The following is a 55,544-nucleotide window of genomic DNA, read 5'->3' as shown; positions in this document are numbered from 1 at the left end:
TCGAGAGCCTGAGCCGCCGGCCGGAGAAACCGCTGTCGCCTTCCAGTGCAGGGCTCATGCGGCTTCCATAGCGCCGGACCGGCCCGAAGTCACCGCGGCCGGCCGTCTTTCCTCCCTCCGCTCTCATGCTATAGGTGCCCGAAAGGGAGCGCTCATGACGCAGTTGCGGGTCGTCATCGTGGGGGCGGCCGGCCGCATGGGCCGGACGTTGGCGGAGGCCGTCCGCGCCGAGCCGAAGCTGCGGCTGGTGGGGGCGCTCGACCGCTCCGACTGCCCGGATCGGGGGCGCGATCTCGGCGAGCTGACCGGCGGCGGGCAGACGGGAATCGTGCTGACGGACGACCCGCTTCCGCTCTTCGCGAACACGGACGTGGTCCTCGATTTCACCTCGCCCGCCGCGACCGTCGCCTTCGCGGAGCTCGCCGCCCAGGCGCGCGCCGTTCACGTGATCGGCACGACCGGCCTGTCGGCGGAGGACGAGGAGAAGATCCGCGCCGCGGCCCGCCATGCCAGGATCGTGAAGTCGGGCAATATGAGCCTCGGCGTGAACCTCCTCGCCGGCCTGGTCCGGCGGGCCGCCGCCGCGCTCGGGCCGGATTTCGACATCGAGATCCTCGAGATGCACCACCGCCACAAGGTCGATGCGCCTTCGGGCACGGCGCTCCTGCTCGGGCGCGCCGCCGCGGAGGGGCGCGGCGTGACGCTCGACGACGTCGCCGTGCGCAGCCGCGACGGCCACACCGGCGCCCGGCCCGACGGCGCGATCGGCTTCGCGAGCCTGCGCGGCGGCTCGGTGGTCGGCGACCACTCGGTCGTCTTCGCGGGAGCGGGCGAGCGCATCGAGCTCAACCACCGCGCCGAGGACCGCTCCATCTTCGCCCACGGCGCCGTGCGCGCGGCGATCTGGGCGTTCGACAAGAAGCCCGGGCTCTACGGCATGGCCGACGTGCTCGGGCTGCGCTGAACAGACAAGGACAGGACATGGATCGGCTTCTCGTGCTGGTGCGACACGGCCAGAGCGAATGGAACCTCAAGAACCTCTTCACCGGCTGGCGCGACGTCGGGCTGACGGATGTCGGCCGTGCCGAAGCGCGCGAGGCGGGCCGCCATCTGAAGGCGCAGGGGCTCCGCTTCGACGTCGCCTACACCAGCGCGCTGACCCGCGCGCAGCACACGCTCGACATCGTGCTCGACGAACTCGGCCAGACCGCGCTCACCGTCCATCGCGACCAGGCGCTGAACGAGCGCGACTACGGCGAACTGAGCGGGCTCAACAAGGATGACGCCCGCGCCAAATGGGGCGAGGAGCAGGTCCACATCTGGCGCCGGTCCTACGACATTCAGCCGCCCGGCGGCGAAAGCCTGAAGGACACCGGCGCGCGGGTCTGGCCCTATTACATCACCCGCATCCTGCCCGACGTCATGCGCGGCGAGCGCGTGCTCGTCGCCGCCCACGGCAATTCGCTGCGCGCACTGGTGATGGTGCTCGACCAGATGACGCCCGACGCGGTGACGCAACTCAATCTCGATACCGGCGTGCCGCTCGTCTATCGCCTGAACGCCGACACGACGGTGGCGGAGAAGCTGGTGCTCTCCGGCCCGGTCGAGGACAGGACGGGCGGGGATGCCGCGCTTGCGGGGCACGGCCCGGCTCGATGACCCGCGTGGCGCTGGTCGTCGCGGCGGCGGAGAACGGGGTCATCGGCGCGGCGGGCGGGCTGCCCTGGCGGCTCAGGTCGGACCTCAGGAAGTTCCGTGCGGTCACGATGGGCAAGCCGGTCATCATGGGCCGGCGGACCTTCGATGCGATCGGCCGGGTTCTCGACGGGCGTCTCAACATCGTGGTGAGCCGCCAGGCCGGCGGAGACGTGAACGGCGCCGTTTTCGTGCGAAGCTGGCCGGAGGCGCGTGCACGCGCCGAGGCCGAGGCCGGGGCGACCGGCGCCGATGAAATCTGCGTGATCGGCGGCGGGCAGATCTACGCCCAGTCCTTCGACGACGCGGACCGCATCTATCTCACCCGCATCCACGCCGCCCCGGAAGGCGACACCCATTTTCCGGAAATCCGGGCATCGGAATGGTCGGAAGTCGGGCGCGAGGCGCTTCCTCCCTCCGCGGGCGACACGGTCGCGGGCGAGTTCGTCATCCTCGACCGGATGCACCGCGACCGGCGCGGTGGCGATTGACCGCGGTGCCGCGCGGTTGCGTTGAGGCCGCGCAATGCTTCCTCTATAAGCGCGCGAAACCGCGGCGTCGGAGCCGCAGACCAAGGAGTAGGAATGCCCTGGAGCAATAATTCCGGCGGTGGCGGCTGGAAGGGCGGCGGCGGTGGCCCATGGGGCTCCGGCCCCACGCCGAGAGGACCGCAGCCGCCCGATCTCGAAGAGCTCCTGCGCCGGAGCCAGGACCGTCTGCGCGGCGCACTGCCGGCCGGCGGCCGCGGGAATTTCGCGATCGGCGCGATCATCCTCGCCGTATTGCTCGCGCTCTGGCTGGTCCAGGCCGTCTACACGGTCCAGGCCGACGAACTCGGGCAGGAACTCGTTTTCGGGCGTCCGAAGGCCGAGGTTTCCGAGCCGGGCCTGCATTTCCACTTCTGGCCGGTCGAGACGGTCGAGAAGGCCAGCATCCGCCAGCGCCGCGACACGATCGGCAGCAATGCGGGGGCCGGTCGCGGCGGGGAAAGCGGCCTGATGCTGTCGAGCGACCAGAACATCGTGGACGTGGTGTTCTCGGTGATCTGGCGCGTCAGCGACCCGCAGCAATACCTCTTCAACGTCCGCGACCCCGAGCTCTACGTGCGGCGGATCGCGGAGAGCGCCATGCGCGAATTTGTCGGCCGATCGCGGGCGGAGGACGTCCGCACCGAGCGGCGCGCCGAGGTCGAGGAGGCGGTCCGGAACCTCGTCCAAGGCACCGTCGACGCCTATCGGGCGGGCATCACGATCGTCGGCATCCAGCTGGAGCGCGCCGATCCTCCGACCGAGGTGGCGGACGCCTTCGAAGAGGTGCAGCGCGCACAGCAGGACCTCGACCGTTTCCAGCGGGAAGCGGAAGCCTATGCGAACCGGCGCCTCGGCGAGGCGCGCGGACAGGCCTCGCAGGTCCGTGAAGCGGCCGCCGGCTACCGCGACCAGGTCGTCGCGCAGGCCGACGGTGAATCGCAACGCTTCGTCTCGGTCTACGACGAATATGCCGGCGCCCCGGAGATCACCCGCAAGCGCCTCTTCCTGGAGACGATGGAGAACGTCCTGCGGAACTCGAACAAGGTCATCCTCGAAGGCGACGCCGGCCAGAGCGTGGTCCCGTACCTGCCGCTCGATCAGCTGCAGCGGCGCGGTGCGCCGGCGGCGGCACAGCCTCAACAGCAGGGCGGCGCAACCACGCAGCAGGGGGGCAGCCAGTGATCCGCATCTATGCCGCCATCGCCGCCCTCGTCGCGCTGTTCCTGGTGTGGTCGTCGATCTTCATCGTCAACGAGCGCGAGCAGGCGGTCGTGCTCCGGTTCGGCCAGATCACCCGCGTGATCGAGCAGCCGGGCCTCTACTTCAAGGCGCCGACCAACTTCGTCGACGCGGTCCAGATCATCGACGACCGCATTCTGAACCTGGAGCTGGAGAACATCCGGGTGCAGGTGCGCGACGGGCGACGCTATCTCGTCGATGCCTTCGTGGCGTTCCACATCGTCGACGCGCGCGAGTTCCGGCAGAACGTCTCGGGCAGCCTGACGCTGGCCGAGGAGAACCTGCGCACCCGGCTCGACGCCGCCCTGCGCCGGGTTTACGGCCAGCGCAGCTTCGAGGCGGCGCTGTCGGACCAGCGCCTGCAGATGATGATCGAGGTGCGCGACCAGCTCCGGCCGCTGGCGGCCGAGCTCGGCATCGACGTCGTCGACGTCCGCATCCTGCGGACCGACCTGCTGCCCGAGGTGTCGCAACAGACCTTCGAGCGGATGCGGGCGGAACGTCTGGCCGAAGCGGCCCAGCTGCGCGCCCGCGGCACGCAGGAGGCCGCCCGCATTCGCGCCGAGGCCGACCGCGAGGCGGTCGTCACCGTGGCCGAGGCGGAGCGCGACGGCGAAATCCTGCGAGGCCAGGGCGACGCCGACCGGATCCGGATCCTCGCCGAGGCGTTCGGCCTCGATCCGGGCTTCTATGATTTCTACCGGTCGATGCGGGCCTATTCGACATCGCTCGAAGGGGCCGGCACCACGATGGTGCTGACGCCGGATTCGGAGTTCTTCCGCTACTTCCGGGAATCGGGCGTGGAGCAGCTTCCACCGCCGAACCCGAACGCCGTCCGGGCGGTCCCGCGCGCCGTGACGCCGGGCGCAGGCACCAGCCCGGCAGCGGGCGAGGGGCCGGCGCCCGCCGAACCGGCGCCGGATGCAGCGCCGCCGGCGGACGCAGCGCCGCCGCCCGACGGCGTTGGTCCGAGCGATGGCGCGGCGGCAGGGGCGGAAGGAACCGGAGGTGCCGGAGCCGCGGCTCCGGACGGGGAACTCCCGCGGCCCGAAGAGCTGCAGCCGCCGATCCTTCCGGAGACTTCGCCGGGCGACGGTGCCGCAGCGCCGCAGGGCGACGGCGCCCCGGCGCCGCAGGGCGGCCCGGCGGAGCTCCAGCCCCCGCTCCTGCCCGGGACGCCCCCGCCGAGCGGGCAATGAGCGATGTGGCGGCCGCGATCGGCGTGCTGCTCGTCCTGGAGGGAGCGCTCTACGCGCTCTTTCCGGACGCCATGAAGAGGATCGCGGCCCAGGCGGCCGCGACGCCGGGGGAGCGACTGCGGCTGCTCGGACTGTCCTCGGCCCTCATCGGCGTCGGAATCGTCTGGCTCGTGCGCGGCTGAGATCGGCGGTACGATCGCCGCCCGTGGACGGATGTCTCCGTTCTGCCATGTTCGGGCCGAGAGTGACGGAACAGCACTGCGGAAAGGTTCCGAGATGCTTACAGATCGCACGCGGCGCAGCCGGCTCGCGCCCTTTCTCCTGTCGCTAGCCCTTGCCGCCGGCCTCGGCCTGCCCGCCCTCGCGCAGACCGCCTCCCCGCCCACCGGGCAGGCGCCCTCGGCGGCACCCCTGCCGGTCCCCGACGAACCCGGCACGAACGGCCAGGGATCGGCCGGCGGGCAGCCTGCCTCGAACGGGCAGCCGCAGGTCCAGCCCTACGTCCGGCAGTCGGCGCCCCCTTCCTTCGCCGACTTGGCCGAAGGCTTGATCGACACCGTCGTCAACATCTCGACGTCGCAGCGGGTGACGGGCTCGCGCGGCATACCGATCCCGCAGGTGCCCGACGGCTCGCCGTTCCAGGAGTTCTTCGAAGACTTCTTCAACCGGAACGGGCCGGGAGACCGGCAGCAGGAGCGCAGCCGCCGCGTCCAGTCGCTCGGCTCCGGCTTCGTCATCGACCCGTCCGGCATCATCATCACGAACAACCACGTGATCGCCGATTCCGACGAGATCATCGCGAACTTCTCCGACGGCTCCAAGCTCACCGCCAAGCTCATCGGCCACGACGCGAAGACCGATCTCGCCGTGCTCAAGGTCGAGCCCAGGGCACCGCTCAAGGCGGCGCGGATCGGCGATTCGCGGAAGCTGCGCGTCGGCGACTGGCTGATGGCGATCGGGAACCCGTTCGGCTTCGGCGGAACGGTGACGGTCGGCATCGTGTCCGCGCTCGAGCGCGACATCAATTCCGGGCCGTACGACCGCTTCATCCAGACCGACGCCGCCATCAACCGGGGCAATTCGGGGGGTCCGCTCTTCAATCTCGACGGCGAGGTCGTCGGGATCAACACGGCGATCATCTCGCCCACCGGCGGCTCGATCGGCATCGGCTTCGCGGTTCCCTCCGAAGTTGCCGGTCCCGTGATCGACCAATTGCGCGAGTTCGGCGAGACGCGCCGCGGCTGGCTCGGCGTGCGCATCCAGGAAGTGACCGACGAGATCGCCGAAAGCCTCGGCCTGGAGCGCTCGGCGGGTGCCTTGATCGCAGGCGTCACGGACGGCGGGCCGGCGGCGGAGGCCGGAATCCAGCCCGGCGACGTGGTGATCGAGTTCAACGGCACGCCCGTCGACGCCATGCGCGAGCTGCCGCGGATCGTCGCCGACACGCCGGTCGGCCAGACCGTGGACGTGCTTCTGCTCCGGAAGGGCGAACGCGTGACGCGGCAGGTCCGTGTCGGCCGGCTCGAAGAGAGCGAGGAGGTCGCGGCGCGGACGACGGAGGAGCAACCCTCGGACGAGCCGGCGCCCGTGTCGAGCACGGTGCTCGGGATGAGCCTCGCCCCGATCAGCGAAGCGGCGCGCGAGCAGTACAGCATCGGGCCGGACGTCGACGGCGTGCTGGTCGAGTCCGTCGAGCCGGGCACCGAGCCGGAGGAGAAGCGGATCCGGCCCGGCGACGTCATCGTCGAGGTCAGCCAGGAGCGTGTCAGCACGCCTGCCGAGGTGTCGGCCCGGATCGAGAAGCTGAAAGGCGAGGGACGGCGTTCGGCATTGCTGCTCGTCTCCGGCGCCAACAACGAGCTTCGCTTCGTGGCGGTGCGGATCGCAGACAATCCCTGATTTCAGGGCGCGGAGCCGGCGTGGATCCCGGCTCCGCCCTGCCCGCCGCCGGTCGCCCCGGCGCGTGACCTCCCTAGGGAACTTCCCCGTTCGCCGCGCCATTAGCGCGATGCCGAGACGTGGCACGAGGAGGCTCGCATGAGCGACACGGAACAATCCTTTCCGCCCCAGAAGCAGGAGCACCAGCCCGGACGGGAAAGCGCGATGGTTCCGGAGCCGGACTACCGGCCGCGCTTCCGCGGGAGCGGACGGCTCGAGGGCAAGGTCGCGATCGTGACCGGAGGCGATTCCGGCATCGGCAGGGCTGTTTCCATTCTCTTCGCGCGGGAGGGCGCGAAGGTCGCGATCGTCTATCTGGAAGAGGACAAGGACGCTGAGGAGACGAAGCGCCTTGTCGAGGCGGAGGGCGGCGGGGCGCTGCTTCTGCGCGGCGACGTCGGCGACAAGGCGTTCTGCAAGAGGGCCGTCGCCGAGACCGTCGGCCGCTTCGGCCGCCTGGACGTGCTCGTCAACAATGCCGCCGAGCAGCATCCGCGCGAGGACATCGCCGAGATCGAGCCCGACGAGCTCGAGCGCACGTTCCGCACCAACATATTCGGCTACATCTTCATGGCCCAGGCCGCGGCGAAGCACCTCGCGAAGGGCAGCGCGATCGTGAACTGCACGTCGGTCACCGCCTATCGCGGCAGTGCGCACCTGGTGGACTACGCCGCGACGAAGGGCGCGATCGTCGCCTTCACGCGCTCGCTCGCGAGCCAGCTCGCCGAGGACGGCGTCCGCGTGAACGGCGTGGCGCCCGGCCCGATCTGGACGCCGCTCATTCCTGCCACTTTCCAACCGGACAAGGTGGCGAAGTTCGGGAAGAACGTTCCGCTCGGCCGGGCCGGCCAGCCGAACGAGGTCGCCCCGGCCTTCCTGTTCCTGGCCTGCGAGGATTCGTCCTACATGACCGGCCAGGTCCTGCATCCCAACGGGGGCGAGATCGTCGGAGGATGATGCGCGTCGCTATCCTGGTTTCCTGTGTCCTGGCCGCCCTGAACTCCGCAGCCTTGGCGCAGGTGCGCTACGAGCCCTATCCCCCGCCGATCTACGTGCCGGCGCCGCCCCGCCCGTACGAGGAACCGATACCGGAATACGAGCCGCTGCCGCCGATCTACCTGGAGCCCGGCCAGGGCGGGCCGCCTCCGATCATCGAGGCGCCGCCGCCGCAGGCATTGCCGCGACCGCAGACGGTCCAACCGCCGGAGCGGCCGATCCTCAGCCGGCCCGTACCGCCGGCGCCCGCTCAGGGAGGCGTCGCCAACGAGCCGCAGGCGGCGCCGGATACGACGGGCGCGCCCGTGCAGACCGCCCCGGGCACCTCGGCCGAGCCGCTAGAGCCCGCTCCGCCGAGCCGGCCGTCCTTCGCCTTGAGCCGCGAGACGGTCGAGAATGCGGGGCCGGACAGCGGCCCGACGGAGAGGGGGGCGCCGAGCCCCGCCATCATGAAGCTGCAGATCCTGCTCGACCGGCGGCGGATCTCGCCGGGCGTGATCGACGGCTACGACGGCGACAATGTCCGCAAGGCCCTTCGCCTGTTCGAGGCGCTCCACACGCTGCCGATCGACGGCAAGCTCGACAACGAGGTCTGGGGGCTGCTCACCTCGGCCGATCCCGGGCCGGTCCTGACCACCTATACGATCACGGAGGCCGACGTGGCCGGCCCGTTCGTCGACCCGCTGCCGACGGATTACGCGGACATGGCCAAGCTCGAGCGCCTTGCCTATCGCGGGCCGCTCGAGCTTCTGGCGGAGCGCTTCCATGCCACCGAGAGGGCGCTCGAACAGCTCAACCCCGGCGTGGATTTCACGGTTGCCGGATCGGAGATCGTCGTCCCGGCGGTCGGGGAGCGGGCGAAGACGAAGGTCGCTCGCATCGTCGCCGACAAGCGGGTGGGGCAGGTCCGGGCCTATGATGCGGAAGAGAACCTCGTCGCCGCCTATCCGGCCACGATCGGGAGCAACGACACGCCCTCGCCCTCGGGCACGCACGAGGTCAAGGCCGTCGCCATCGATCCCGTCTACTATTACGACCCGAAGAACTTCGTTCAGGGACAGAACACGAGGAAACTCCAGCTCCCGCCCGGGCCGAACGGACCCGTCGGATCGGTCTGGATCGGCCTCAGCAAGCCGAGCTACGGCATCCACGGCACGCCCGAGCCGGCAAGGATCAGCAAGGCCGCCTCGCACGGCTGCGTCCGTCTGACGAATTGGGACGCCCAGGAACTCAGCCGTCTCGTCGCTCCGGGCGTACCGGTGACGTTCCTGGAGCAGGGATGATGCTGCGCACCAGGCGCATCCTTGCGTTCCTGGTCGCGGCCGCCCTCTTCGTCCCGGCCGCCACGGCCCAGCCTGTGCCCGCGATCCCGAAGCCGAAACCGTCCGCCGAAGGGACGGGGAGCGCCACGGACAATCCCGAAGGGAATGCTCCGCGGGCACGGCCCGGAGAGGCCGACGACCCCGCCGCCCCCGACGGCACGGCGGCGCCGGCGGCGGCCCCAGCGGGGCCCGAAGCTCCGCCCGGAAACGGTCCGGAACCGCGTCCCTCCGACCCGGCGAGGGAAGAGCCGACACCGGGCGGCGGCGAACCGAACGGGAGCTCGCAGGCGCCGGCCGAAGGCGCCGGGGAGCCGCCCGCGATCGACCAGGCAGAGTCGGATTGCCGCTGGCGGCTGAAGGCGCTCGGCGTCGCCTTCGAGCCGCTCCCGGCGATCGACGACGGGCCGGACTGTCGGATTCCGGCGCCGATCAGCGTGTCGGAGCTCGACGCAGGCCTGAAGCTCGAGCCGGCCGCGACACTCTCCTGCCCCGCCGCCGAGGCGCTCGCGACCTGGGCGAAGGAGGTCGTCGTCCCGGCGGCAAGGGAGGCCTTCGGCACCGAGCCCAGCGAAATCGTCCAGGCCTCCAGCTATGTCTGCCGCACGCAGAACGGCGAGCCCGGGGCGAAGATGTCGGAACACGCGGCCGGCAATGCGGTCGACATCCTGGCGATCGCGGTGGAGGGTCATGGCACGATCGGGCTGGCGGACCCGGGCGCCGTCGTGTCGGACTCCGCCGAGGGCGAAGCCATCGCAGGCTTCCGTGCGAGGATCAGATCGCAGGCCTGCGCGTTCTTCGCGACGGTGCTCGGTCCGGGATCGGACGAGGCGCACGCGACCCATCTGCACCTGGACATCCGGGAGCGGGAAGCCGGTGCCCGGATCTGCCAGTGAAGGGTCTCAGGGCGTGATGCGACCGTCGGTCCAGGTGCGGTTCGCCTCCGCCTTCGCCATCTCGATCAGGTAGGCGACGAACTGCAGGCCCGCCTCCTGGGCGCGCACTTCCAGCGAATCGAGCTCGCTGCAGATGTCGCGCGCGACAAAGCGCGGGTCTCGGGCCGAATGCGCATTGTCCGCCGCCGCCCTGTCGAGCAGCTTCTGGATGAAATCGTCTCCCGGCGCTCGCGGCATCTGGTGTCAGCCTGTGCGTAACGGTTTGAATCTTGTTAAGGTTTTTCGTAATGCCAGCAACTCGGAGATCGCGTCCCGGGTTCCCGGTCGACCCCAACGTTGGCGCGCGTGGTGCGCCGGGCGCCCCATCCGGCGACGGCCGTCTCGCCGCGCGGTTCGCCGGCGTTTTCGGCGTTCACGCCGCCGCGCGCGAATGTCAGCGGCAAGGTGCCGTTTGGCGGCCAGTCTGTTAGCATTGCGCCCGCGGCGACGCCGAGGCGAATCGCGGCGGTGCGCCGAGCGCCCGCCCGATCGCAAGTTCGCACGAGAAGGAGCTCTCCCATGCCGCCCGACCGTTCAAAGGAGGCCCGCGCCCGGGCCGAGGACAAGTTCCAGAAATCGCAGAAGCTGAAAGCCGAGAGCAACGCAGCCTGGTCGCAGCACGAGGCGGACGGCCGCGCCGTCCGGGAGAAGACCGCACGGTTGCGCGAGCTGCGCCTCGCCAAGGAGGCCGCGGACCGGGAATCGGCACCTGCGCCGGCCCCGAAGAAGACGGCCGCCAGGAAGAAGACGGTGAAGACGGACGCCGGCACGACCGTCGCGAAGACGACGAAGAAGACGGGGACGGGCAAGAAGGCTGGGGCGAAGCTCGCGGCAACGCCGGACGCGACCCCGCTCCACCCGGAGATCCGCAACCCCGGCGAAGACGTGTAGCCGCCATCGTCTGCCGGTGCCGACGCGCGCCCGGACAAAGACCGGGACCCAGAGGGGGTCCGGCTAGCCTTTCACGCCGCCGCGAGGTGCCGTCGCAGGCGCCGCGCTTCCGGATAGCTGCGCACCCGCGGCACCTTGCCGGCGGCGAGCGCACGTTGCATGCCTTCCCAATAATCGACCGTGAGCAGGTCCGGATGCGCCTGGCGGAAGATCCGGCGGAGCTCCGGGTCGTCGATCCTGAGGCCGGGTAGCATCTCCTCCGGCAGGAACACCGTGCCTTCCTCAAAATACCAGTCGGGGATGCCCTCCTCCCCCTCCTCGCGGTCGGTGTTCGTCCGCACCTTTATGCCCGTGAGCGGCTCGACCGCGTCGTAATCGAAGAGGTAGACCTTGCCGATCGGGCTGACGCCGTAGTTCCGGCCGTCGAGATCCTTGTTGAAGATGTTGGCCGCTGCATTGTTCTTGATGCAGTCGCCGAGATTGAGCACCGCCAGGCGAGCCTCCTCCGGGCTCGCGGCCTCCAGGTACACCGGCAAGGGGATCATCTTCATCTGCACGATGAGATGCCGGAAGATGACGTGCCGGCCGAGCAGGCTGACGGTGGAGCCTCCCGCGGAGAGCAGCTCGTCCAGGAGCTCGCGCGTGAACATGGAGCGCTCGAGCTTCACCCGGTAGTAGATGATGTTGTCGAGCATCGAGCCGGCGCGGTCGCTCTCGTGGACGAGGCGGTACTTGTCGAGCACCCGCTCGATGCCGGGAAAGTCGCCCCACTTGTAGCCGGCGGTCGGATGATCCCGAATGATCTTCAGGACATAGCTCGACGAGGGCATGGAGAAGCCGATGGCGACCGTGCCGCGGAAGCCGACGGCGGCGCCAAGGAGCTCGCCCGCCGATGAATGTTCGCCGAGGATCTCGTTCATCACCTCGATCTTCCCGAGGTGATTGAAGCCGATGGTCGAGTAGTGGATGCCGATCGGCCGCTTCGGCATGAGCCGGTGGAGGAAGGCGGCGAGCGCATGGTAATGCGGGCTCGTGACGTGGAAGTTCGCGAGCGTCGTTGAGAACGCGTACTGCAGTTCGTCGCTGTCGGTGAGGACTGCGTCGACGAAGAGCCCGGACGGGCCGTTCAGGACGGCGATGAGGAGCGGACAGGCCGCATCGCCCGCCGCGATCCGCCCGACCAGATAGGCGCCGCGATTGCGGAAGAAGCCCGACTTGACCATCTCGATCCGGACCGGCCCGGAGAGCGGCCCGAACCTTTCGGCCGCCTTGCCGATTTCCGCAGCGACGAGGGCGGCATCCTCCTGGAGGTCACGCCAGGGCACGGAAAAGCCGGGCAGACGAAGAATGTCGCGGGCGACCGACGCGTCGACCGGCAGCTCGGTCTCGATGCGCGCGAGCATGTCTGGCGGCGGCTCGATCGCCCCGGTCCGGGCAGCGTGATAGCCGTAGGTGACCGGGCGCCATTCGTCCTGGACGACCTTGCGCCGGACGGAGGCGAGAAAGGCGAAGGCGAGATCGGCTTCGTAGCGCGGCTCGATCAGCGAGACGTAGCGCGCCTCCACCAGGTCCCAGAAGCCCTCGTCCCGGCCGAGTTCCGGCGATCCCGCGTGGAGGATCGGCGCGAACGTCGCGACGGCTACCGAGTAGAGCGAAAGGCGCTCCGCCGAAAGCCGGATCGTGGCCGGCCAGTCCCGCGCCTCGAATGCCGCCTTGGCGAGCGGCGCGATACGCGTGAAGCGGCCGAAATAGTCGTCGAACACGGCCAGGATCGCGCGCGCGAGAATGTCGGCCCGCTCGACGCGTCCGCTCGCGGCGGACAGCTCGCCGAGCGCGGCAAAGCCGATCTCCTCCGTCTGCAGCGCCTCACCATCCGGGTGAGGCAGGACTGCGATTTCCGTCACGCGCGCGCGCCCCGTATCGAACGCCGCACTATCGGCGCACTCGACCCCGCTGTCGAGGATCGTGGGCGGGGTGCGGCGCTCAGGCCGGACGGCACGGACACGCCGCTGCCGCCCAGCCACAACGTCCGTCAGGCCGCGTCGGCGCCGCGATGGGCGCGTTCGAGCGCGGCGAGATCGAGCTTCACCATCGGCATCATCGCTTCGAAGACGCGGGCCGCCCTGGCCGCATCCGGGTCGGCGATCATCGCCCCGAGCGCCTTCGGGACGATCTGCCAGGTGACGCCGAAGCGGTCGGTGATCCAGCCGCACTGCATGGGCGTGCCGCCGTCGGAGAGCGCCGACCAGAGGCGATCGACCTCGGCCTGGTCCTCGCAGGCCACGAAGAACGAAACCGCCGGCGTGAAGCTGTAATGCGGGCCGCCGTTCAGCGCGACGAACGGGTCGCCGCCGATCGTGAAGTCGATCGCCACCACGCCGCCCGCCTGGCCGCCGGGATAGTCGGTCGGCGCGCGCATCACCCGGTCGACCCGGGAATCCGGCATCAACGACACGTAGAAGCCCACAGCCTCCTCGGCGTTGCCGTCGAACCACAGGCATGGCGCGATTCTGGACATGGTGATCCCCCTTCCTACGCCTCGACGAGGGTTTCGAACCCGCCGAAGATCATCCGCTTGCCGTCGAAGAGCATCGCGTCCGGCTCCTTCATGCGCGGATCCTCCATGATCTTCCTGTTGCCTTCGTCGCGCGCCGCCTTCGAGGGCCACTCGACCCAGGAGAAGACGACGGTCTCCCCTTCCTCGGCCTTCACCGCGCCCCTGAAGTCGGTCACCTTCCCCTCCGGCACGTCGTCGCCCCAGCATTCCACGACCCGGAGCGCACCATGCTCCCGGAAGACCTGGGCGATCTCGGTCGCCATCTTTCGGAACGCGTCCTTGTTCGCGGTCGGCACCGCGATCACGAAACCGTCGACATAGCTCATGGCAGTCTCCTCTCTCACGTGCCGCGGCCCGGCCGCGGCGGTTCTACCGGGTTGCAGAAGCGGGTCAGGCGGTCGCCATCGCGGCCTTCGCCGCTTCCAGGTCCATCCACATCACTTCCCAGATGTGGCCGTCCGGATCCTCGAAGCTGCGGCCGTACATGAAGCCGTAGTCCTGCCGCGGGCAGGGATCGCCGCCGCCGCCCGCGCGCTTCGCCTTCTCGACCATCAGGTCGACGTCCTCGCGGCTGTCGGCGGAGAGGCACAGCAGCACTTCGCTCACCTCCCTGGCGTCGGCGACCTTCTTCGGCGTGAACTGCCGGAACTTCTCATGCGTGAGCAGCATCGCGTGGATCGTGTCGGAGAACACGATGCAGGACGCGGTGCCGTCGCAGAACTGTTCGTTCCGCTTCGCGCCGACGGCCTCGTAGAAGGCGGTCGCCGCCGCGAGGTCGCGGACGGGCAGGTTCACGAAAATCATCCTGGACATGGGTTCCTCCCCGGTTCGATTTGACACCCATGCCTCATCTCGTTATAAAAAGCAACGATGAAGTCAGAAAAAATAACTAATGAAGGCGAAAGCCGCCGCCGGCGCTACGAGGATGCCTGCGCCGCGGCGCACGGGCTCGATCTCGTCGGCGATCGCTGGGCGCTGCTCGTGATGCGCGAGCTGATGCTGGGCCCGAAGCGGTTCGGCGACATTCGGGCGAGCCTTCCGGGCATCAGCGCGAACGTGCTGACGCAGCGCCTGGAGGATCTCGAGGCGGGCGGCGTGCTGACCAGGCGGAAGCTCGCGCCGCCGGCGGCCGTTCAGGTCTATGAACTCACGCCCTGGGGATACCAGGCCGAGCCGATCCTGCAGGCACTCGGGCGATGGGCGGCGCGCTCGCCCCACCACGACCCGACGCTGCCGATCAGCGCGAACTCGTTCCTGCTCTCGCTGCGCACCATGCTCGATCCTTCGCGCGCGAAGGACCTGGACGTCCGGGTCGGATTCCGGCTGGGCGAGGAGACCTTTCTGGGGCGCCTCAGGGGCGGCGCGCTGGATATCGCGCCCCACACAATCGAGGACGCCGATGTCACGTTTGCTGCCGCGCCCGCCATTCTCGCGGCGGCGATCTATGGCGGGCAGCCGATCGAGGCGCTCGAGGCGGCGGGCGTTCTTCGCGTGGAAGGAGATCGCAGCCTGGCGACCCGGTTCGTGACGCTCTTCCCGCTCCCCCCCAGGGTGGAGCCGCCGGTCTGAGCCGCGTCTATCCCACTCGCCGCGGCTCGCCGGCGAAGACGCTGAGCCCCAGCCATTTCTGCATCGACCGGGCGATCGCCGGGTCGCCGGTCACCTCGAGATTGCCGGCGGCGATCTCCTGCCGGAGGGCGGAGAGCCCCATCCAGATAGCCGTCATCGACCTGAGCGAGCCCCTGACGAGCAGGTCGATGTCGAAGCCGGGATCGAAGCCGCAGAGGTCGACGGCGCCGCTGTCCACGATCAGCCACCAATTCCGGCGCGATTCCGAAAGTTCCGGGTACAGGAACTGAATCGTGCAGCGCCGGGGCGGCAGCGGTTCGGGCCGCAGGTTCCGCCGCATGTCCCACATCAGCAGCGAGGGATCGAGATTCTTCAGCGAAAGCTGCGATTCGACCCAACGCTGGCCCCAGAACCCGATCCCGAGAACGATCGGCCGCAAGTCCTCGCCGGCATCGGAGAGACGGTATTCAACCACACCCTTTTCGTTCGGCGCGGCCAGCACGACGCCGGCCCTTTCCAGGTCCTTGAGCCGCTTGGAGAGGAGCGCCGGCGACATGCGCGGCACGCCGCGCCGGAGATCGTTGAAGCGGGTCGTGCCGCAGAGCAGTTCCCTGATCACGAGGATCGTCCAGCGCGAGCAGAGCACTTCGGACGCCATCGCGACCGGACAGAACTGCCCGAATCCTCCGCGATCGCCCATCCGAACCTCCCTCGGAACGCTCCGGCGAGCTTAACCCAATTCCCGTTCCGCACCTAAGCCTGCAGTACAGTTCGTGAACTGGATTCCGACGCCGACCGAAGCGAGCCTGCAGCCTCCAGACCCTCAGAAGGAGGTTTGCCATGACGAGCATTGCAAGTTTCGCCCCGGATCCGGCCGATCAGGACATCGGGCAGCCGGCACCCATCGTGGAGGTCGCGCGCGGCCTCAACGAGGTCTTTGCCGCCAAGGCCGAACACTACGACGAGAACGATCAATTCGTCGCCGAGAACTATGCGCTCCTCAAGGATGCGGGGCTCGTCGAGGCGGGCGTTCCCCGTGAGCTCGGCGGCGGCGGGGCAGAGATCGGCGAGCTGGCGGAGATGCTCCGCGTCCTCGCGCATGGCTGCGGCTCCACCGCCCTCGCCTTCTCCATGCACACGCACCAGGTCGCCGTTCCGGCCTGGCGATGGCGGCACCAGAAGGTCGCCGCCGTCGAGCCTCTCCTCAAGCGCGTGGCGTCGGAACGGCTCGTCCTGCTCTCGAGCGGCGGCTCGGACTGGATCGCCGGATCGGGATCGGCGACGCGGGTCGAGGGCGGCTACCGGATCAGCGCGAGGAAGATCTTCACATCGGGGGCAAGCGCCGGCGATCTCCTGATGACCGGGGCCCTCTTCCGCGAAGAGGATGGCGCCGAGAAGGTCCTGCACTTCGCGGCTCCGATGAAGGCGCCCGAGGTGCGCATCGAGGAGACGTGGCGGACGCTCGGCATGCGCGGCACCGGCTCGCACGATGTCGTGATCGAAGGCCTGTTCGTGCCCGATGGCGGCGTCGCCCTCGCCCGCCCGGCCGCAAGATGGCACCCGCTCTTCCAGACCATCGCCACCATCGCGTTTCCGCTGATCTATGCCGTCTATCTCGGCGTGGCCGAGAGCGCGCGCGACATTGCCCTCGAAAGCGCAAGAAGGAGACGGCAGTCGAGCGACGTCCTCGAACTGGCGGGCCGGATGGACACCTCGCTCCGCGCCGCCAGGCTCGCCCATCGGTCGATGGTCGCGTCCGCCGAGCGGAACACGCCATCCGCGGAGAGCGTCAACGACGTCATGATCGGCCGCGCGCTGGTCGCGGATCACGCGATCCGGGCGACCGAGCTGGCGATGGAGCTGGCGGGCGGCGCCTCCTTCTACCGGCGGAACGGCCTGGAGCGGCGCTTCAGGGACATCCAGGGGGCACGTTTCCACCCGCTGCAGGCCGGCCCGCAGGCACGCTACGCCGGGGCCTTCGCGCTCGGCCAGCCGGTCGACGAGATCTTCTGAACCCGCGAAAGATCATCATCCCCCTCGGCCCGGCCCCCTCGGCCCGACCGAGGGGGCAAAAGCCATAGCCGGCACGGGGACATTGTGGCATCGTTCCAGGCGCAGCTCCGGAAGAGGGCGGCGAATGGGGAAACGCGCTTTTGGTCGAGTTCGGCGGATTTGATCGCGTTGCCGGCGTTCTGATGACGGCCGTGCTCCTTGCCGGCGCAGGTCCGGCCGCAGGGCAGCAGGCCGCCGCCGGAGCGGAGGGCAGCCCCGCGGCCGAGGACCGCATTGCGGCCGTGCTCGGCATTTCCGGCGATCCGGCCTACGGCGAGTATCTCGGCGGCGAGTGCGTCACCTGCCACCAGCAGTCCGGCGCATCGTCCGGCATTCCGCCGGTGGTCGGCCACGAGGAGGACTACCTCGTCCGCGCCCTCGTCGAGTACCAGCTTGGCCTGCGCAGCAATCAGGTCATGAACATGATCACTTCGAGGCTCGGCGAGGAAGAGATCGCCGCGCTTGCCGCCTATTTCGCCGGCCTCGATCCGGATTGATCACGACCGGCGGCAGCCGGCGCACATGGGAGGGAGCGATGACGGGTTTCAGCAGGAGACGGTTCAACACATTCCTGGCCGCAGGTGCAGCCAGCCTTTCGCTGCCCACCTATCTCCGCGCGCAGGGCAAGCCGCGCGTAGTCGTGGTCGGCGGCGGCGCGGGCGGGGCGACGGCCGCCAAGTACGTTGCCAAGGATGCCGCGGGCGCGATCGACGTGATCCTCATCGAGGACAGCGACCGCTTCACGACCTGCTTCTTCTCGAACCTCTATCTCGGCGGGTTCCGCGACCTCGCTTCGATCACGCACGGCTACGACCAGCTGACCTCCGCCTACGGCATCGACAAGGTCACGGCGATGGCGACCGCGGTCGACCGGAGCGCCAAGACCGTGACGCTCTCCGACGGCTCCACCGTTGCCTATGACCGTCTCGTCCTGTCGCCGGGGATCGACGTGATTTACGATTCGGTCCCGGGCTACAGCGAGGAGGCGGCGGAGATCGCCCCGCATGCCTGGAAGGCGGGGCCGCAGACCGAGCTGCTGAAGGCGAAGCTCGATGCGCTGAAGGACGGCGAGAACATCGTGATGGTCGCGCCGCCGAACCCCTTCCGCTGTCCGCCCGGCCCCTACGAGCGCGTCTCGATGATGGCGCATGTGCTGAAGAGCAAGGGACACACGAAGTCGAAGGTCTTCGTGATCGATGCCAAGGACCAGTATTCCAAGCAGACGCTCTTCGAGGAGGGCTGGACCAAGCATTACCCCGGCATGGTGGAATGGTATGGCCCGAGCGTCCACGGCGGGGTGAAGCAGGTCGACGTCGAGGCGGGAACGGTGGAGACGGAGCTCGACACTTTCGAAGGCGCGCTGCTGAACATCATCCCGGCGCAGCGGGCGGGCGTCATCGCGATCGCGGCAGGGGTGGCGGACGAGAAGGGCTTCTGCCCGGTCGACCCGGCGTCGATGCGCTCGAAGGTGGACGAGGCGGTCTTCGTCATCGGCGATGCGGCGATCGCCGGCGACATGCCGAAATCAGGCTTCTCCGCCAACAGCCAGGCCAAGGTCGCGGCGATGGCGGTGCGCGGCGACCTCACCGGCTCCCGCGTCTTTCCGGCGCGCTACTCCAACACCTGCTGGTCGCTGATCGAGACCGACGACGGCGTGAAGGTGGGCGCACAGTACGAGCCGACACCGGAGAAGATCGCCTCGACCACGACGTTCATCAGCCAGACGGGCGAGACGAGCGACGTCCGGCTCCAGACCTACAAGGAGTCGCTCGGCTGGTACGACGGGATCATCGCCGACATGTTCTCGTGACCGCCGTCCGGCACGGCTGCCGGCAGGCCGGAACAGGAACGGGACGGCAGTGGCCGCCCCGTTCGCAAGCGATGGCCGTCGCCGCGCCTATTGCGGCGTGGTCGGGGCTCCGCCAGCGGGAGGCGTAGCGTCGCCGGCCGGTGGCGCGGTGTCGGCAGGCGGTGCAACGTCGGCGGGGGGTGTCGGGTCGCTCGCGGGCGGCGTCGCATCCGCCGCAGCCGGGGGTCCGCCGGCCGGCTCTCCAGCGCCGCTTCCAGGCGCCGGCTGCTGGATGGTCACGTTGGTGTCGCCGCTGCCGGCGGTTTCCGGGGCGTCACCGCCCCACGCGAACAACCAGACGAGGAGCACCGCCACGACGAGCGCGCCGACGATGAAGTAGAGCGTGTTGTGCGAACGTCCGGCGACGACGCGGTCGCGAGGTGGGCGGTCGACCATTCCGGATTCCTCCAGTTGAGAAGATCAGCCGGACAACGGCACTCCGCCGCACTCCGTTCCGAATCGGGCCGGGTGGTATTATTCCCGAGCCAGCGGGTATTCCGGGCGGTCGTAGAGCCGGCGTATGCGCTCGAAGTCGATCCGGTCCTCGCCGGTCTCAATCGCGACGCCGGGCAGCATCGGGGCAGGGATCTCCTCGATGGCGTAGCGAATCGCCTCGGCAGCGGTTCCGAACCGGCGGTAGCCCATCGCGCCTCCCCGCACGCCCCGCGCGCGACCGGCATACAGTTCGGCCGGCAGATCGTAATCGAAGCCACGATCGGCGTCGTCCGGCGATGCGGTCGTCATGGTCATCGTGCGCCTCCTCGACGGTCGTGCCGGATCAGACCGGCGGGGCTCCGAGCTGAGCCGCGGCCGTCCGCCCGGCCTCGGTCGGCACGAGCCCGGCCGCATCCACCCGGGCATAGCCCCGCTCCGTGAGCTGCTCGGCGAGCGCATCGTTATAGTTGCGCATGACACCCTTGGCGGCGAGCCGCTGGAGCATCCGGAAAGCCTCGCGCGAGCCGGGAAACGCGACCGGCTTGGCACCGGGCTTGGCCGCTGCACCGCCCCGCTTCATCTCTTCGGCCAGTTCACGGCCGGCGCCGGTCATGAAGAGCTTGCCCGTCACGATCTCGGCATAGCCCGAGCGGATCAGTTCGCGCGCCGTGGCATTCTCGTATTCGCGGAGGCTGACATTGACGTGGAGGTTACGCAGGAGCGCGCGGCCCTGCGTAGAAACCTGAATGGCGGACATGCCGCTTACTCCCTCGTGAAGCAAAATCCGCGCCCGCGATTCTGGATCGCTGCTTCGGGACACGCGGATAGAGGACTTCAAACGCCCCGCACTTCCGAAGGTTCCACCGGCCGGCCCGCAACGCGCGCGAAACAATAGGCCGGTGTTCACGACATTCGGCGGAAACGGCCTACGGCTAGAGCCTGCGTCGCCGCTCCGGCCCGACCTCCCGCACGGATCCCGCGAATGTTTCTTCTTCCAGTTCTATCGAAGGCGGTGGAAACTCGTCGCGCGAGCGAGGCCGGGCGCACCGTGATGGACGAGAGCTCAGAATTCCTGATCTTCGTGGAGGACGAGCCCGCGTTGCCCGCGCCTGAGGCCGGCGCGCCTTGGAAGATCGCCGTGATCGACGACGACCCCGGCGTTCATGACGGGACGCGCTTCGCGCTCGCCGACTACCGGCTCAACGGCCGCGGGCTCGAGCTTTATTCGGCGCGCTCGGCGAAGGAGGGCCGCGAACTCCTCGCTCGCCATCCGGACACGGCCGTCGTGCTCCTGGACGTCGTGATGGAAACGGACGGCGCCGGGCTCGACCTCGTCGAATTCATCCGCAAGGAGCTGAAGAACGAGACGGTTCGAATCATCCTGCGAACCGGCCAGCCGGGCCAGGCGCCCGAGCAGCGCGTCGTGGTCGATTACGACATCAACGACTACAAGGCGAAGACCGAGCTCACCGCCGAGAAGCTCTTCACCACGATCACGGCCGCGCTCCGCAGCTACGAGCAGCTCCAGCGCCTGACCGAAACGCGCCGCGGGCTCGAGATCATCATCGACGCCGCTGGCAACCTCTTCGACGTCGGCTCCATGCAGCGGCTCGCAGAGGGCGTGCTGACGCAGCTCGCGTCCCTCCTCGCTGTCGATTGCGCGGGCATCCTGGTGCTGCGCGAGCGGAAGGCCGGCCAGGGTCTCGCCGTGCTGGCGGGCTCCGGCTGCTACAGCCACCTCACCGGCGCCGGGGCCTGGGACAGGCTCGACGCGGAGATCCGGACCCATGTCGAGGACGCGTTCCAGCGCCGGCGGCACGAGTTCCTCGCCGGCCGCTATCTCCTCTACATCGGCACCGGCTCCGGCCGGGAACTCGTGGTGCTGCTCGATTCGCCGAAGAAGCTCAGCGACACCGACCGTGCGCTCATCGAGGTCTTCTGCAGCCGCCTGTCGGTCGCTTTCGACAATCTGGGCCTGTACGAGGCGCTCCAGCAGGCGAATGCGGAGCTCGAGCGGCGGGTCGAGGAGCGCACCGCCGAGCTCACCGCCGCCAACCAGCGGCTGGAGATCCAGCGGGCGCGCCTGCGCTCCGCCAACGCCTTCAAGAACGAAATCCTTGGCACGGTGGCGCACGACCTCAAGAACCCGCTTGCAGTGATCCTGGGGCGCAGCGAGATGCTCGGCGAGCTCCTCGCGATGAGCCCCGTCCCGCTCAAACAGGCGAACGCGCAGCTCGGCCATATCCGAGACAGCGCGGGCCGGCTCATCGGGATGGTCGAGACACTGATCGCCGAAGCCCTTGCCGATGCGAGCGACATCGCGATCCGCGACGACGTGCTCGACCTCTCTTCGATCGTCCTGCAGGTGGTGGAGGCGAATGCCGCCCTCGCCGCACGAAAGGCTCAGTCCATCAGCTACGATCGGGCTCCGCGCCTCGGCGTGCGAGGGGACCAGGATCGCCTCGCCGAGGCGGTCGACAACCTCGTCAGCAATGCCGTGAAGTACAGCCCGTCGGCGGCCACCATCTCCGTGGGCATCCGGCGCGAGGGAAGCGAGGCTGTCGTGACCGTGGCCGACGAAGGGCCGGGCCTGTCGCCGGAGGATTTCGGCCGCATCTTCGGGCGCTTCCAGCGCCTTTCCGCGAAGCCGACCGGTGGCGAGAGCTCGACCGGGCTCGGCCTGTCGATCGCCAAGCGCATCGTGGAGCTTCACGGCGGCCGGCTTTCGGCGGAGAATGGGGCCGGGCGCGGGACCGTGTTCACCATGGTGCTGCCGCTCGCCGGGGGGAGACGAAGCATTGAGCGAAACGGATCCGATCGCTGTCGTCGACGACGAGCCCGCCGCTCGGGAAATGATCGGCGACTATCTGAAGCTGCACGGATTTCCGGTGGCGCTCTGCGAGGACGGCCGGGCCTTGCGGCGGCTGCTCGGCGAAACCCGGCCGCGCCTCGTCATCCTCGACCTGAACATGCCGGAGGAAGACGGGCTTTCCCTGATCCGTCATATCCGGGCAAGCGGCGACCTGCCGGTCATCATGCTGACGGCGACGGCAAGCCCGATCGACCGGGTGGTCGGACTGGAGCTCGGCGCCGACGACTACCTCGCCAAGCCGTGCGAGATGCGCGAGCTCCTCGCCCGCGTCCGGTCGGTGTTGCGCCGGAGCGCGAGCCGGACGGCCATGCCCTCGCCGGAACCGCGCAGCGAGATCAAGGTCGGCACCAAGTGGCTGGACCTCGAGCAGCGCATCCTGCGCGAGGAGGACGGAACGGAGCACCCGCTCACGACGTCCGAGTTCAGCCTGCTGAAGGCATTCGCGGAGAACCCGCGCCGCGTGCTTTCGCGCGAGCGGCTCCTCGACCTCGCCCAGGCGCGCGATGCTGAAGCCTTCGACCGGGCCATAGACGTCCGAATCACCCGAATCAGGCGCAAGATCGAACCGGACCCCGCCCACCCGACCGTCATCCGGACCGTCCGGGGTGCAGGCTACGTGTTCTCGCCGGAACCGAAGTAGAAAAGGAAGGATTGCGGGAACAGCCTGCGGATTTTCCACCGCTCCGACAAGCTTGCCACCCGAGGGCTCTACCGTTAACCATGCGGGCTGGAGTATGCTCCTCATCCATCAGAGGGCGGTGGCGAGAAATGGTCCTGCAGCTAAGGCGACGCGCAGACGGAGGGGAAGGCGCCTACGGCCTGAAGGGCGTCGCGATCATCGTGGGCCGCTTCCGCCCCTATGCCGCGAACGACAACGGCCGCCGATTCTATCGGGACCCCGTGTTCGGGACCGCTTTGCTCATTCTCGGTTCGGCGCTGGCTGCAACCCTTCTCGTCGCCTCCCTGCGGACGCTCCTTTGACGCATGCTCCGCAGGCGGTTCGCGCCGGCGGCAAGCGGATCCTGCGCCTCAGAGGTCTGGCGGCCCATGTGAAGGATCTGTGGTTCGGCCGATTGCCGCTGCGCGTCACGTTTTGGGAATACGCGATCGTCTACGGCCTGCTCGTCAACGTCGTCGCGACCGGCGCGGCCTTGATCAGCTATTCCGAGCGGGCGCCCGGGCCGGTCGCAGTCGCGCTCTTCCTGATACCTGCGGCCTACTTCCTGGTGGTGACGGTCGGCGTGTTCCGCAGTGCGGCTGCCTATCGCGGCCGCAAGATCTGGGCCGAACTCGCCAGGGCCGCCACGGTAGCCTGGGCGCTCTGGGCCGTGATCATCTGAGCGGCCACGCAGAAGCGGCCCGGGCTGCTCCGCAGCGAAGACTCATGCCGGCTTCGGGCGGGCCCCAGGCGGTGCCTTGTCGGGACGGCTCGGCGCGCGCTTCCTCTTCTCGGTGTCTCCGGCCCCGAGCGGCGCCTCGCCGTCGAAAAGCTCCTCCAGAGCGGCGCTCGCCACCGGGCGGGACAACAGCAGGCCCTGCAGGGTGTCGCATCCGATCCCGGTCAGGAAGGTCTGCTGCTCGACAGTCTCGACGCCTTCCGCCGTCGTCTTCATGCCGGTCGCCTGGGCGAGGTCGACGATCGCCTGGATGAGAGCGGGTCCGCTCGCCGACTTTGCGATTCCGTCGACGAACTTCCGGTCGATCTTGACCCGGCTGATGTCGAACCGCCGCAGCAGGGCGAGGGACGAATAGCCGGTGCCGAAATGGTCGAGTGCGATCCGCACGCCGAGGTCGCGCAAGGCCTTGATCGTGGCTTCGTTCTGCTCGGGGTCGCGCAGGAGGGACGCTTCGGGGATCTCGAGTTCGAGGCGATGTGCGGGAAACCCTGCGCGCGCCAGGATGCGCGCGACGCGGCGCGGGAATTCCGGATTGCGCAATTGGGTGATGGAAATGTTGGCGGTGAGCGTCTCGATCGGCCATCGGCTGGCGGTGCGGCAGGCTTCCCACAGGACCCAATCGCCGAGAGGCTCGGAGAGCCCCGCCTCCTCGGCAATCGGCACGAACGATTCCGGCTGCAGCATGCCGAGCCTCGGATGGTGCCAGCGCACCAGCGCCTCCACTGCCCTGATGCTCCCGTCCCGGGCCGAATAGAGCGGCTGGTAGCAGACCTGAAGCTGATCGCCTTCCGCGAGTGCGACGCGCAGTTCCTCCTCGAGCTTGCGCCGGTGCTGGATGGTCGCATCCATCTCGTCGCCGAAGATCACATACCGACAGCGGCCGGTCGCCTTGGCCTGGTAGAGCGCGATATCCGCCTTCCGGGTCAGGTCGTCCCGATCGGTGCCGTTCATCGGCGCCCGAGCGACGCCGATGCTGATGCCGACATAGGCGCGGGCCCCGGACAGTTCGAACGGCTGCCGGACGGCTTCGATGATCCGGCTGCACAGCGCCTCCGCCTCTCCGGCATCGGCCGCCTCCGCCTGGATGATGGCGAACTCGTCCCCTCCGAGACGGGCGACGGTGTCGTTGTTGCGCACGATCACGGAAATGCGCCGCCCGAGTTCCCGGATCAGTTCGTCGCCGGCAGGATGGCCCAGCGTGTCGTTCACCTGCTTGAACCGGTCGAGGTCGAGATAGAGCAGCGCGACCGGCCGGCCGGTGCGCCGAAGATCCATCAGCGCCCGGTCGAGGCGCTCGTTGAAGAGCGCCCGGTTGGGCAAGCCCGTGAGCGCGTCATGGGACGCGAGGTGCATGGCGCGGGCTTCGCTCGTCTCCAGCTCGCGCGAGCGCTGGCGGAGCCGCTTCACGAGCAGCGCGACGATACCGGCCGCCACGAGGAGAGCAGCCGCGAAGGCCGGTGCCACCAGGCCGAAGACGTGGCTCCCCGGCCGATAGGGACGCCATATGAAATGGGCGACCGGTTCCCCTGCGCGCGACACGAGCGGGTGAACCAGCTCCTGCCGATCCGCCTGCGGCTCGCGCGTGACCCGCGCGGCCTCGAACATGTACTGCTCCCCGATGGTCCGGACGAAGCTGCCGTCGAGGAAACGGATCGCGACGTGGACGAACTCCGATCCGGGCTCCTGCTCGATCCGCCCGGTGTCGGACACGATCGGCTTGGCGCTGACGATTGCGGGGCGCCCCTCGACAAGCGCGAAATCGGAAATGCCGGGGCTCTGGAACTTGCCGTCATCCCCGGCGGCATCCGGCGCCGCCATGCGGCTTCTGAGGGCGGTGACGAACGGAAGCACCGCATCCGCCGTTCGCGCGAAGCCGGCCGGATCGCCGCGCGCGCCGTCGCGCATTTCGTAGATCGGCCGGTCGTCGGGGTCGAGAATGTAGACCCGGTCGATGCCGAAATAGTCGTGCATCCAGATCCCGAGGTTCCCGTCCAGCCATTCGAGATCGCGATCCGCCGCGCGTACGTTCTCGACCGATTCGTCCCAGACGGTCGCGCTTTCCTGGTCGTAGGCGACCTTGTCGGTGCTCTGGCTGAAGACCAGCTCGACCAGACGTTGCTGGCGTTCGGCGGACAGCCTGTCGGACTGCGCCGTCGACCAGACGAGCAGCGCAGCCACGATCGCGACGATCGCGAAGGCGGCGAGGCCCACGGGTACGGCCACGTGGGAGATGAAGCGGCTGTCCCGCTCGAAATCCCGGAGGGTCGACATCACGGCGCGCTGTCCTTTCTGTGCAGGCTTCTACCGCGACGCTGGTTAAGAACTCCCCGCCAGGTCCGCGGAACGGATGAGGCGCGCGGTCGCGTCGGTGGGCCGACCGGTCTGGCCGGACGCATGGAAGCCCTAGCGGCCTCAGTCGAGCGACGCCTGCCAGAGGCCGCGCCCGTCGGAGCGTGCCTGCTCGCCGGCCGGCCCGTATTGGTCGGCCTTGGCCGTCGCCCAGCCGTGCTCCACGAGCCAGGCCGCAATGTCCGCGCCACCCACCGTGCAGCGGCGCTCCGGGATATCGCCGGACTCGGAATCCGCCGGCGCACATTCGATGGCCCGCCCGCGGATGAACTGCCGCAGCGCGGTGCGCGCCATCCGCCCGCAAGGCCATGCGGCATTGCCCTCCCCGCATTCGAGGTCGAGCGATGGCGCTTCGATTCCGGCGAGACGGATCGCGCCGTCGGTGGTCGTCAGCAGCCCCACGGCCTCCACGACCGGGTTGAAGTAGCGCTTCGGTTTCGGCGCCGCGGCCGCCTTGGGCGCCGGTTTCGGCGCCTCCACGCGCGAGAGCGGACCCTTCGTCGCCGGCGGCGCCGTGACCCCTGCAGGTGTGACGTTCCGGACCTCCGCGCCGCTCGGTTCGCGGGGTGCGTCGAGACGGGCTGCCTGCCGCCATGCCGGTTCGGAGGGGGCCGTCCGATCCGGATCGCGCGTCGGGCCGGCAAGGAATACGCTCGCCAGGACGAGCGTGAGTGCGACGGCAGCAAGCCCGAGCGCGAGCCGCATCGTGCCGGCTCCTAGGGCTTCGTCACGAGCACGGGTGCAGCCACGGGGGCGACGCTCCGGAGCCGTGCCGAGGCTTCTGCCTTGCGGCAGGCGGAGACGCACAGGTCGAAACCGGATTCGGACGTCATGACACCGACCTGCCACCGCGCGCATTGCAATGCGCAGGCGGGCGATGCGCAGCCCTGGACGATCCGGTCCGTGAGAGCCCGGCCGTAGCAGGCATCCACGGGACGAACCGCCAGCGGCTGCGCCCCGGCCGGGCGCCCGGCCTCGAGGACCAGACCCGCCGCGACGGCGAGCACGAGCAGGACGGTATGGCGCACGGCCTTATGCCAGCTGCCGCGCTTTGCCGGAACTCCGGCGGGAGCCCTTCTCATGCGAGCCTCCGGTCCCGTAACACTGTGAAGAAGCACTTGGCGCATCAATCCTGCGCCACGATACCGGTTCCCGAGCGCCTGTGCAGCCGAGAACCCGCTTCGGCCGTCACCGTGACGGCCTGGCCGCCGGAAGGGTCGTGCCGTCCGGTGGCGAACCGGGAATCGGAGTGTCGATAACGGTCACCGGCGGAGCGCCGGGCTCCCCGTCGGCGGTGTTTGCCGCCTCGGCGTCGGATGCCTCGTCGCGGGCCTCGCCCGCATCCTCATCGAGGAAGAGCCCGCCGGCGGGCACCGGCGTGCCGGGCGCGACGTCCTCTCCCCCGCCTTCGATCCTCTGGACGGAAGAAGACGGGGTTGAATCCGGGGACGGCTCCGTCGCCGCTCCGGCGGTGCCGACCGCAGAGCTTGGCTCTACGGCAGGCGTCGTGCCGGCGGCGCTGCGGTCCGCGTCGCCCGCGGGCGCAGGCTCGACCACGGCCCGGAAGCTCGGGGAAGCCCCGCCGGAGGCGTTGCCGTCTCCCGAAGCGGGTTGCTGCAACTGGCCCTCCTGCACCTGCTGCTGCGGGGCGGGAGCCGTTTGCGACAGGGCGGGAGCGACCCCGAGGGCGGGGATTGCCAGAACAAGCACCGAGAGCGCGCGCTTCACGGGATCATCCTCTTCGTGACACCGACTTCAGCTCTCGACGCGCCGGGCGCCCATTCCGTTCCCTCAAGCGCCGCGCGGGGGCGGGTCTTCGCCTCGAAGGGTAAGCAGCCGGTTCCCGGATCCGATGCGGCGCACCGTCGAAGGGCAGCATTGAACCCGCAGCCGGCCAAGTGCATTTCAGGCCTCGGGGATCGCAACGGAACCAGGCCATCGCGGCCGTTCGTGCGGCGCCTCGGTCGGCCGTTTGGTCGGCGCTGCCGCGGCCGGCCAGGAGTCCGGCCGAAAGACGAAGGAGTGCGCCGGGTGGACTACCTGATGGAACTCGCCGCCCAGCCCGCAGCATGGGCGGCGCTCGCGACCCTGATCGCCATGGAGGTGGTGCTCGGCATCGACAACCTCATCTTCATCTCGATCCTGACGAACAAGCTCCCCGAGCACCAGCGCTCCCGGGGGCGCCGCATCGGCATCGGCATGGCGCTGATCCTGCGTCTCGCGCTCCTCGGCACCATCGCCTTCATCGTGCAGCTCACCACGCCGATCTTCACGCTGTTCGATCACGGCTTCTCCTGGCGCGACCTCATCCTGATCGCCGGCGGCCTGTTCCTGGTCTGGAAGGCCACCAAGGAGATCCATCACAACGTCGACCCCGACCCGGGCGACGACCTGTTCGAGAAGAAGGACGCGACGATCGGCTTCGCTGCGGCGATCGGGCAGATCCTCCTCCTCGACCTCGTCTTCTCCATCGACAGCATCATCACGGCTGTCGGCATGACCGAGCACATCCCGATCATGGTGATCGCGGTCGTCGTGGCGGTGACCGTGATGCTCCTCGCCGCCGACCCGCTCGCGAACTTCATCCAGAGCAATCCGACGATCGTCATGCTGGCGCTGGGCTTCCTGCTCCTCATCGGCACCACGCTCGTGGCGGAAGGCTTCGGGGCCCACATGCCGAAGGGCTACATCTACGCCGCCATGGCCTTCTCCGCCTTCGTGGAGCTGCTCAATATGCTCGCGAGACGGGCGAAGCGCCGGAAGAGCCCGGCCAGGGCGAGCGCGCGCTGACCGCCGCCGACCGGGCCGCCTCACGCGGCGTCCCTCGACGGCCCGCCGATCTTCGCTGCTGGACCGTGGGTATCCGTCAGCGGCCCCGGGATGGACGGCCAACAACCTTCGATGTGGCATGCCGGCGGCATCGCCGTTGTAACCCGCCTGCAGGCTTACGAAGCCTTTTTTGCGCCTGGATGAAACAATAACGCAATATGATCGTCATATCGTATCATGTACGCGAAGATCGTTGGACCACACCAAGCGGCAGGAGCGCTGAAGATGCTCGCCCGGATTGCCCGTTCCCTCCGTGCCGGGTTCAGAACCATCCGCAACCGGCTGGTTTCCGAGTACCGTCCCGAACAGCACTACATGCGAGGTCCGGGCCCGATGTGCCGAAAGGCGCAGCAAGGGCGCAAGTAGCTCCTGCGGGCGCAAAGACCGGCCGAGGCCGCAACCGGTTGAACCAGCACTGGATCGCTGGCACCAAGCCCGGATGCGACCGCAGACCATCTACGACGATCCGCATCTCTACGACGAGGTGGTGCGCCCCGGGCCGTGCGAGGCGTTCTACCGTGGCGTTGCCGCCGAGACGGGCGGACCCGTCCTGGAGCTTGCCTGCGGGACCGGGCGCCTAACCATCCCGCTCGCGCGCGACGGCCACGACGTCACCGGCCTCGACGCATCCCCGTCCATGCTGGGCGCCGCACGGGCGAAGGCGGGTGCGGAGGGCGTGAGCGTCCTCTTGCGCAAAGGCGACATGCGGTCTTTCTCGCTCGAACGGCGCTTCCGGCTCGTGCTCGTCACCTGCAATTCGCTCGCCCACCTGGAGCGCAACGACGCGCTCGTCTCCTGCCTGTCGGTGATCCGCGAGCACCTGGCGGAGGACGGTGTCCTCGCCTTCGACATCGTCCATCCCCGGCCGAGCGCGCTGGCGGCCTGCGACGGCAGGACCGTCCGCCTCGACCTCGGTATCAACCCCTCCTCCGGGATCCCGATCGAGGAGGAGGCCCATTACGACCCGGTTCGCCAGGTGCGGACCGCGCGCTGGCGCATCGGCGCCGGCGCAGGCCGCGGAAAGGCGCTGGCGCCGCTCGCACTCAGGCAGATCTTCCCGCAGGAGCTCGAACTGCTGCTGCAGGCGGCTGGGCTTCGGCTTGCGGCGCGCTACGGCGACTTCGCCAGGCGTCCCCTCGGCGCAGACAGCCTGAACCAGATCTGCCTCGCGCGCCGGGCTGCGCGAGGCTGAGGCCCCTCGTCAGGTCGCCGTCGCCTCCCGCATCGTCCTGATCAGCGCGGACTTCTTCTCGAAGCCGATGCCCGGCGCGTCGGGCAGGCGCACGCGCGAATCCTCCACCGGCGTGTCATCCGCGAAGCCGCCGAAGGGTGCGAAGACGTCCGGATAGGATTCGTTGCCGCCGAGATGCAGCCCGGCAGCGATGTTGAGCGAAAGCTGGTGCCCGCCATGCGGGATCACGTTGCGGCTGGAGAAACCGTAATCGGGGAGGAGCGCAAGCGTGCGGAGATACTCGACGAGGCCATAGGAGAGCGCGCAGTCGAACTGCAGCCAGTCGCGGTCCGGCCGCATGCCGCCGTAACGCACGAGGTTGCGGGCGTCCTGGTGCGAGAAGAGGTTCTCGCCCGTCGCCATCGGCCCCGGATAGTGCTTCGCGAGCTCGGCCTGCAGCGCATAGTCGAGCGGGTCGCCGGCCTCCTCGTACCAGAAGAGATCGTAGGGCTTCATCGCCTCCGCGTATCGGATCGCAGTCTCCAGGTCGAAGCGGCCATTGGCGTCGACGGCGAGGTTCCGGCCCTCTCCGACCACCTCGAGAACGGCTTCGATGCGGCGCAGGTCTTCGTCGAGCGGCGCGCCGCCGATCTTCATCTTCACGACACGGTAGCCGCGGTCGCGGTAACTCCGCATCTCGTCCTGGAGGGCGGAGAGGTCCTTGCCCGGATGGTAGTAGCCGCCGGCGGCGTAGACGAAGACGCTCTCGTCCGGCGCCCCGCCGCCATGACGCTCGGCGAGCAGCCTGTAGAGCGGCACGCCTGCGATCTTGGCGGTCGCGTCCCAGACCGCCATGTCGACCACGCCGACGGCGACGGAACGTTCGCCGTGGCCGCCCGGCTTCTCGTTCGTCATCATGGTCGCCCAGATGCGGTGCGGGTCGAGATTGTCGCCGGAATCGTCGAGGAGGCTCTCCGCCTTTGCCTCCCGCAGGCGCGGCAGGAAGCGCTCGTTAAGGAGACCCGAGGCGGCGTAGCGTCCGTTGGAATTGAAGCCGTAGCCGACGACGGGCTTGCCGTCACGGACGACGTCGGTGACGACGGCGACGACGCTCGCGGTCATCTTGGAGAAATCGATGTAGGCGTTGGCGATCGGCGAGGCGATCGGCACGACCGCCTCGCGGATCTCTACGATACGGACCATTTTTCTCTCCGGCTCGAGCGCTTCTTCACCGGGGTGAGTGCGACGGCGCCGCCGCGAGGTCAAGCCGCGTCGGTCACCGCCGGGTTGACGCGCGCCCGCTGCGGGTGGAGACCTCTGCCGAGATGGAGGATCCGATGCTTGAAGCGACGTCCGCCCCGCCCTCGCTCGAGGCCGCCCGCCTGATGGAGGGCTTCCGGTTCCGTCGCATGGAGGGCGCCGGCGCGGAGATCCAGGTCGCAATCGCGGGCAGCGGGCCGCCGCTCCTCCTTCTCCACGGCAATCCGCTCACTCTCGTCTCCTGGCACAAGGTGGCGCCGAAGCTCGCGGAGCGGTTCACGGTGGTGGCGACCGATCTCCGCGGCTATGGCGACAGCGGGAAGCCGCCGGCCGGCGACGACGGCTCGGCCTACACGTTCCGCGCCATGGCGGAGGACAACGTCGCGGTGATGCGGGCGCTCGGCTTCCACCGCTTCGCCGTCGCGGGCCACGACCGCGGCGCGCGCGTCGCCTTCCGCATGGCGCTCGACCATCCGGAGGTGGTGGAGCGGATGGCGGCGCTCGACATCGTGCCGACGCACCACGTGCTGACCCACATCTCGCTCGGCTGGGCGCTCGAATCCTATCACTGGCTCTTCATGGCCCAGAAGGCGCCGTTCCCCGAGCACCTGATCGCCTCAGACCTCGATTTCTACATGCGCTACAAGCTGAACAAGAAGGGCGTCGGGCTCTCGATCTTCTCCGAAGGCGCGATGGCCGAATACATCCGCTGCGCGACGCCGGACCAGATCCGCGCCGTCTGCGACGACTACCGGGCGACCATCCACCACGACTTCCCGATGGACAGCGCCGATTACGGCAAGCGGAAGATCGCCTGCCCGGTCCTGGCGATCTGGGGAGACAACAGCCATGTCGGCCGGCACTACCGGCCGCTGGAGGCCTGGGCGGAGTGGTGCGACGATCTTCGCGGCTTTTCGGTCCCGACCGGGCATTATCCGGCGGAGCAGCGGCCGGATCTGATCGAGCCGGCGCTCGCCGCGTTCTTTTCCGGCAAGGAACCGGAGGCGGCGGCGGCATGAGCGTCGACGCCGAGACGGTCGGCCAGATCCGCGCGGCCGTCCGGACGCTCTGCGAGCGCTTCCCGGGCGCCTACTGGCGCGAGCTCGACCGCGAGCGCGCCTATCCGACCGCGTTCGTGCAGGCGATGACCGAGGCCGGGTTCCTCGGGGTTCTCATCCCGGAGGCTTATGGCGGCAGCGGGTTGGGGCTGTCGGCTGCGGCCACGATCCTGGAGGAGGTGCACGCGAGCGGCGGCAATGCGGCCGCCCTCCATGCCCAGATGTACACGATGGGCACCGTGCTCCGGAACGGCAGCGAGGCGCAGAAGCAGCGCTGGCTGCCCGAGATCGCCGCCGGCCGCGTACGCCTGCAGGCCTTCGGCGTGACCGAACCCGGCGCCGGCACCGACACCACCTCGATCCGCACGTTCGCCGAGCGGCGCGGCGACCGCTACGTCGTCAACGGGCAGAAGATCTGGACCTCGCGCGCCGAGCATTCGGACCTGATGGTGCTGCTCGCCCGCACCACGCCGAAGGACGCGGTGCAGCGCAAGAGCGACGGGCTCTCGGTGTTCCTCGTCGACATGCGCACGGCGCGGGGGAACGGGCTCACCATCCGGCCGATCCGGGCGATGCTGAACCATGCCACCACGGAAGTCTTCTTCGAGGACCTCGAGATCCCCGCCGACAGCCTGATCGGCGAGGAGGGCCGCGGTTTCCGCTACATCCTCGACGGCATGAACGCCGAACGGATCCTGATCGCGGCCGAATGCATCGGCGACGCACGCTGGTTCATCGGCAAGGCCCGGGACTATGCGAAGGAGCGCGTCGTCTTCGGCCGTCCGATCGGCCAGAACCAGGGCGTGCAGTTCCCGATCGCGCGCGCCTATGCGCAGAGCGAGGCGGCGAAGCTGATGGTGGAGAAGGCAGCGGCCTTGTTCGAGGCGGGAACGCCCTGCGGGCCGGAAGCGAACATGGCGAAGCTCCTCGCCTCCGAAGCGTCCTGGTTTGCCGCCGACATGTGCCTGCAGACGCATGGCGGCTTCGGCTTCGCGGAGGAGTACGACGTGGAGCGGAAGTTCCGCGAGACGCGGCTCTACCAGGTCGCGCCCATCTCCACGAACTTGATCCTCGCCTTTCTCGGCGAGCACGTCCTCGGGCTGCCGCGCTCCTATTGAGGCCCGGTACACCCCAAATCGGGGCTGCCAAAATTGACGCCAAGCACGCCGTCTAAGGGGCGCGGCGTGGCGTTCGATCGCCCGCGGGCGTTTACACGCCTCGACCCGCCTGCCCGAAATCGGGCATGCGGAAGCGGCGGCGGTAGGCGCCCGGCGACAGGCCGGTCACGCGCCTGAATAGGCGGCGGAAGAAGGCGGGCTCCTCGTAGCCGACCTGCCAGCTGATTTCGTCGATCGAGGCCTCCGTCCGCTCCAGCCGGCGCTTGGCGTCCTCCACCCTGAGGCGCTGGACGTAGGCGATCGGGCTGAGGCCGGTCGCGCTCCCGAACCTGCGCTTGAACGTGCGCTCCGGCAGGTCGGCGCGTCGCGCCATCTCGACGAGCGGGTTCGCGACCGAGAAATGCTCGGCAATCCAGGCTTGCGCCGCCGCCACCGCGCTGTCGCCGTGATCCCTGCGGCCTTCGAAGACGATGTAGGGGGCGAGGCCGTCCTGGTGCCATTGGAGCGCGAAGTAGCGCGCTACCGTCTGCGCCGCCGTTGCCCCCGCATGGCGTGCGATCAGGTAGAGCACCAGATCGTGCCAGGTCATGGAGGCGCCCGAGGTAATCAGCTCCTCCCGCCTGCCGGCAATGACGAGGACCCGCTCCGGGAAGATCGGGACATCCGGGAAGGCGGCCTGGAACAGGCGAGCATAGCCGAAATGCACCGTCGCGGGCATGCCGTCGAAAAGCCCGGTCTCCGCCAGCAGGAAGATGCCCGAACAGGCCGAGCAGAGGAGCGCGCCGCGCCGGTGCATCGCCTCCAGCCACGTGACCAGCTCCGGATAGCGCGCCTTCTGCCATCCATCCGGCCCGATCATCACGGAAGGCACGATGACGATGTCGGTCTCCTCGATCGCGGCCACGCTTCGCTGCACCGTCACCGGCACCCCGCTCGCGAGCTCCAGCGGGCCGGCCGAGAGCCCCACGATCTCCACCGCAAAGGGCGGGGGCGTCCAGGGCGCGCCTTCCTCCGGCGGCACGATGGCGAAGGCGTTCATCACGTCGAACACGCCGGTGAGCGTCGATATGGCGGCTTCCGGAATGGCCAGGAGGCTGACCTGGAGCGGCGCCGATCCGGTTTCGGTTCGAGGATGCATGGCGGCTCTCTTGCGTCGGCTCAGCATAGAACCGGCAGGGCGGCGGCACCACGCCCGATCGCCGCCGCAAGCGCCGGTTCCGATGCGATTGGCACGATCGGACCGATACCGGCCGATACCGCTCTGCCGCCCGAGCCGAGCAGCGTCCATGGTCCGCACGCCCCGCACCGGGGCACGAGGAGACATTGCCATGCACAACGTTCAGGCCGCCCGGGAACCCCAACCCGCACCGCTCGACCCGGCGAAGATCGACGAATGCGTCACACGCGCCGTCATCGACCTTTCCGCCGGCTATGGCGGAGTCATGATCAGCCTCGGCAACCGCCTCGGCCTCTACAAGGCCATGGCCGGGGCCGGCCCGCTCAGTTCGCGCGAGATCGCGCGCCGCGCCGGATGTGCGGAACGCTACGTGCGCGAATGGCTCAACGCGCAGGTCGCCGGCGGCTACGTGCTCTTCCACGCCATCAGCGGAACCTACGAGCTGACACCGGAGCAGGCCTTCGTGCTGGCCGACGAGGACAGCCCGGCCTTCATCCCGAACGGCTGGTCGACGGTTGCCTCGATGTGGTCGGACGAGACGAAGGCGGTCGAGGCGTTCCGCACAGGCAAAGGCATCGCTTGGGGCGACCATGACGGGCGCCTCTTCTGCGGCGTCGCCGCCTTCTACCGGAACGCCTATCGCGGCAGCCTCGTCCAGGAATGGCTGCCGGCGCTCGAAGGGGTCGTCGAGAAGCTGAAGGCGGGGGCGGTGGTCGCCGATATCGGCTGCGGCCATGGCCATTCCACTACGCTGATGGCGGAATCCTTCCCCGCCTCGCGCTTCTACGGCTTCGACACGCATTCCGGCTCGATCGCGGAAGCGGAGCGAATCGCCGCCACGGCGGGCGTCGCGGAACGCGCCCGGTTCGCCACGGCCCGCGCCGACGACTATCCGGGCACGGGCTACGCTCTGATCTGCTTCTTCGACTGCCTGCACGACATGGGCGATCCGCTCTCGGCCGCCCGCCATGCGGCGCAGGCGCTCGCGCCTGACGGTACGGTGATGCTGGTCGAGCCGTTCGCGAACGACCGGGTCGAGGACAACATCTCGCCGGTTGCCCGGCTCTATTATTCCGCCTCCACCACGATCTGCTGCGCGCATGCCATCTCCGAAGGCGGCCATCTGGTGCTCGGCGCGCAGGCCGGGGAAGCGCGGCTCGCGGACGTCTTTCGGAAGGCAGGCTTCACGCGCTTCCGCCGGGCGGCCGAGACGCCCTTCAACCTGGTGCTCGAGGCGCGGCTCTGAGCCGGAAACGCAGACGGGGCCGCGCACGGCGGCGTTGACCTTTGCGCGCCGAGGCTCTTCTGAGGAGCGATGGCCGATACCGACACCCACCGTGCGATCGAGACGGTGTTCCGGATCGAACGGGCGAGGCTCATCGGGGGCCTCGCCCGCTTCGTGCGCGACGTGGACCGCGCCGAGGAACTCGCGCAGGACACCCTCGTCACCGCGCTCGCCGAATGGCCGCGAACCGGCGTTCCGGACAATCCCGGCGCATGGCTGATGGCGGCAGCCAAGCGCCGGGCGATCGACGGCTTCCGGCACGAGAGAATGCGCGCCGCCAAGCATGCCGAGATCGGCCGGGCGATCGAGACGGAGACGAGCGCAGACGTCGAAGCGATCGAGGCCGCGCTCGACGACGATCTCGGCGACGAGCTTCTCGGGCTCGTCTTCGCCGCCTGCCACCCGGTCCTCTCGCGCGAAGCGCGCGCGGCGCTGACGCTCCGCCTGGTCGCCGGGCTGACGACCGACGAGATCGCCCGCGCGTTCCTGGCGAGCGGGGCGACCATTGCCCAGCGCATCGTGCGGGCCAAGCGGACGCTCCGCGATGCCGGCCTTGCGTTCGAGGTGCCGCGCGGCGCCGACCGCGCCGCGCGCCTCGCCTCGGTGCTCGAGATCGTCTACCTGATCTTCAACGAGGGCTATGCGGCGACTGCGGGCGACGACCTGATCCGCCCGACCCTCTGCTTCGAGGCGATGCGCCTCGGCCGCATCCTCGCCGGCCTGATGCCTGACGATCCGGAGGTCTTCGGGCTGCTTGCCCTCATCGAGATCCAGGCGTCGCGGCTCGCCGCCCGGACGGCGCCCGACGGCTCGCTCGTTCCGATCACCGAGCAGGACCGCACCCGCTGGGACCGGCTCCTCATCCGGCGCGGCCTCGCCGCGCTCGCCCGGTCGGAGGCGCTCGGAGGGGCCGACGGACCCTATGCCCTCCAGGCCGCGCTCGCCGCATGCCATGCCAGGGCCCGCCATGCGGATGAGACGGACTGGCGCCGGATTGCGTCGCTCTACGACCGGCTCGTCACGGTGATGCCGTCGCCGGTCGTCGAGCTCAACCGGGCGGTGGCGCACAGCATGGCCTTCGGCCCGGATGCCGGCCTCGAGCTTCTGGCGGCGGTCGAGCGGGAGCCGGCGCTTGCGCGCTACGCTCCCCTCCCCGCGGCGAAGGGCGATTTCCTGTTCCGCACGGGCCGCCTCATGGAGGCGAAGGCGGAATTCGAGAAAGCCGCCGCGCTCAGCCGCAACGCACGCGAGAAGGCTTTCCTTCTCCAGCGCGCGGCGGCCTGCGACGGCTGAGCCCGATAGGAGAGACGAGGCCGCCCTACTCGGCGGCCTCCTTCGCGCGCTCGTAGACGTGCTCGAGCTTCGCCGCGCAGTACTTGAACTCCGGAATCTTGCCGAAGGGGTCGAGCTGCGGGTTGGTGAGCACGTTCGCCGCCGCCTCCGCATAGGCGAAGGGGATGAAGACCAGCCCCGGCGGGATCGCGCCGTCGACGCGGGCCTTCAGAACGATCGCGCCGCGCCGGGTGGCCACGCGGATCGGCTGGCCGGACTGGAAGCCGTACCGCTCCATGTCGCGGGCCGAGAGGTAGGCGACCGCCTCCGGCTCCAGATCGTCGAGCACGCTCGCCCGTCGGGTCATCGAGCCGGTGTGCCAGTGCTCCAGCTGCCGGCCGGTGGTGAGCACCATCGGGTACTCCGGATCCGGCTCCTCGGCGGGCGCAACGAGTTGGGCCGGGACGAACCGGGCGCGCCCGGTCGGCGTCGGGAAGCCTTCGGTGAACACGATGTCCGCGCCGGGCTCGTCGGGCGAAAAGGCCGGGTAGGTGACGGAATCTTCGCGCGCAACGCGCTCCCAGGTGATGTTGTCGAGCGACGGCATGGCCTTCGTCATCTCGGCGAAGACCTCGCGCGGATGCGAATAGGTCCACGGCAGGCCGAGGCGCTTCGCGATCTCGACGATGAGGTCGAGATCCTGCCGGGCCTGGCCCGGCAGCGGCAGCGCCTTGCGGCCCATCTGGACCTGGCGGTTGGTGTTGGTGACGGTGCCGTCCTTCTCGGGCCAGGCCGAGGCCGGCAGCACGACGTCGGCATATTTCGCCGTCTCGGTGAGGAAGATGTCCTGCACGACGAGGTGGTCGAGCTTGGCGAGCGCCTCGCGGGCGTGCGTCACGTCGGGATCGGACATCGCCGGGTTCTCGCCCATGATGTACATGCCGCTGATCTGCCCGGCATGGACCGCGTCCATGATCTCGACCACGGTCAGGCCGCGCGTCGGGCTGAGCTGCGCGCCCCAGAGGTCCTCGTAGAAGGCGCGCACCTTCGGGTCCTCCACGGACTGGTAGTCCGGATAGACCATCGGGATGAGGCCGGCATCGGAGGCGCCCTGCACGTTGTTCTGGCCGCGGAGCGGGTGGAGCCCCGTGCCGGGACGGCCGATCTGGCCGGTGACGAGCGAGAGCGCGATCAGGCAGCGGGCGTTGTCGGTGCCGTGGATGTGCTGCGAGACGCCCATGCCCCAGAAGATGATGGCGGCCTCGGCGCGTGCGTAGAGCCGGGCGACCTCGCGCAGCTTCTCGGCCGGGATGCCGCAGATCTCCGCCATCTTCTCCGGCGGGAAATCGCGGACGCTCTCCGCGAGCGCCTCGAAATCCAACGTGTTCGCCTGGACGTACTGGCGGTCGTAGAGCTCCTCCTCGATGATCGTGTGGAGCATCGCGTTCAGCATGGCCACGTCGCGGCCCGGCTTGAACTGCAGCATGTCGGTTGCGTGCCGCATCATCACCGTGCCGCGCGGATCCATCACCACAAGCCGGGCGCCGCGCTTCACCGCATTCTTGAAGAAGGTCGCGGCGACCGGGTGGTTCTCGGTCGGGTTGGCGCCGATCACGACGATCACGTCGGCATCCTCGGCAGCCATGAACGGCGCGGAGACTGCGCCCGACCCGACGCCTTCCATCAGCGCGGCGACGGAAGAGGCGTGGCAGAGCCGCGTGCAATGGTCGACATTGTTGGTGCCGAAGCCGGTGCGCACGAGCTTCTGGAAGAGATAGGCCTCCTCGTTGGAGCCCTTTGCGGAACCGAACCCGGCGAGCGCGTTGCCGCCGCGCGCGTCGCGGATCTTCCGCAGGCCGCCGGCGGCGAGGTCGAGCGCCTCTTCCCAGCTCGCCTCGCGGAAATGCGTGAACGGGTTGAGCGGGTCGATGTCGACGTCGTGCTTGGAGATGCCCTCGCGACGAACGAGCGGGACGGTGAGCCGGTCCGGATGGTGGACGTAGTCGAAGCCGAAGCGGCCCTTCACGCACAGCCGGTTGCGGTTCGACGGGCCGTCGCGGCCGTCGACCGCAACGATGCGGTCTTCCTTGATCTGGTAGGTGAGCTGGCAGCCGACGCCGCAATAGGGGCAGACGCTCGCGACCTCCCGGTCCGGCGCATTGGTGAAGACGCCGGCCGCGTCGACCTGGGTGGCCGGCATGAGCGCGCCGGTCGGGCAGGCCTGCACGCATTCGCCGCAGGCGACGCAGGTGGAGCCGCCCATCGGGTCGTCGAAGTCGAACACGATCTTCTCGAGATGGCCGCGCGAGGCCATCCCGATGACGTCGTTCACCTGAACTTCGCGGCAGGCGCGGACGCAGAGCGTGCAATGGATGCAGGCGTCGAGCTGCACGGCCATCGCCGGATGCGTGAAGTCGGCGGTCTTGTTGGCTCGCGCGACCGCCGGGAATCGGCTCTCGTCGACCTCGATCCGGTCGGCCCAGGTCCAGAAGCGGGAATCCGGATCGTGCGCGCGCTCGCGCTCCGGCTGGTCGGCGACGAGAAGCTCGAAGACGAGCTTGCGCGAGCTCTCCGCGCGCTCGGAGGCGCTGCTGACCTTCATGCCCGGCGCGGGCTTGCGGATGCAGGAGGCGGCGAGCACGCGCTCGCCCTCGACCTCGACCATGCAGGCGCGGCAATTGCCGTCCGGCCGATAGCCGGGCTTCGGCGAATAGCAGAGGTGCGGGATCTCCGTGCCGTTCCGGTTGGCGACCTGCCAGATGGTCTCGCCCGGCTGCGCCTCGACTTCGACGCCGTCCAGGAAGAACTTGATCGTGTTGGTCATTAGGACCCCTCGTTCGTCTTTGACGGCCGACCGGCGCCGCCGCGCGTCGCCCGAAGGCTCAGGCGCGCGGCGCGAGATCGTCGCGGAAATGCTTCAGCACCTGCTTGACCGGGTTCATCGCCGCCTGGCCGAGACCGCAGATCGACGCGTCGCCCATCACCTTCATCAGGTCGCCGAGAAGCGTCTCGTCCCAGTGCGGCCTTTCCATGATGGAAACCGCCTTCTCCGTGCCGACCCGGCACGGCGTGCACTGGCCGCAGCTCTCGTCCTCGAAGAACTTCAGGAGGTTGAGCGCCACGTCGCGCATGTTGTCCCGGTCGGAGAGCACGATGACCGCTGCCGAGCCGATGAAGCAGCCATGCGGCTCGAGCGTGCCGAAGTCGAGCGGGATGTCGGCCATGGAGGCCGGGAGGACGCCGCCGGACGCACCGCCGGGGAGATAGCCCTTGAGCGTGTGCCCGTCCTGCATGCCGCCGCAATACTCGTCGACCAGTTCGCGGAGCGTGATGCCGGCCGGTGCGAGCTTCACGCCCGGCTCCCTGACGCGGCCGGAGACGGAGAAGGTCCGGAGCCCCTTGCGGTCGTGGCGGCCGTGGCTCGCGAACCACGCCCCGCCGCGCTCCAGGATGTCGCGGACCCAGAACACGGTCTCGACATTGTTGATGAGGGTCGGGCGCCCGAACAGGCCGACCTGCGACGGGAACGGCGGCTTGTGCCGCGGCAGGCCGCGCTTGCCCTCGATCGATTCGAGCATCGCGGATTCCTCGCCGCAGATATAGGCGCCGGCGCCGCGACGGAGATGGATCTTCGTATGGCGCGAGAGCCCCGCAGCCTCCAGCTTCGGAATCTCGCGGAGGAGGATCTCCCGGCACTGCGGGTATTCGTCCCGGAGATAGATGTAGACCGCCTCGGCCTCGACCGCCCAGGCGCCGATCAGCATGCCTTCGAGGAACCTGTGCGGGTCCTGCTCGAGATAATAGCGGTCCTTGAAGGTGCCGGGCTCGCCCTCGTCGCCGTTGATCGCCATCAGGCGCGGGCCCGGCTCGGCCCGCACGAAGCGCCACTTGCGCCCGGTCGGGAAGCCGGCGCCGCCGAGGCCGCGGATGCCGGAATCCTCGAGCGCCGCGATCACGTCGTCGACGCTGCGCACGCCCGACAGGCATTCCTCGAGGATCTTGTAGCCACCGTCGGCACGATAGGCGTCGAAGTCCTTGTAGGCCGGCAAATGCGGGTGGGTGTCGCCGGCGCTCACCGCCTGCGCGACGGATTCGACGCTCGCATGCTCGTGGAGCGAATGGCCGATCGCGACGACCGGCGCATTGTGGCAGCCGCCCATGCAGGGCGCACGGACGACGCGGACGTCCTGGCCGAGGGCGTCGGGAAGAGCCGCAAGCAGCCCGTCGCCGCCCATCATGGCGCAGGTCAGGCTGTCGCAGACCCGGACCGTCAGCGGCGGCGGCGCCGGCTCGCCGTCCATGACGATGTCGAAATGCGCGTAGAAGGACGCGACCTCGTAGACCTCCGCGAGCGCGAGGCGCATCTCGGCGGCGAGCGCCACGAGATGGCGCGCATGCAGGCAGCCATAGGTGTCCTGCAGGAGATGGAGGTGTTCGATCAGGAGATCGCGCTGGCGCGAGCGGTCGCCCAGCAGGGCGCTCACCTCGTCGAGCGAAACGGTGTCGACCTGCCGCCCCTTCGGCGTCGGTCGCGTCTTCCGCCGTCCGGAGCCGGGATGGATGCTCCGGGCCGGCTGGTTCGACTGAGACGTGGGTGCGCCCGTGTTGTGGATGTTCATCCCCGATCCAATCGTTGGGTCCGGGGCGCCCGGGTGCCGGGCGCCCCGTGGTTCTCACACGCTCAGAGCAGGCCCGCGCCGCGCGCCCACTTGTACTTCGCGCCGAGCACCTCGACGGGCAGCTCGGTCGAATAGGCGTAGGCCGGAATGCCGTTCTGGTAGAGATATTCGGCGGCCTCCTCAACCTCGATGTCGCCGGCGAGCGAGGCGACCATCGGCTTCTCGATGCCCTTCGCCTTCATCTCCTCCTTCACCTCGACCATCAGCTTGGCGAAGACCATCGGGGGCGTGATGATCGTGTGCCAGTAGCCCAGGATGAGGGAGTGGATGCGCTCGTCCTCGAGCCCGAGGCGGACCGTGTTCTGGTACGTCGTCGGGGGCTCGCCGCCGGTGATGTCGACCGGGTTGCCGGCCGCGCCGAAGGGCGGGATGAACTTCCGGAACGCCGCGTCGAGGTCGTCGGGCATCGCCATCAGGCTCATGCCGTTGTCGACCACGGCATCGGACAGCAGCACGCCCGAGCCGCCGGCGCCGGTGATGATGACGACGTTCTCGCCCTTCGGCGTCGGCAGGATCGGGACGCCGCGGGCGAACTCGAGGAGCTGGCGGAGCGAGCGGGCGCGGATGACGCCGACCTGCTTGAAGACGTCCTCGTAGATCTTGTCGTTGCCGGCGAGCGCGCCGGTGTGGGAGCTCGCTGCCTTCGCGCCGGCCGAGGTGCGGCCGGCCTTCAGGACGACGACGGGCTTCTTCTTGGACACGCGACGGGCGACTTCCGCGAAGGCGCGGCCGTCCTTCAGGTCCTCGCAATGCTGCGCGATGACCTTGGTGTTCTCGTCCTGCTCGAAGAAGGTGAGCAGGTCGTCCTCGTCGAGATCCGACTTGTTGCCGAGGCCGACGATCGCGGAGACGCCCATCTTGGCGGAGCGGCTGAAGCCGATGATCGCCATGCCGATGCCGCCGGACTGCGAGGAGAGCGCCGCCGAGCCCTTGACGTCATAGGCCGTGCAGAAGGTCGCGCAGAGATTGGCCGGCGTGTAGTAGAAGCCGTAGATGTTCGGGCCCATCAGGCGGATGTTGTACTTCCGCCCGATCTCCTGGATCTCGCGCTGGCCTTCCTCGTTGCCGGTCTCGGCGAAGCCCGATGGGATGAGGACCGCGCCGGGGATCTGCTTCTCGCCGCACTCGGTGAGCGCCTGCGCCACGAACTTCGCCGGAATAGCGAACACCGCCACGTCGATCTCGCCCGGAACGTCCTTGACGCTCTTGTAGGCCTTGTAGCCGAGGATCTCCTCGGCCTTCGGATGGATCGGGTAGATCTCGCCCGGATAGCCGCCGTTGATGAGGTTCTTCATCACGGAATTGCCGATCTTGCCGTCCTCGGCCGAGGCGCCGATGACCGCGACCGCCTTCGGCTTCATGATCCGGTTCATCGCCGTGACGATCTCGTCCTGGCTCGGACGATGCCGCTGCGGTGCCGGGTCGAAATCGACGACGATCCGCACGTCGGCCGCGATGGCGCCCTTGGCGGTGGCGAAGACCGGGTTGAGGTCCATCTCCGAGATCTCGGGGAAATCGCTGACGAGGCGGCTCACCTTCTCGATCAGGTCGGCGAGCGCGTCGCGGTTGACCGGCTCGCTGCCGCGCACGCCCTTCAGCATCTCGGCCGCCTGGATGCCGTCGAGCATGGAGAGCGCGTCCTCGCGCGTGGCCGGCGCGAGGCGGAAGGTGACGTCCTTCAGGACCTCGACGAGCACGCCGCCGAGGCCGAAGGCCACGAGCTTGCCGAACGAGCCGTCGGTGACGGCGCCGACGATCACTTCCTGGCCGCCGGTCAGCATCTGCTGGACCTGAACGCCATCGATCTTGGCGTCGGCCTTGTAGTTCTTCGCGTTGGCGAGGATCGTGTCGTAGCCCTTGGCGACCTCGTCGGCCGTCTTCAGGCCGACCAGCACGCCGCCGGCCTCGGTCTTGTGGAGGATGTCCGGGGAGACGATCTTCAGGACGACCGGCAGGCCCATCTGCTCGGCGAGCTGGCGCGCCTCGTCGGCAGACTTGGCCACGCCTTCCTGCGGCACCGGAATGCCGTAGGCGTCGCAGACCAGCTTGCCTTCCGGCGCTGTGAGCGCGTTGCGGCCGTCGGCCCGCACCCGGTCGAGGACCTCGCGTACCGTGTCCTTCGCGCTCCCGGATACCGGGGCCTCTCTCATTGCGACATTGCTCATTGAATGCTCCTCCGAACGTGCGTTCGATATGTCTTGGCGGTCAGACGCCAGGGCGGCGACCGGCGCGCCCTTCGCGTCCCGGCGGACCAGGATTGTCGGCCCGCGATGATCGTACTTGAACGGTGGGCGGCCGGAGCCGCCCGCCGGGTGTGGTCTACTCCGCAGCCTGCCGATGGATCTGCCCGAGCGCACCCGACTCCTCGATCTCGGCGATCTCGTCGTCGTTGAAGGCGAGAACGCTGCGCAGGATCTCGTCCGTGTGCTCGCCGAGGAGCGGCGAACGCGTCACCTCGGCCGGGCTGTCCGACAGCTTGATCGGGTTGCCGACGGACAGGTACTTGCCGCGGGTCGGATGGTCGACCTCCACCAGCGTGCCGGTGGCGCGCAGCGACTCGTCCTCCGCGATCTCCTTCATGGAAAGGATCGGGCCGCAGGGGATGTCGTACTCGTTGAGGATGTCCATGGCCTCGAACTTGGTCTTGGTCATGGTCCAGTCCTCGATCGCGCCGAAGATCTCGTTGAGGCGCGGCAGGCGGGCGGCCGGCTTGGCGTAGTCCGGATGCGTCTTCCATTCCGGCTTGCCGATGACGTCGCAGATCGCCTCCCAGACCGGGGCCTGGGTGATGAAGTAGATGTAGGCGTTCGGATCGGTCTCCCAGCCCTTGCACTTCAGGATCCGGCCCGGCTGGCCGCCGCCGGAATCGTTGCCGGCGCGGGGCACCGCCTCGCCGAACGGGATGCCCTCGCCGTACTGGCTATACTCCTTGAGCGGGCCGTGGGCGAGGCGCTGCTGGTCGCGCAGCTTGACGCGGCAGAGATTGAGGACGCCGTCCTGCATGGCACAGGTCACGCGCTGGCCCTTGCCGCTCTGCGTGCGGTGGTAGAGCGCGGTGACGATGCCGAGCGCGAGGTGGAGGCCGGTGCCCGAATCGCCGATCTGTGAGCCGGTGACGAGCGGCAGGCCGTCGCGGAAGCCGGTGGTGGAGGCCGAGCCGCCGGTGCACTGGGCGACGTTCTCGTAGACCTTGCAGTCCTCGTAGGGCCCCGGGCCGAAGCCCTTGATGGAGGCCATGATCAGGCGCGGGTTGATCTCCTGGATGCGCTCCCAGGTGAAGCCCATGCGGTCGAGCGCGCCCGGCGCGAAGTTCTCGACCAGCACGTCGCATTCCTTCATGAGCCGCTCGAGGACGAGCTTCCCCTTCGGGTTCTTGCTGTCGATCGTGATCGAGCGCTTGTTGTGGTTCAGCATCGTGAAATAGAGGCTGTCCACGTTCGGGATGTCCTGCAGCTGCCCGCGCGTGATGTCGCCCACGCCCGGCCGCTCCACCTTGATCACGTCGGCTCCGAACCAGGCGAGGAGCTGCGTGCAGGTGGGGCCGGATTGCACGTGGGTGAAATCGAGGATGCGGACGCCCTCGAGAGCCTTGCCCATCGTTAGTTCCTTCCTGTGACCGAATGCGTTCTAAGGGAGCGGGCGCGGCGCCGGAGCGCCGCGCCCCGGTTCCCTTACTTGTACATCGTCTGGGCCTTCGTGCCCGGCGCGTACTCGCGCGGGTCGACCCAGATGTTGACGACCGCCGACTTGCCGGTCTTGGCGATCTGCTCGCGGGCGCGCTGCAGCGCCGGCTGGATCTCGGAAGCCTCGCGGACCTCCTCGCCGTAGCCGCCGAGCATCTCCGCGAACTTGCCGAAGGGCACGTCGCCGAGCAGGTTGCCGACATTGCCGCGCTGCTCGCCGTACTTGGTGATCTGGCCGTAGCGGATCTGGTTCATGGCCGAGTTGTTGCCGATCACCGCGAGATACGGCACGCCGAAGCGGTTTGCCGTCTCCATGTCGAAGGCGGTCATGCCGAACGAGCCGTCGCCATAATAGCAGAGCACTTCGGCGTCCGGCCGGGCGAGCCCGGCCGCGATGGCGAAGCCGGTGCCGACGCCGAGCGAACCGAGCGCGCCCGGATCCATCCAGTTGCCGGGGCCGCGCGGCCGCACGGCCTGCGCCGAGATGGTCACCACGTCGCCGCCGTCGCCGATGTAGATGGTGTTGTCGGTCAGGAACTCGTTGAGCTCCCAGGCCACCCGGTACGGATGGATCGGGGACTGGTCCGACTTGAAGAGCGGCATCAGCTTCTCGGTCGCGGTGACCTCTGCCTGCTGCAGCTGCTCCATCCACTGCTTGCGCAGCTGGCGCTTGCCGTTGTCGATCCGCGCGGTCGCGGCGTCGAGCACCGCCTTCAGGATCGCGCCGGGATCGCCGACGAGGCCGAACGTGATGTCGCGGTTCTTGCCGACCGTGCGGTAGTCCTGGTCGATCTGGACCAGCGTCGGGCAGGTGATGCGCTTGCCGTAGCCCATGCGGAAGTCGAACGGCGTGCCGACGATGACGATCGCGTCCGCCTTGGCGAAGGCCTGGCTGCGGGTCCGGTCGAAATGATGCGGATCGCCAGGCGGCAGGAGGCCGCGGCTCGCGCCGTTGAAGTAGCCGGGAATGTCGAGGCCGCGCAGCAGCGCGATCGCCTCTTCGTGGCCGCGGGCGGCCCAGACCTGCTGGCCGAAGAGGATCGCCGGGCGCTCGGCGTTCACGAGGATGTCGGCGAGCCTCTCGATGTCGCGCGGGTCGCCGATCGACTTCACGGAGGCGCGGTAGTGTCCGGGCTCCGGGACGACGGCCTTGGAGACGTCGATCTCGCGGTCGAGCACGTCGCGGGGAATCTCGAGGTAGGCCGGACCGTAGGCGCCGGCGAACGCCTCGCGCGCGGCCATGGACACCATGTCCGCCACCCGCTCGGTCGACATGACGGTCGAGGCGAACTTGGTGATCGGCTTCATCATCTCGACGTGCGGCAGGTCCTGCAGCCCACCCTGCTTCCACTGCGACAGCGAGGTCTGGCCGCCGATATGGAGGACCGGGCTCTCCGAGCGGAAGGCGGTCGCAACGCCGGTCACCGCATTGGTGCAGCCGGGGCCGGCCGTCGTCACGACGCAGCCGAGCTTGCCGGTCTGGCGCGCATAGCCGTCGGCGGCATGGGCCGCGACCTGCTCGTGGCGGACGTCGATGATGCGGATGCCCTCGTCGACGCAGCCGTCATAGATGTCGATGATGTGGCCGCCGCACAGCGTGAAGATCGTGTCGACGCCTTCCGCCTTCAGGGCCCGCGCGACCAGGTGGCCGCCGGACACCACGCTCGCATCGCGGCTCTTGGCTTTCAGGGTGTCGTCTGCTGTCGTCGTGTCGGCCTGCTTGGCCAGCGTCGTTGTTGCCATTGGTGCTCCTCCTAGGCAATTGGATCCGCCGATCGGGGTGCCCACCCGCGTCCGACGGACGGTTCTTCGGTCGAACTCAGGCGAGGAAGTCGCCGTGCCGCTCGACGTGCTCCCTCAGCCCGAGCGTGTGCTCGCGGACGAGGCGTTCGGCCAGATCGGCATCGCGGGCGATGAGGGCATTGATGATGTTGCGGTGATCCACCACCGAGCGTTCGGCGCGGTTCTCCTGACGGATCGTGACCTTCCGGATGGCCCGCATGTGGATGAAGAGGTTCGCGGTCATGTCCTCGATCAGCTTGCAGCCGCCGAGGCGGATCACCGCCTGGTGGAAGGCGATGTTCGCGTCGGAGTACTCGCTGATGTGATCGCCGGGACTTTCCCGCTCGAACTCCTGGAAGAGCTCCTTGAGCTCCTCGAGATCATCGTCGCTGGCGGCGGTGGTGGCGAGCCGGGCGGCCATGCTCTCCAGCGCCGCCCAGACGGCGATCATGTCGAGGATCTCCTGCTTGGTCTTGCGCACCACGAAGATGCCGCGGCGCGGAACCGAGCGGACGAATCCCTCCTGCTCCAGCAGCGTGATCGCCTCCCGGACCGGGGTCCGGCTGACGGCGAGGTCCTGAGAGAGCTGACGCTCGTCGAGGCGGATCTCGTCGGGATGGTCGTAGATGTCCATCTCCGTGATCGCCCTCTTGAGCGTCTCGTACGCCATGTTCCGGAAGCTCACGCTGGTGTCCAGCGGCTGAACCTTGATCCGGGGCGGTGCGCTCACCTGCTGCAAGTTCATCCCTCCTCGCGGAAGACTGCGGCGTCACCCGTCGCAGCCGTTTCGCATTAGATATACCGTATACCACGTCCGCCGATACCACAAGGAGGCATCGGAGGGGCTGGGTGTACCGGCATGGGGCCCGGCCCGTTTCGCCGCGCCTGCGGCCCGGCACGAGGCCTTTCGCCCGAGCCGCGGCGCCGGAGCGCCGCGGGCGGAGACGGCGGAAAGCCGCTCCTAGAGGCTCTCCCTCGGCACGCCCGCGCCGCGGGTGCGCAGCGAGGCGATCCCGGCGGAGATGAGCGGCCAGAAGAGGAGGATGACCGCCAGGGTGACGATCGACCCGACCAGCCAGTTCGACCAGAAGATCGTCAGGGAGCCCTGCGACATCAGCATGGACTGGCGGAACGCGCCCTCGGCCATTCCGCCGAGAACCAGCGCGAGCACCAGCGGCGCCAGCGGGTAGCTGAGCTTCTTGAAGAAGTAGCCGAGGACGCCGAAGATCAGCATGTAGATCACGTCGCCGAACTCGTTGGCGATCGTGTAGGCGCCGATCGAGCACAGGACGATGATGATCGGCGCGATGATGCTGAACGGGATCCTGAGGATCGCGGCCAGGTAGGGCACGGTCGTCAGAACGATCAGCAGCGCGACGAGGTTCGCCACGTACATGCTGGCGATGAGGCCCCAGACGAAGTCCTTCTGCTCCACGAAGAGCAGCGGTCCCGGCTGCAGGCCCCAGATCATCAGGCCACCGAGGAGAACGGCGGCGGTCGGCGAGCCCGGAATGCCGAGCGTGAGCATCGGCAGCAGCGCGGAGGTGCCGGCGGCGTTGTTGCCGGTCTCCGGGGCGTAGACACCCTCGATCTCGCCCTTGCCGAACTCGTCGCCGCGCTTGGAGAAGCGCTTGGCGATGCCGTAGCTCATGAAGGACGCCGGCGTGGCGCCGCCCGGCGTGATGCCCATCCAGCAGCCGATCACGGCGCTGCGCAGGATGGTGGCCCAGTAGCGCGGCATCTCCTTCCAGGTCTGCAGCACGACCTTGAGGTTGATGCGCGCCTCCTTGCCGCGGAACACCAGGCCCTCCTCCATCGTGAGCAGGATCTCGCCGATGCCGAAGAGGCCGATGACCGCGACCAGGAAGTAGATGCCGCGAAGCGCCTCCGAGGTCCCGAAGGTCAGCCGGAGATCGCCCGTCACCATGTCGAGGCCGACCGCCGCGAGCGCGAAGCCGAGCGTCATGGACGAAAGGACCTTGAGCGGCGATTCCTTACTGGTCGCGATGAAGCTGCAGAAGGTCAGCAGCATCACGCCGAAGAATTCGGGCGGGCCGAATTGCAGCGCGAAGCGGGCGACGAGCGGGGCGAGGAAGGTGATGACCAGGACGGCGAAGAACGCGCCGATGAAGGACGCGGTGAAGGAGGCGGTGAGCGCCTGGGCGGCCTTCCCCCTCTGTGCCATCGGATAGCCGTCGAAGGTGGTCGCGACCGACCAGGAGCAGCCCGGGATGTTAAACAGGATCGAGGTGATCGCCCCGCCGAACAGCGAGCCCCAGTAGATGCTCGCCAGCATGATGATGCCGGAGGTCGGGGACATGGTGAAGGTCAGCGGCAGCAGGATGGCGATGCCGTTCGCGCCGCCGAGGCCAGGCAGCAGGCCCACCACGAGGCCCAGCATAACCCCGATGGCCATCAGCATGAAGTTGTAGGGGTCGGCGACCAGGTAGAGGCCCTGGAACAAGGATGTCAGCTCTGTCATTTCGGTCTCCTGGGCAGCGCCCGGCGCCAGTGCCCGCGATCATCGCGGCCGGCGTCGGCGGACGGCCCGTGCAGCTCAAAGTCCGAGCATGTTCTCCAGGGGTCCCTTCGGCAGCGGCACGAGGAACCAGCGTTCGAAGATGAAGAAGAGCACCAGCGGCACGCAGATGGCGATGAGGGCGATCCGGCCCCAGCCGTAGCGGCCGTTCCAGCGCATGAAATACGCGATGAAGAGCGCCGCCGACACGTACATGCCGATGAAGGCGCTGGCGGTGATGAAGATCGCCGTGGGAATGAACATCTGCAGCACGCGGCTGAAGCGCTCCCAGCTGGCGAATTGCCCCTGCGCGTGCTTCGATCCGAACAGGTTGATCAGCAGCGTGCCGCCGGCGGAGCCGGCCAGGATGAGGCCGATATAGAAGGGAAAGAAGCCTGAACCCGGGCCAAAATCGGTCCAGCCGGCGCCGAGGCGCACGGAATCGTAGATCACGATGAGGCCGACCGCGAGAAGCAGCGCGGCCATTCCGATCTCGACGGGGCGACGGGCGATACCGCCACCGGCTTCCAGTTCGTTTTCCTGCATGAGACGCAGTCCTCCCTCGAGGGGTTGGTCGCCGTCGGGGATCGATCCCCGACGGCAGGCGCCCTTGTCGGCGCTCAGTTTCCGGTGATGAAGCCCGCGGTCGTCATGAGCTCGCGGTGCCGTCCTTCGGCCTCCTCGAGCCAAGCGCGGTACTCTTCGCCCTGGAGTGCGGTCGGGTTGAAGCCGCCGGACTCCATGAGGGCCTTCCAGTCGTCGGTCTCCCGCACCTTGTTCAGGAGGTCGACGAAGTACTGCACCTGCTCTTCATTCGCGCTCCCGGGCATGAAGATGCCGCGCAGCATCTGGTAGGTCACGTCGAGACCGGCCTCCTTGCAGGTCGGCACGTCCGACCAGGCCATGTCCGCCGTCACCTTGTTCTCGTAGGGCATGCGCTGCTCGTCGAAGACGCAGAGCGGCCGGAGCGCGCCGGCACGCCACTGGGCGACGGCCTCGATCGGATTGTTCACGCTCGAGTTGATGTGATTGCCGACCAGCTGCACGGCCACTTCGCCGCCGCCGCCATAGGGCACGTAGGTGAACTTCGCGCCGGTCTGCTGCTCGACCGCGACCGTGATGATCTGGTCTTCCTGCTTGGATCCGGTGCCGCCCATCTTGAACTGGCCGGGCTTCTCCTTCACCGCCGCGATGTATTCCTCGGCGGTCTGGTACGGCGACTCGGCGTTCACCCACAGCACGAAATTGTCGAGCGCGAGCATCGAGACCGGCGTCAGGTCGGTCCAGTTGAACGGAATGCCCGTGCCGAGCGGCGTGGTGAAGAGATTGGATAGCGTGATGATCAGCTTGTGCGGATCGCGGGCGCCCTTCACGTCGAGGAAGCCTGCGGCTCCGGCGCCGCCGCCCTTGTTCACGACGACGAGCGGCTGGTTCATCAGATTGTGCTTCTGAACGATGCCCTGGATGGCGCGCGCCATCTGGTCCGCACCGCCGCCGCTGCCGGCCGGCACGACGAATTCAACGGACTTGGTCGGCTCCCACGCGAAAGCCGGTGCGGCGATCAGCGCGGACCCGGCCGCGATCGTTCCCGCGACCGCGATTCCCTGTAGGATGGAGCGTCCTGTCTCCCACTTCATCAAGCATTCCTCCCGTGCTTACTGATCTCGCTTTTCGCGAGTTCAGGGTATGCAGCATACTGTATATCAACGGGTGCGGCAAATCATCCTTGTGCTGCAAGGCACAAGAATTGCCGAAACGAATGCTGCAGTGCGGTAGGCGGGAGGGGGAAAACGGCTCGAATCCGCGGGTTTGGCGACCGTCCTTCGTCTGTGTGTCAGGGGCCTTTCGTGTGGCACGGCGCTGTCAGCGCCGTGTCCATGGCGAGCGCGTCGATCAGGCGGCGCGGGGCAGCTGCGCCTGCGCGCGGTTGAAGTTCGCCGCCACCGGAGCGCGGCGAGCGGACCGCGGCGAACGGGCCCTTGCGGCAGCCTCCGAGTCCTGCAGCAGTGCCAGGCCGAATGCCGGGTCACGCATCAGGATCTCGCCGATCACAGCGACCAGACCGACGACAACGAGCGCCAGAACCAGGTATTCCATCGCGAAACCAGACATCTTTGCTCTCCTTCTGATGCATCGCAACATAAGCCTGCAGGGGAAGAGCGGCAAGACTGGTATACAGTATTTTGTATCCCAACTCGGCATGGCTGCCATGCCCGGAGTGCATGGCTCGCGAGAGGCAGCAAAAAGCCCGCTGCGGGGTGGCCGCAGCGGGCTCGTTCGAGCAAGGCAATCGGATGATCGTCAGCCGGAATCGTTGGCAAACCGGTCCGGCGCCAGATGGTTTTCGACGCGACGGACACCTGGAACGGCCTCCGACGCCACCTCCAGCGCGCGGCTCTGCTCCTCCGACTTCACGATGCCCCAGAGGTGGACCACCCCGTCGCTCACCACGATGTTGAGCCGGGTGAGGTCGATCCAGCCCTCGCCGCGGAGCTCCTCGTTCAGACGGTGCCGAATTTCCGCGTCGCTCACCCCGTCCGGCTGGACGGCAGGCTTGTACGCGATCAGGCCGTGCAGCAGGTTCGCGCGGCTGACGATCCCGACCGGGAGCCCGCTCTCCACGACCGGCACCCGCTTGATGTGGCGGCGCTCCAGGATCCCGGCGATCTCGACCAGCTCGACATCGGGCTCGACGCTGACGACGTCCCTGGTCATCACGTCGGCTGCGGTCAGGCCGTGCGTCTTCACGAAATCGGCTGCCTGGATCGATCGGTCGGTGAGGAGTTCGAGCCATTGCGGACGGCGCGGCGCGGTGCGCGTCTCGGTCCGCCGCAGGAGGTCGCCCTCGCTCACGATCCCGACCATGTGGCCGTGGGCGTCGACCACCGGCACGCCGCTGATGCGGCGGTCGATGAGCAGCGCGGCGATGTCGGAAACTGGCGTCTCCGGCGTGACCGAAATGACTGGCGCGGTCATCACGTTCCGGGCCTTCACGATTGCGATTCCTCCTGTTGCGCGGCCTTCATCGCGGCAGGCGCCGGCGGCCGACTGGTTGGCTGAGGCTGTGTCGGGCCGTTCCGGGCCGACCGACGGAACCCTTGCTGCGGCCGGCCCCGCGGGCCGGCCGAGGAGAGCGCCTGTCCTTCGAGCGTCGATAGTGGGAGGCCGCGCGGCGCCAAGTCAACCTGAAGCAGGGCGCTTGCGGCCGCCCTATCTCAGGCCACGCTTGCGACGCTGCCCTGCCAGGTGCGCCAGGCGGAGAGCGGGATCCGGTCGGCCGCCGACTGCGCCTTTCCCCAGGCGAGGATGTCCCGGATGCTGAGGACGCCGATGAGGGTATGGTCGTCGAGGACGGGCACGTGACGGATGTGATGTTCGTCCATCAGCGTGCCGACGCTCTCGACCGAATCGTCGGGGCTGCACGAGATCACCCCGCGCGACATGAAGTCGGAGGCCGGCAGCGCCAGCGCCGCAGCGCCGCGGTCGGCGATCGCGCGCAGGACGTCACGCTCCGACAGCATGCCGACCACGACCTCGCCTTCGGTGCCGCAGACGTCCTTGACCACGACCGCGCCGATGTTCTCGCGCCGCATCAGCTGGGCCGCGGTCTGCAGCGGCTCGTTCATCCGGATCGTGACGACCTTGGTGCCCTTCTTCCGCAGGATCTGCTCGACTCGCATTTCGTCCTCCCGAAAAGAGGTGGATTCCGGCCCGCTCAAGGCGGTGGAGGAATGGTGGTATACATAATGCCAGAAGTCAACGAGATTCGTTTTTGCAATGCGGAAACTCAGACGCACACCTTCGGTGGCGGAATCACTGCAGAAAGCGGGTCGCGAGCGTGCCGATGCCGTCGATGATGATCTCGACCGCGTTCTCCGGGGCCTTCATCGTCCCCACGCCGAGCGAGGTGCCGCAACAGACGAGATCGCCGGGATGGAGGGTCATGTCCTGCGACAGGCGCCGGACGAGCTCGGCCGCGGGAAAGATCATGTCGCTGATCGGATAGTTCTGGCGCTCTTCGCCATTCAGGACCGTGCGGACGACGAGGGCCGCCGGATCGATATCGGTCGCAATCACGGGGCCGAACGGGCCGAAGCCGTCGAAGCTCTTGGCGCGGGCCCATTGCGGGAACGTCGGATCCTTCTGGATCAGGTCCGCGGCCGTGATGTCGTTGACGCAGGTATAGCCGAAGATCGCGCTTTGGGCGCCGGCAGCCGTGGCATCCCTGCAGCTGCGGCCGATCACGATGCCGAGCTCGCCCTCGTAAGCGATCCTGCCGGAATAGGATTCCGGGCGCCGGACGGTGCCGCCCGGCGGCAGCGCGCATGAACTCGCCTTGAGCAGATAGAGCGGATCGTCAGGCGTGCCGACGCCGAGCTTCTGCGACAAGGCGTGGAAGTTGTTCCAGAGGGCGACGATCTTGCCCGGCGCGCAAGGCGTGAGAAGCCGGACCTCGTCGAGAAGCAAGGTTTCGCCGGTCGGCTCCGGGTCGCCGAACATGTCCCCACGGTGGACGGCGATCTCCGATCCGCCGAGCGTGCCGAAGCCCTCGCGGCCATCCGTTTCGAACCGCAGCCAGTGCGCCATCCGTCCTCCCAGGCCGGCGTCGCCGGCCCAAAGCAGGCGTGCGTGCGCCTCCCGCCCGGCCGGAGCCGGGCGATGCCCGCCGCCATTTCTCGATCGTGGTCGCCGGCCGCCGCTGTTCCGCGCGGGCCGGCTCAGCCCGTGCCCTGGCCGACCTCGAAGTTCGCCATCAGCTCCAGCGCCTTGACGAGCGCCGAATGGTCGGAGGCGCCGCCGCCGTTCGCGGAGCAGACGTTGAAGAGCTCCTGGCAGGTGGCGGTGTTGGGCAGCGCCACCTTGAGCGCCTTCGCGCCCTGGAGCGCGAGGTTCAGGTCCTTCTGGTGGAGCTCGATCCGGAAGCCCGGATCGAAGGTGCGCTTGATCATGCGCTCGCCGTGGACTTCCAGGATGCGCGAGGACGCGAAGCCGCCCATCAGGGCCTGGCGGACCTTCGCAGGATCGGCGCCGGCCTTTGATGCGAATACGAGCGCCTCCGACACCGCCTCGATGGTGAGGGCAACGATGATCTGGTTGGCGACCTTGGTGGTCTGGCCGTCGCCGTTCGCGCCGACATGGGTGACGTTCTTGCCCATCAGGCGGAAGAGCGGCTCGACCTTGGCGAAGGTCTCGTCCGGCCCGCCGACCATGATGGTGAGGCTTGCGGCCTTGGCGCCCACCTCGCCGCCGGAGACCGGCGCGTCGAGATAGGAGCAGCCGAACTCCTCCACGCGCTTCGCGAACACCTTCGTCTCAAGCGGCGAGATCGAGCTCATGTCGGCTACGATCTTGCCGGGGGACAGGCCCTCGGCCACGCCGCCGGCGCCGAACAGCACCCTCTCCACGTCCGCCGTATCGGGAACCATCAGGAAGATGATCTCCGCCTTCTCGGCGACCTCGCGCTGGCTCGAACAGGCGATTCCGCCGGCTTCGGCGATGTCGGCCGGCACGCCGCTGCGCGTATGAAGGAAGACCTGATGCCCTGCGGCGACCAGGTGGCCGGCCATGGGCCGGCCCATGACGCCAAGTCCGATGAATCCCAAATCCATGACGATCCCTATGCGACGGCTCGTTGTTGCTGGACGGGCGCCATCCAGCCGAGCCCCTCGCGGGTCGTGCCGGCCGGCTTGTACTCGCACCCCACCCAGCCCGGATAGCCGATCGCGTCGAGATGGCGGAAGAGGAAATCGAAGTTGATCTCGCCGGTGCCGGGCTCGTGCCGGCCCGGGTTGTCGGCGATCTGGATGTGCGCGATCCGGTCGAGATTGGCGTCGATCGTGTGCGCCAGATCCCCTTCCATCACCTGCATGTGGTAGGCGTCGTACTGGAT

Annotated in this window: 54 protein-coding genes and 2 pseudogenes (2 of these 56 only partly in view); 25 read left to right on the top strand and 31 right to left on the bottom strand. The window is 68.6% G+C overall.

Annotated features, from left to right (window positions below):
- A protein-coding gene (locus ACUN0C_RS02105) for an ActS/PrrB/RegB family redox-sensitive histidine kinase (protein ID WP_445464655.1) crosses the window boundary here: on the bottom strand, window positions 1–58 show its 5' end (the start). Its footprint begins 1,292 nt before the window's first position; 58 of the gene's 1,350 nt are visible here — the first part of the coding sequence; its start codon is at window positions 56–58; the stop codon falls past the left edge of the window.
- Between the two features lie 96 nt (window positions 59–154).
- Here ACUN0C_RS02105 and dapB point away from each other — a divergent pair, with 96 nt between their 5' ends.
- The 10 genes and pseudogenes from dapB (at window position 155) to ACUN0C_RS02055 (ending at window position 9,812) form a co-directional block, all read left to right on the top strand.
- Complete coding sequence (gene dapB / locus ACUN0C_RS02100) at window positions 155–964, top strand: 4-hydroxy-tetrahydrodipicolinate reductase (RefSeq protein WP_445464654.1); 810 nt, start codon at window positions 155–157, stop codon at window positions 962–964.
- Between the two features lie 17 nt (window positions 965–981).
- Window positions 982–1,596 (top strand): annotated as a pseudogene (locus tag ACUN0C_RS02095) (2,3-bisphosphoglycerate-dependent phosphoglycerate mutase); the annotation flags it as partial.
- 59 nt (window positions 1,597–1,655) lie between these two features.
- Entirely contained in the window at window positions 1,656–2,186 is a 531-nt protein-coding gene (locus tag ACUN0C_RS02090; protein WP_445464653.1) for a dihydrofolate reductase, read from the top strand.
- Between the two features lie 93 nt (window positions 2,187–2,279).
- A complete protein-coding gene (gene hflK / locus ACUN0C_RS02085; RefSeq protein WP_445464652.1) occupies window positions 2,280–3,407 on the top strand; it encodes an FtsH protease activity modulator HflK in 1,128 nt (375 codons plus the stop codon).
- The gene (hflC, locus tag ACUN0C_RS02080) at window positions 3,404–4,663 is read left to right on the top strand and encodes a protease modulator HflC (RefSeq protein WP_445464651.1); all 1,260 of its coding nucleotides are present in this window, start codon (window positions 3,404–3,406) and stop codon (window positions 4,661–4,663) included. The genes hflK and hflC overlap by 4 nt, the downstream gene beginning before the upstream one ends.
- Window positions 4,660–4,845, top strand: coding sequence for a DUF2065 domain-containing protein (locus ACUN0C_RS02075; protein ID WP_445464650.1), 186 nt, complete (start codon window positions 4,660–4,662; stop codon window positions 4,843–4,845). The genes hflC and ACUN0C_RS02075 overlap by 4 nt, the downstream gene beginning before the upstream one ends.
- Before the next feature lie 94 nt (window positions 4,846–4,939).
- Window positions 4,940–6,562 (top strand): DegQ family serine endoprotease, encoded by a 1,623-nt coding sequence (locus ACUN0C_RS02070; protein ID WP_445464649.1) that lies wholly within the window; start codon window positions 4,940–4,942, stop codon window positions 6,560–6,562.
- A gap of 138 nt (window positions 6,563–6,700) precedes the next feature.
- Window positions 6,701–7,558, top strand: coding sequence for an SDR family oxidoreductase (locus ACUN0C_RS02065; protein WP_445464648.1), 858 nt, complete (start codon window positions 6,701–6,703; stop codon window positions 7,556–7,558).
- Window positions 7,558–8,880 (top strand): L,D-transpeptidase family protein, encoded by a 1,323-nt coding sequence (locus tag ACUN0C_RS02060; protein WP_445464647.1) that lies wholly within the window; start codon window positions 7,558–7,560, stop codon window positions 8,878–8,880. Before ACUN0C_RS02065 ends, ACUN0C_RS02060 begins: the two co-directional genes overlap by 1 nt.
- Window positions 8,880–9,812, top strand: coding sequence for an extensin-like domain-containing protein (locus ACUN0C_RS02055; protein ID WP_445464646.1), 933 nt, complete (start codon window positions 8,880–8,882; stop codon window positions 9,810–9,812). Before ACUN0C_RS02060 ends, ACUN0C_RS02055 begins: the two co-directional genes overlap by 1 nt.
- A 6-nt stretch (window positions 9,813–9,818) precedes the next feature.
- Here the strand turns inward: ACUN0C_RS02055 and ACUN0C_RS02050 are convergent, their stop codons facing one another.
- Complete coding sequence (locus ACUN0C_RS02050; RefSeq protein WP_445464645.1) at window positions 9,819–10,049, bottom strand: hypothetical protein; 231 nt, start codon at window positions 10,047–10,049, stop codon at window positions 9,819–9,821.
- A gap of 321 nt (window positions 10,050–10,370) precedes the next feature.
- On the opposite strand from ACUN0C_RS02050, the gene ACUN0C_RS02045 reads away from it, so the two are divergent.
- Window positions 10,371–10,742 carry a hypothetical protein gene (locus ACUN0C_RS02045; protein ID WP_445464644.1) on the top strand — a complete coding sequence of 124 codons (372 nt, stop codon included), beginning with the start codon at window positions 10,371–10,373 and terminating at the stop codon, window positions 10,740–10,742.
- Between the two features lie 71 nt (window positions 10,743–10,813).
- On the opposite strand, the gene aceK is transcribed toward ACUN0C_RS02045, so the two are convergent.
- The 4 genes from aceK to ACUN0C_RS02025 form a co-directional block, all read right to left on the bottom strand.
- Window positions 10,814–12,646, bottom strand: coding sequence for a bifunctional isocitrate dehydrogenase kinase/phosphatase (gene aceK, locus ACUN0C_RS02040; RefSeq protein ID WP_445464643.1), 1,833 nt, complete (start codon window positions 12,644–12,646; stop codon window positions 10,814–10,816).
- Between the two features lie 128 nt (window positions 12,647–12,774).
- Window positions 12,775–13,260: a VOC family protein gene (locus ACUN0C_RS02035; protein ID WP_445464642.1), complete on the bottom strand. Its 486-nt coding sequence runs from the start codon at window positions 13,258–13,260 to the stop codon at window positions 12,775–12,777.
- 14 nt (window positions 13,261–13,274) lie between these two features.
- Window positions 13,275–13,625: a DUF1428 domain-containing protein gene (locus ACUN0C_RS02030; RefSeq protein WP_445464641.1), complete on the bottom strand. Its 351-nt coding sequence runs from the start codon at window positions 13,623–13,625 to the stop codon at window positions 13,275–13,277.
- A 64-nt stretch (window positions 13,626–13,689) separates the two neighbouring features.
- Window positions 13,690–14,112, bottom strand: a complete 423-nt coding sequence (locus ACUN0C_RS02025) for a VOC family protein (protein WP_445464640.1) — start codon at window positions 14,110–14,112, stop codon at window positions 13,690–13,692.
- A 57-nt stretch (window positions 14,113–14,169) separates the two neighbouring features.
- Between ACUN0C_RS02025 and ACUN0C_RS02020 the strand changes: the two genes are divergently transcribed.
- Window positions 14,170–14,868 carry a winged helix-turn-helix transcriptional regulator gene (locus tag ACUN0C_RS02020; protein WP_445464639.1) on the top strand — a complete coding sequence of 233 codons (699 nt, stop codon included), beginning with the start codon at window positions 14,170–14,172 and terminating at the stop codon, window positions 14,866–14,868.
- A gap of 7 nt (window positions 14,869–14,875) precedes the next feature.
- Here ACUN0C_RS02020 and ACUN0C_RS02015 read toward each other — a convergent pair whose 3' ends face one another.
- Window positions 14,876–15,568, bottom strand: a complete 693-nt coding sequence (locus ACUN0C_RS02015; RefSeq protein ID WP_445464638.1) for a winged helix-turn-helix transcriptional regulator — start codon at window positions 15,566–15,568, stop codon at window positions 14,876–14,878.
- Between the two features lie 140 nt (window positions 15,569–15,708).
- On the opposite strand from ACUN0C_RS02015, the gene ACUN0C_RS02010 reads away from it, so the two are divergent.
- The 3 genes from ACUN0C_RS02010 to ACUN0C_RS02000 all read left to right on the top strand — a co-directional run bounded on the left by ACUN0C_RS02010 (window position 15,709) and on the right by ACUN0C_RS02000 (window position 18,730).
- Window positions 15,709–16,881 carry an acyl-CoA dehydrogenase family protein gene (locus tag ACUN0C_RS02010; RefSeq protein ID WP_445464637.1) on the top strand — a complete coding sequence of 391 codons (1,173 nt, stop codon included), beginning with the start codon at window positions 15,709–15,711 and terminating at the stop codon, window positions 16,879–16,881.
- A 182-nt stretch (window positions 16,882–17,063) separates the two neighbouring features.
- A complete protein-coding gene (locus tag ACUN0C_RS02005) occupies window positions 17,064–17,417 on the top strand; it encodes a c-type cytochrome (protein WP_445464636.1) in 354 nt (117 codons plus the stop codon).
- A 38-nt stretch (window positions 17,418–17,455) separates the two neighbouring features.
- The gene (locus ACUN0C_RS02000) at window positions 17,456–18,730 is read left to right on the top strand and encodes an NAD(P)/FAD-dependent oxidoreductase (protein ID WP_445464635.1); all 1,275 of its coding nucleotides are present in this window, start codon (window positions 17,456–17,458) and stop codon (window positions 18,728–18,730) included.
- Between the two features lie 87 nt (window positions 18,731–18,817).
- Here ACUN0C_RS02000 and ACUN0C_RS01995 read toward each other — a convergent pair whose 3' ends face one another.
- The 3 genes from ACUN0C_RS01995 to ACUN0C_RS01985 form a co-directional block, all read right to left on the bottom strand.
- Entirely contained in the window at window positions 18,818–19,165 is a 348-nt protein-coding gene (locus ACUN0C_RS01995; protein WP_445464634.1) for a hypothetical protein, read from the bottom strand.
- Window positions 19,166–19,243: 78 nt separating this feature from the next.
- The gene (locus ACUN0C_RS01990) at window positions 19,244–19,519 is read right to left on the bottom strand and encodes a hypothetical protein (RefSeq protein WP_445464633.1); all 276 of its coding nucleotides are present in this window, start codon (window positions 19,517–19,519) and stop codon (window positions 19,244–19,246) included.
- A gap of 28 nt (window positions 19,520–19,547) precedes the next feature.
- Complete coding sequence (locus ACUN0C_RS01985; protein WP_445464632.1) at window positions 19,548–19,961, bottom strand: hypothetical protein; 414 nt, start codon at window positions 19,959–19,961, stop codon at window positions 19,548–19,550.
- A 294-nt stretch (window positions 19,962–20,255) separates the two neighbouring features.
- Here ACUN0C_RS01985 and ACUN0C_RS01980 point away from each other — a divergent pair.
- From ACUN0C_RS01980 to ACUN0C_RS01965, 4 genes and pseudogenes are all read left to right on the top strand, one after another.
- Window positions 20,256–21,980: pseudogene (locus tag ACUN0C_RS01980) on the top strand (ATP-binding response regulator); the annotation flags it as partial.
- Window positions 21,981–22,002: 22 nt separating this feature from the next.
- Window positions 22,003–22,716, top strand: coding sequence for a response regulator (locus ACUN0C_RS01975; protein WP_445464631.1), 714 nt, complete (start codon window positions 22,003–22,005; stop codon window positions 22,714–22,716).
- Between the two features lie 128 nt (window positions 22,717–22,844).
- Window positions 22,845–23,057, top strand: coding sequence for a hypothetical protein (locus tag ACUN0C_RS01970; RefSeq protein WP_445464630.1), 213 nt, complete (start codon window positions 22,845–22,847; stop codon window positions 23,055–23,057).
- A complete protein-coding gene (locus ACUN0C_RS01965; RefSeq protein ID WP_445464629.1) occupies window positions 23,054–23,416 on the top strand; it encodes a hypothetical protein in 363 nt (120 codons plus the stop codon). The genes ACUN0C_RS01970 and ACUN0C_RS01965 overlap by 4 nt, the downstream gene beginning before the upstream one ends.
- 42 nt (window positions 23,417–23,458) lie before the next feature.
- On the opposite strand, the gene ACUN0C_RS01960 is transcribed toward ACUN0C_RS01965, so the two are convergent.
- From ACUN0C_RS01960 to ACUN0C_RS01945, 4 genes are all read right to left on the bottom strand, one after another.
- Window positions 23,459–25,744 (bottom strand): putative bifunctional diguanylate cyclase/phosphodiesterase, encoded by a 2,286-nt coding sequence (locus ACUN0C_RS01960; protein WP_445464628.1) that lies wholly within the window; start codon window positions 25,742–25,744, stop codon window positions 23,459–23,461.
- 141 nt (window positions 25,745–25,885) lie between these two features.
- Entirely contained in the window at window positions 25,886–26,527 is a 642-nt protein-coding gene (locus ACUN0C_RS01955) for a thermonuclease family protein (protein ID WP_445464627.1), read from the bottom strand.
- An 11-nt stretch (window positions 26,528–26,538) separates the two neighbouring features.
- A complete protein-coding gene (locus tag ACUN0C_RS01950; protein WP_445464626.1) occupies window positions 26,539–26,850 on the bottom strand; it encodes a hypothetical protein in 312 nt (103 codons plus the stop codon).
- Between the two features lie 160 nt (window positions 26,851–27,010).
- A complete protein-coding gene (locus ACUN0C_RS01945; RefSeq protein WP_445464625.1) occupies window positions 27,011–27,550 on the bottom strand; it encodes a hypothetical protein in 540 nt (179 codons plus the stop codon).
- Between the two features lie 315 nt (window positions 27,551–27,865).
- Here ACUN0C_RS01945 and ACUN0C_RS01940 point away from each other — a divergent pair, with 315 nt between their 5' ends.
- Together ACUN0C_RS01940 and ACUN0C_RS01935 are read left to right on the top strand one after the other, a co-directional pair.
- Complete coding sequence (locus ACUN0C_RS01940) at window positions 27,866–28,612, top strand: TerC family protein (RefSeq protein ID WP_445464860.1); 747 nt, start codon at window positions 27,866–27,868, stop codon at window positions 28,610–28,612.
- Between the two features lie 478 nt (window positions 28,613–29,090).
- The gene (locus ACUN0C_RS01935) at window positions 29,091–29,843 is read left to right on the top strand and encodes a class I SAM-dependent DNA methyltransferase (protein ID WP_445464624.1); all 753 of its coding nucleotides are present in this window, start codon (window positions 29,091–29,093) and stop codon (window positions 29,841–29,843) included.
- A 9-nt stretch (window positions 29,844–29,852) separates the two neighbouring features.
- On the opposite strand, the gene ACUN0C_RS01930 is transcribed toward ACUN0C_RS01935, so the two are convergent.
- The gene (locus ACUN0C_RS01930) at window positions 29,853–31,025 is read right to left on the bottom strand and encodes a mandelate racemase/muconate lactonizing enzyme family protein (protein ID WP_445464623.1); all 1,173 of its coding nucleotides are present in this window, start codon (window positions 31,023–31,025) and stop codon (window positions 29,853–29,855) included.
- A 134-nt stretch (window positions 31,026–31,159) separates the two neighbouring features.
- Here ACUN0C_RS01930 and ACUN0C_RS01925 point away from each other — a divergent pair, with 134 nt between their 5' ends.
- Window positions 31,160–32,101, top strand: a complete 942-nt coding sequence (locus ACUN0C_RS01925) for an alpha/beta fold hydrolase (RefSeq protein ID WP_445464622.1) — start codon at window positions 31,160–31,162, stop codon at window positions 32,099–32,101.
- Window positions 32,098–33,258, top strand: coding sequence for an acyl-CoA dehydrogenase family protein (locus ACUN0C_RS01920; protein WP_445464621.1), 1,161 nt, complete (start codon window positions 32,098–32,100; stop codon window positions 33,256–33,258). The genes ACUN0C_RS01925 and ACUN0C_RS01920 overlap by 4 nt, the downstream gene beginning before the upstream one ends.
- 91 nt (window positions 33,259–33,349) lie before the next feature.
- On the opposite strand, the gene ACUN0C_RS01915 is transcribed toward ACUN0C_RS01920, so the two are convergent.
- Window positions 33,350–34,396 carry a GlxA family transcriptional regulator gene (locus tag ACUN0C_RS01915; protein WP_445464620.1) on the bottom strand — a complete coding sequence of 349 codons (1,047 nt, stop codon included), beginning with the start codon at window positions 34,394–34,396 and terminating at the stop codon, window positions 33,350–33,352.
- A 190-nt stretch (window positions 34,397–34,586) separates the two neighbouring features.
- Here ACUN0C_RS01915 and ACUN0C_RS01910 point away from each other — a divergent pair, with 190 nt between their 5' ends.
- A complete protein-coding gene (locus ACUN0C_RS01910) occupies window positions 34,587–35,681 on the top strand; it encodes a class I SAM-dependent methyltransferase (RefSeq protein ID WP_445464619.1) in 1,095 nt (364 codons plus the stop codon).
- A 69-nt stretch (window positions 35,682–35,750) separates the two neighbouring features.
- The gene (locus ACUN0C_RS01905; protein ID WP_445464618.1) at window positions 35,751–37,013 is read left to right on the top strand and encodes an RNA polymerase sigma factor; all 1,263 of its coding nucleotides are present in this window, start codon (window positions 35,751–35,753) and stop codon (window positions 37,011–37,013) included.
- 25 nt (window positions 37,014–37,038) lie between these two features.
- Here ACUN0C_RS01905 and fdhF read toward each other — a convergent pair whose 3' ends face one another.
- From fdhF to hyi, 15 genes are all read right to left on the bottom strand, one after another.
- Entirely contained in the window at window positions 37,039–39,816 is a 2,778-nt protein-coding gene (gene fdhF, locus ACUN0C_RS01900) for a formate dehydrogenase subunit alpha (RefSeq protein ID WP_445464617.1), read from the bottom strand.
- A gap of 58 nt (window positions 39,817–39,874) precedes the next feature.
- Window positions 39,875–41,611, bottom strand: a complete 1,737-nt coding sequence (locus ACUN0C_RS01895; protein ID WP_445464616.1) for an NADH-ubiquinone oxidoreductase-F iron-sulfur binding region domain-containing protein — start codon at window positions 41,609–41,611, stop codon at window positions 39,875–39,877.
- A gap of 62 nt (window positions 41,612–41,673) precedes the next feature.
- Window positions 41,674–43,836, bottom strand: coding sequence for an acetate--CoA ligase family protein (locus tag ACUN0C_RS01890; protein WP_445464615.1), 2,163 nt, complete (start codon window positions 43,834–43,836; stop codon window positions 41,674–41,676).
- Window positions 43,837–43,990: 154 nt separating this feature from the next.
- The gene (gene frc / locus ACUN0C_RS01885; protein ID WP_445464614.1) at window positions 43,991–45,268 is read right to left on the bottom strand and encodes a formyl-CoA transferase; all 1,278 of its coding nucleotides are present in this window, start codon (window positions 45,266–45,268) and stop codon (window positions 43,991–43,993) included.
- A 74-nt stretch (window positions 45,269–45,342) separates the two neighbouring features.
- The gene (locus ACUN0C_RS01880) at window positions 45,343–47,097 is read right to left on the bottom strand and encodes a thiamine pyrophosphate-binding protein (RefSeq protein WP_445464613.1); all 1,755 of its coding nucleotides are present in this window, start codon (window positions 47,095–47,097) and stop codon (window positions 45,343–45,345) included.
- A 76-nt stretch (window positions 47,098–47,173) separates the two neighbouring features.
- On the bottom strand, window positions 47,174–47,881 hold the full coding sequence (locus ACUN0C_RS01875; protein WP_445464612.1) for a GntR family transcriptional regulator: 708 nt from the start codon (window positions 47,879–47,881) through the stop codon (window positions 47,174–47,176).
- A 216-nt stretch (window positions 47,882–48,097) separates the two neighbouring features.
- Entirely contained in the window at window positions 48,098–49,618 is a 1,521-nt protein-coding gene (locus ACUN0C_RS01870; protein WP_445464611.1) for a tripartite tricarboxylate transporter permease, read from the bottom strand.
- Window positions 49,619–49,693: 75 nt separating this feature from the next.
- The gene (locus ACUN0C_RS01865; protein WP_445464610.1) at window positions 49,694–50,200 is read right to left on the bottom strand and encodes a tripartite tricarboxylate transporter TctB family protein; all 507 of its coding nucleotides are present in this window, start codon (window positions 50,198–50,200) and stop codon (window positions 49,694–49,696) included.
- A gap of 74 nt (window positions 50,201–50,274) precedes the next feature.
- Entirely contained in the window at window positions 50,275–51,291 is a 1,017-nt protein-coding gene (locus tag ACUN0C_RS01860; protein WP_445464609.1) for a Bug family tripartite tricarboxylate transporter substrate binding protein, read from the bottom strand.
- Window positions 51,292–51,547: 256 nt separating this feature from the next.
- Window positions 51,548–51,766, bottom strand: coding sequence for a hypothetical protein (locus ACUN0C_RS01855; protein ID WP_445464608.1), 219 nt, complete (start codon window positions 51,764–51,766; stop codon window positions 51,548–51,550).
- Between the two features lie 189 nt (window positions 51,767–51,955).
- Complete coding sequence (locus ACUN0C_RS01850) at window positions 51,956–52,630, bottom strand: CBS domain-containing protein (RefSeq protein WP_445464607.1); 675 nt, start codon at window positions 52,628–52,630, stop codon at window positions 51,956–51,958.
- A gap of 239 nt (window positions 52,631–52,869) precedes the next feature.
- Complete coding sequence (locus tag ACUN0C_RS01845; protein ID WP_445464606.1) at window positions 52,870–53,334, bottom strand: CBS domain-containing protein; 465 nt, start codon at window positions 53,332–53,334, stop codon at window positions 52,870–52,872.
- A 133-nt stretch (window positions 53,335–53,467) separates the two neighbouring features.
- Window positions 53,468–54,241, bottom strand: a complete 774-nt coding sequence (locus ACUN0C_RS01840) for a fumarylacetoacetate hydrolase family protein (RefSeq protein ID WP_445464605.1) — start codon at window positions 54,239–54,241, stop codon at window positions 53,468–53,470.
- 131 nt (window positions 54,242–54,372) lie between these two features.
- The gene (glxR, locus tag ACUN0C_RS01835) at window positions 54,373–55,263 is read right to left on the bottom strand and encodes a 2-hydroxy-3-oxopropionate reductase (RefSeq protein WP_445464604.1); all 891 of its coding nucleotides are present in this window, start codon (window positions 55,261–55,263) and stop codon (window positions 54,373–54,375) included.
- An 8-nt stretch (window positions 55,264–55,271) separates the two neighbouring features.
- Window positions 55,272–55,544, bottom strand: partial view of a hydroxypyruvate isomerase gene (gene hyi / locus ACUN0C_RS01830; RefSeq protein ID WP_445464603.1) — the 3' end only. 522 nt of this gene lie beyond the right edge of the window; only the last 273 of its 795 coding nucleotides appear in the window; its start codon lies beyond the right edge, outside the window; its stop codon occupies window positions 55,272–55,274.

This window comes from Faunimonas sp. B44, assembly GCF_052655945.1.
Note: the sequence above shows the minus strand (reverse complement) of the source record. Positions and strands in the feature narration are given on the sequence as shown.

Coding starts and splice junctions, on each gene's coding strand:
- ACUN0C_RS01990 (WP_445464633.1), bottom strand. CDS start 19,519: ATGACCATGACGACCGCATCGCCGGACGACGCCGATCGTGGCTTCGAT.
- ACUN0C_RS02015 (WP_445464638.1), bottom strand. CDS start 15,568: ATGGGCGATCGCGGAGGATTCGGGCAGTTCTGTCCGGTCGCGATGGCG.
- ACUN0C_RS01995 (WP_445464634.1), bottom strand. CDS start 19,165: ATGGTCGACCGCCCACCTCGCGACCGCGTCGTCGCCGGACGTTCGCAC.
- ACUN0C_RS02035 (WP_445464642.1), bottom strand. CDS start 13,260: ATGTCCAGAATCGCGCCATGCCTGTGGTTCGACGGCAACGCCGAGGAG.
- ACUN0C_RS01855 (WP_445464608.1), bottom strand. CDS start 51,766: ATGTCTGGTTTCGCGATGGAATACCTGGTTCTGGCGCTCGTTGTCGTC.
- ACUN0C_RS01865 (WP_445464610.1), bottom strand. CDS start 50,200: ATGCAGGAAAACGAACTGGAAGCCGGTGGCGGTATCGCCCGTCGCCCC.
- ACUN0C_RS02020 (WP_445464639.1), top strand. CDS start 14,170: ATGAAGTCAGAAAAAATAACTAATGAAGGCGAAAGCCGCCGCCGGCGC.
- ACUN0C_RS02000 (WP_445464635.1), top strand. CDS start 17,456: ATGACGGGTTTCAGCAGGAGACGGTTCAACACATTCCTGGCCGCAGGT.
- ACUN0C_RS02010 (WP_445464637.1), top strand. CDS start 15,709: ATGACGAGCATTGCAAGTTTCGCCCCGGATCCGGCCGATCAGGACATC.
- ACUN0C_RS02005 (WP_445464636.1), top strand. CDS start 17,064: ATGACGGCCGTGCTCCTTGCCGGCGCAGGTCCGGCCGCAGGGCAGCAG.
- ACUN0C_RS02075 (WP_445464650.1), top strand. CDS start 4,660: ATGAGCGATGTGGCGGCCGCGATCGGCGTGCTGCTCGTCCTGGAGGGA.
- ACUN0C_RS01895 (WP_445464616.1), bottom strand. CDS start 41,611: ATGAACATCCACAACACGGGCGCACCCACGTCTCAGTCGAACCAGCCG.
- ACUN0C_RS02065 (WP_445464648.1), top strand. CDS start 6,701: ATGAGCGACACGGAACAATCCTTTCCGCCCCAGAAGCAGGAGCACCAG.
- ACUN0C_RS01890 (WP_445464615.1), bottom strand. CDS start 43,836: ATGAGCAATGTCGCAATGAGAGAGGCCCCGGTATCCGGGAGCGCGAAG.
- ACUN0C_RS01905 (WP_445464618.1), top strand. CDS start 35,751: ATGGCCGATACCGACACCCACCGTGCGATCGAGACGGTGTTCCGGATC.
- ACUN0C_RS01940 (WP_445464860.1), top strand. CDS start 27,866: ATGGAACTCGCCGCCCAGCCCGCAGCATGGGCGGCGCTCGCGACCCTG.
- ACUN0C_RS01850 (WP_445464607.1), bottom strand. CDS start 52,630: ATGACCGCGCCAGTCATTTCGGTCACGCCGGAGACGCCAGTTTCCGAC.
- ACUN0C_RS02045 (WP_445464644.1), top strand. CDS start 10,371: ATGCCGCCCGACCGTTCAAAGGAGGCCCGCGCCCGGGCCGAGGACAAG.
- ACUN0C_RS01860 (WP_445464609.1), bottom strand. CDS start 51,291: ATGAAGTGGGAGACAGGACGCTCCATCCTACAGGGAATCGCGGTCGCG.
- ACUN0C_RS01875 (WP_445464612.1), bottom strand. CDS start 47,881: ATGAACTTGCAGCAGGTGAGCGCACCGCCCCGGATCAAGGTTCAGCCG.
- ACUN0C_RS02090 (WP_445464653.1), top strand. CDS start 1,656: ATGACCCGCGTGGCGCTGGTCGTCGCGGCGGCGGAGAACGGGGTCATC.
- dapB (WP_445464654.1), top strand. CDS start 155: ATGACGCAGTTGCGGGTCGTCATCGTGGGGGCGGCCGGCCGCATGGGC.
- ACUN0C_RS02070 (WP_445464649.1), top strand. CDS start 4,940: ATGCTTACAGATCGCACGCGGCGCAGCCGGCTCGCGCCCTTTCTCCTG.
- ACUN0C_RS01920 (WP_445464621.1), top strand. CDS start 32,098: ATGAGCGTCGACGCCGAGACGGTCGGCCAGATCCGCGCGGCCGTCCGG.
- ACUN0C_RS02030 (WP_445464641.1), bottom strand. CDS start 13,625: ATGAGCTATGTCGACGGTTTCGTGATCGCGGTGCCGACCGCGAACAAG.
- ACUN0C_RS01985 (WP_445464632.1), bottom strand. CDS start 19,961: ATGTCCGCCATTCAGGTTTCTACGCAGGGCCGCGCGCTCCTGCGTAAC.
- ACUN0C_RS01935 (WP_445464624.1), top strand. CDS start 29,091: ATGCGACCGCAGACCATCTACGACGATCCGCATCTCTACGACGAGGTG.
- ACUN0C_RS01870 (WP_445464611.1), bottom strand. CDS start 49,618: ATGACAGAGCTGACATCCTTGTTCCAGGGCCTCTACCTGGTCGCCGAC.
- ACUN0C_RS01960 (WP_445464628.1), bottom strand. CDS start 25,744: ATGTCGACCCTCCGGGATTTCGAGCGGGACAGCCGCTTCATCTCCCAC.
- ACUN0C_RS01925 (WP_445464622.1), top strand. CDS start 31,160: ATGCTTGAAGCGACGTCCGCCCCGCCCTCGCTCGAGGCCGCCCGCCTG.
- ACUN0C_RS01845 (WP_445464606.1), bottom strand. CDS start 53,334: ATGCGAGTCGAGCAGATCCTGCGGAAGAAGGGCACCAAGGTCGTCACG.
- ACUN0C_RS02050 (WP_445464645.1), bottom strand. CDS start 10,049: ATGCCGCGAGCGCCGGGAGACGATTTCATCCAGAAGCTGCTCGACAGG.
- ACUN0C_RS01930 (WP_445464623.1), bottom strand. CDS start 31,025: ATGGTCCGTATCGTAGAGATCCGCGAGGCGGTCGTGCCGATCGCCTCG.
- ACUN0C_RS01880 (WP_445464613.1), bottom strand. CDS start 47,097: ATGGCAACAACGACGCTGGCCAAGCAGGCCGACACGACGACAGCAGAC.
- hflK (WP_445464652.1), top strand. CDS start 2,280: ATGCCCTGGAGCAATAATTCCGGCGGTGGCGGCTGGAAGGGCGGCGGC.
- ACUN0C_RS02025 (WP_445464640.1), bottom strand. CDS start 14,112: ATGTCCAGGATGATTTTCGTGAACCTGCCCGTCCGCGACCTCGCGGCG.
- ACUN0C_RS02055 (WP_445464646.1), top strand. CDS start 8,880: ATGCTGCGCACCAGGCGCATCCTTGCGTTCCTGGTCGCGGCCGCCCTC.
- ACUN0C_RS01915 (WP_445464620.1), bottom strand. CDS start 34,396: ATGCATCCTCGAACCGAAACCGGATCGGCGCCGCTCCAGGTCAGCCTC.
- ACUN0C_RS01955 (WP_445464627.1), bottom strand. CDS start 26,527: ATGCGGCTCGCGCTCGGGCTTGCTGCCGTCGCACTCACGCTCGTCCTG.
- ACUN0C_RS01970 (WP_445464630.1), top strand. CDS start 22,845: ATGGTCCTGCAGCTAAGGCGACGCGCAGACGGAGGGGAAGGCGCCTAC.
- glxR (WP_445464604.1), bottom strand. CDS start 55,263: ATGGATTTGGGATTCATCGGACTTGGCGTCATGGGCCGGCCCATGGCC.
- ACUN0C_RS02060 (WP_445464647.1), top strand. CDS start 7,558: ATGCGCGTCGCTATCCTGGTTTCCTGTGTCCTGGCCGCCCTGAACTCC.
- ACUN0C_RS01840 (WP_445464605.1), bottom strand. CDS start 54,241: ATGGCGCACTGGCTGCGGTTCGAAACGGATGGCCGCGAGGGCTTCGGC.
- frc (WP_445464614.1), bottom strand. CDS start 45,268: ATGGGCAAGGCTCTCGAGGGCGTCCGCATCCTCGATTTCACCCACGTG.
- ACUN0C_RS01910 (WP_445464619.1), top strand. CDS start 34,587: ATGCACAACGTTCAGGCCGCCCGGGAACCCCAACCCGCACCGCTCGAC.
- fdhF (WP_445464617.1), bottom strand. CDS start 39,816: ATGACCAACACGATCAAGTTCTTCCTGGACGGCGTCGAAGTCGAGGCG.